Annotated in this window: 52 protein-coding genes and 1 riboswitch (2 of these 53 cut by a window edge); of the genes, 41 read left to right on the forward strand and 11 right to left on the reverse strand. The window is 51.1% G+C overall.

The features are described 5' to 3' along the window. From MKY82_RS03640 to MKY82_RS03670, 7 genes are all read left to right on the forward strand, one after another. Positions 1-1,289, forward strand: partial view of an FAD-dependent oxidoreductase gene (locus MKY82_RS03640; RefSeq protein ID WP_339295507.1) — the 3' portion only. The gene continues 316 nt to the left of window position 1, outside the view; only the last 1,289 of its 1,605 coding nucleotides appear in the window; the start codon falls outside the window, past its left edge; it ends in the stop codon at positions 1,287-1,289. A gap of 19 nt (positions 1,290-1,308) precedes the next feature. Beyond that, the gene (locus MKY82_RS03645; protein ID WP_071222092.1) at positions 1,309-1,863 is read left to right on the forward strand and encodes a RidA family protein; all 555 of its coding nucleotides are present in this window, start codon (positions 1,309-1,311) and stop codon (positions 1,861-1,863) included. 90 nt (positions 1,864-1,953) lie between these two features. Beyond that, on the forward strand, positions 1,954-2,169 hold the full coding sequence (locus MKY82_RS03650) for a twin-arginine translocase TatA/TatE family subunit (protein WP_071222091.1): 216 nt from the start codon (positions 1,954-1,956) through the stop codon (positions 2,167-2,169). Between the two features lie 246 nt (positions 2,170-2,415). Continuing rightward, complete coding sequence (locus MKY82_RS03655) at positions 2,416-2,619, forward strand: CsbD family protein (RefSeq protein ID WP_071222090.1); 204 nt, start codon at positions 2,416-2,418, stop codon at positions 2,617-2,619. 32 nt (positions 2,620-2,651) lie between these two features. Further along, positions 2,652-2,927, forward strand: a complete 276-nt coding sequence (locus MKY82_RS03660; protein WP_339295508.1) for a hypothetical protein — start codon at positions 2,652-2,654, stop codon at positions 2,925-2,927. A gap of 245 nt (positions 2,928-3,172) precedes the next feature. Beyond that, a complete protein-coding gene (locus MKY82_RS03665; protein ID WP_220686639.1) occupies positions 3,173-3,847 on the forward strand; it encodes an NAD(P)H-binding protein in 675 nt (224 codons plus the stop codon). A 68-nt stretch (positions 3,848-3,915) separates the two neighbouring features. Further along, entirely contained in the window at positions 3,916-4,296 is a 381-nt protein-coding gene (locus MKY82_RS03670) for a RidA family protein (protein ID WP_071222088.1), read from the forward strand. Positions 4,297-4,438: 142 nt separating this feature from the next. Here MKY82_RS03670 and MKY82_RS03675 read toward each other — a convergent pair whose 3' ends face one another. From MKY82_RS03675 to MKY82_RS03685, 3 genes are all read right to left on the reverse strand, one after another. Then, positions 4,439-5,203, reverse strand: a complete 765-nt coding sequence (locus tag MKY82_RS03675) for a tryptophan-rich sensory protein (protein ID WP_339295509.1) — start codon at positions 5,201-5,203, stop codon at positions 4,439-4,441. A 96-nt stretch (positions 5,204-5,299) separates the two neighbouring features. Continuing rightward, positions 5,300-6,916 carry a response regulator gene (locus tag MKY82_RS03680; RefSeq protein WP_339295510.1) on the reverse strand — a complete coding sequence of 539 codons (1,617 nt, stop codon included), beginning with the start codon at positions 6,914-6,916 and terminating at the stop codon, positions 5,300-5,302. A 1-nt stretch (position 6,917) separates the two neighbouring features. Continuing rightward, positions 6,918-8,702, reverse strand: a complete 1,785-nt coding sequence (locus tag MKY82_RS03685; RefSeq protein ID WP_339295511.1) for a histidine kinase — start codon at positions 8,700-8,702, stop codon at positions 6,918-6,920. A gap of 152 nt (positions 8,703-8,854) precedes the next feature. Here MKY82_RS03685 and MKY82_RS03690 point away from each other — a divergent pair, with 152 nt between their 5' ends. From MKY82_RS03690 to MKY82_RS03700, 3 genes are all read left to right on the forward strand, one after another. Beyond that, positions 8,855-9,736 carry a sugar ABC transporter permease gene (locus tag MKY82_RS03690; protein ID WP_071222084.1) on the forward strand — a complete coding sequence of 294 codons (882 nt, stop codon included), beginning with the start codon at positions 8,855-8,857 and terminating at the stop codon, positions 9,734-9,736. Next, positions 9,736-10,572: a carbohydrate ABC transporter permease gene (locus MKY82_RS03695; RefSeq protein WP_339295512.1), complete on the forward strand. Its 837-nt coding sequence runs from the start codon at positions 9,736-9,738 to the stop codon at positions 10,570-10,572. Before MKY82_RS03690 ends, MKY82_RS03695 begins: the two co-directional genes overlap by 1 nt. A gap of 143 nt (positions 10,573-10,715) precedes the next feature. After that, the gene (locus MKY82_RS03700; protein WP_071222082.1) at positions 10,716-12,005 is read left to right on the forward strand and encodes an ABC transporter substrate-binding protein; all 1,290 of its coding nucleotides are present in this window, start codon (positions 10,716-10,718) and stop codon (positions 12,003-12,005) included. A 243-nt stretch (positions 12,006-12,248) separates the two neighbouring features. On the opposite strand, the gene MKY82_RS03705 is transcribed toward MKY82_RS03700, so the two are convergent. Next, positions 12,249-12,461, reverse strand: a complete 213-nt coding sequence (locus tag MKY82_RS03705) for a PLDc N-terminal domain-containing protein (RefSeq protein WP_194540797.1) — start codon at positions 12,459-12,461, stop codon at positions 12,249-12,251. 312 nt (positions 12,462-12,773) lie between these two features. Here MKY82_RS03705 and MKY82_RS03710 point away from each other — a divergent pair, with 312 nt between their 5' ends. The 3 genes from MKY82_RS03710 (at position 12,774) to MKY82_RS03720 (ending at position 17,751) form a co-directional block, all read left to right on the forward strand. Then, positions 12,774-15,875, forward strand: coding sequence for a DEAD/DEAH box helicase (locus MKY82_RS03710; protein ID WP_339295513.1), 3,102 nt, complete (start codon positions 12,774-12,776; stop codon positions 15,873-15,875). A 70-nt stretch (positions 15,876-15,945) separates the two neighbouring features. Further along, the gene (locus MKY82_RS03715) at positions 15,946-16,683 is read left to right on the forward strand and encodes a hypothetical protein (protein ID WP_339295514.1); all 738 of its coding nucleotides are present in this window, start codon (positions 15,946-15,948) and stop codon (positions 16,681-16,683) included. A 189-nt stretch (positions 16,684-16,872) separates the two neighbouring features. Next, positions 16,873-17,751 carry a M15 family metallopeptidase gene (locus MKY82_RS03720; protein WP_194540800.1) on the forward strand — a complete coding sequence of 293 codons (879 nt, stop codon included), beginning with the start codon at positions 16,873-16,875 and terminating at the stop codon, positions 17,749-17,751. Positions 17,752-17,955: 204 nt separating this feature from the next. Here the strand turns inward: MKY82_RS03720 and MKY82_RS03725 are convergent, their stop codons facing one another. Then, positions 17,956-18,324 carry a hypothetical protein gene (locus MKY82_RS03725; protein WP_194540801.1) on the reverse strand — a complete coding sequence of 123 codons (369 nt, stop codon included), beginning with the start codon at positions 18,322-18,324 and terminating at the stop codon, positions 17,956-17,958. 376 nt (positions 18,325-18,700) lie between these two features. Here MKY82_RS03725 and MKY82_RS03730 point away from each other — a divergent pair, with 376 nt between their 5' ends. The 7 genes from MKY82_RS03730 to MKY82_RS03760 all read left to right on the forward strand — a co-directional run bounded on the left by MKY82_RS03730 (position 18,701) and on the right by MKY82_RS03760 (position 28,621). Continuing rightward, the gene (locus tag MKY82_RS03730) at positions 18,701-19,522 is read left to right on the forward strand and encodes a zinc ribbon domain-containing protein (protein WP_339295515.1); all 822 of its coding nucleotides are present in this window, start codon (positions 18,701-18,703) and stop codon (positions 19,520-19,522) included. 96 nt (positions 19,523-19,618) lie between these two features. Next, on the forward strand, positions 19,619-20,515 hold the full coding sequence (locus tag MKY82_RS03735; protein WP_194540803.1) for a TrmB family transcriptional regulator: 897 nt from the start codon (positions 19,619-19,621) through the stop codon (positions 20,513-20,515). Positions 20,516-20,750: 235 nt separating this feature from the next. After that, entirely contained in the window at positions 20,751-21,056 is a 306-nt protein-coding gene (locus MKY82_RS03740) for a hypothetical protein (RefSeq protein WP_194540804.1), read from the forward strand. Positions 21,057-21,141: 85 nt separating this feature from the next. Further along, the gene (locus MKY82_RS03745; protein WP_339295516.1) at positions 21,142-22,239 is read left to right on the forward strand and encodes a metallophosphoesterase; all 1,098 of its coding nucleotides are present in this window, start codon (positions 21,142-21,144) and stop codon (positions 22,237-22,239) included. Between the two features lie 140 nt (positions 22,240-22,379). Beyond that, on the forward strand, positions 22,380-26,240 hold the full coding sequence (locus tag MKY82_RS03750; protein WP_339295517.1) for a stalk domain-containing protein: 3,861 nt from the start codon (positions 22,380-22,382) through the stop codon (positions 26,238-26,240). A gap of 162 nt (positions 26,241-26,402) precedes the next feature. Then, a riboswitch (purine riboswitch) is annotated at positions 26,403-26,503 on the forward strand. Between the two features lie 144 nt (positions 26,504-26,647). Next, positions 26,648-27,217, forward strand: coding sequence for a xanthine phosphoribosyltransferase (locus tag MKY82_RS03755; protein WP_009593434.1), 570 nt, complete (start codon positions 26,648-26,650; stop codon positions 27,215-27,217). 39 nt (positions 27,218-27,256) lie between these two features. Beyond that, entirely contained in the window at positions 27,257-28,621 is a 1,365-nt protein-coding gene (locus MKY82_RS03760; RefSeq protein ID WP_194540807.1) for a nucleobase:cation symporter-2 family protein, read from the forward strand. Between the two features lie 227 nt (positions 28,622-28,848). Here MKY82_RS03760 and MKY82_RS03765 read toward each other — a convergent pair whose 3' ends face one another. From MKY82_RS03765 to MKY82_RS03780, 4 genes are all read right to left on the reverse strand, one after another. Continuing rightward, positions 28,849-29,187, reverse strand: coding sequence for a hypothetical protein (locus tag MKY82_RS03765; protein WP_071222068.1), 339 nt, complete (start codon positions 29,185-29,187; stop codon positions 28,849-28,851). Positions 29,188-29,290: 103 nt separating this feature from the next. Next, positions 29,291-31,249, reverse strand: coding sequence for an electron transport protein (locus MKY82_RS03770; protein ID WP_339295518.1), 1,959 nt, complete (start codon positions 31,247-31,249; stop codon positions 29,291-29,293). A 66-nt stretch (positions 31,250-31,315) separates the two neighbouring features. Beyond that, positions 31,316-31,594, reverse strand: coding sequence for a transposase (locus tag MKY82_RS03775; protein WP_194540809.1), 279 nt, complete (start codon positions 31,592-31,594; stop codon positions 31,316-31,318). Between the two features lie 161 nt (positions 31,595-31,755). Then, positions 31,756-32,802, reverse strand: a complete 1,047-nt coding sequence (locus tag MKY82_RS03780) for a serine hydrolase (protein ID WP_339295519.1) — start codon at positions 32,800-32,802, stop codon at positions 31,756-31,758. A 378-nt stretch (positions 32,803-33,180) separates the two neighbouring features. Here MKY82_RS03780 and MKY82_RS03785 point away from each other — a divergent pair, with 378 nt between their 5' ends. The 20 genes from MKY82_RS03785 to cydC all read left to right on the forward strand — a co-directional run bounded on the left by MKY82_RS03785 (position 33,181) and on the right by cydC (position 55,017). Then, positions 33,181-33,369, forward strand: a complete 189-nt coding sequence (locus MKY82_RS03785; protein WP_006208082.1) for a hypothetical protein — start codon at positions 33,181-33,183, stop codon at positions 33,367-33,369. A gap of 267 nt (positions 33,370-33,636) precedes the next feature. Then, positions 33,637-34,386, forward strand: coding sequence for a type I methionyl aminopeptidase (gene map / locus MKY82_RS03790; protein ID WP_216532624.1), 750 nt, complete (start codon positions 33,637-33,639; stop codon positions 34,384-34,386). Between the two features lie 433 nt (positions 34,387-34,819). Beyond that, complete coding sequence (gene coxB, locus MKY82_RS03795) at positions 34,820-35,869, forward strand: cytochrome c oxidase subunit II (RefSeq protein WP_100540082.1); 1,050 nt, start codon at positions 34,820-34,822, stop codon at positions 35,867-35,869. Between the two features lie 35 nt (positions 35,870-35,904). After that, the gene (gene ctaD, locus MKY82_RS03800; RefSeq protein ID WP_194540812.1) at positions 35,905-37,803 is read left to right on the forward strand and encodes a cytochrome c oxidase subunit I; all 1,899 of its coding nucleotides are present in this window, start codon (positions 35,905-35,907) and stop codon (positions 37,801-37,803) included. Beyond that, positions 37,800-38,420: a cytochrome (ubi)quinol oxidase subunit III gene (locus tag MKY82_RS03805; protein ID WP_009590523.1), complete on the forward strand. Its 621-nt coding sequence runs from the start codon at positions 37,800-37,802 to the stop codon at positions 38,418-38,420. Before ctaD ends, MKY82_RS03805 begins: the two co-directional genes overlap by 4 nt. A gap of 3 nt (positions 38,421-38,423) precedes the next feature. Then, the gene (locus MKY82_RS03810; RefSeq protein ID WP_071222061.1) at positions 38,424-38,747 is read left to right on the forward strand and encodes a cytochrome C oxidase subunit IV family protein; all 324 of its coding nucleotides are present in this window, start codon (positions 38,424-38,426) and stop codon (positions 38,745-38,747) included. Positions 38,748-38,846: 99 nt separating this feature from the next. Next, positions 38,847-39,755, forward strand: a complete 909-nt coding sequence (gene ctaG / locus MKY82_RS03815) for a cytochrome c oxidase assembly factor CtaG (protein ID WP_194540813.1) — start codon at positions 38,847-38,849, stop codon at positions 39,753-39,755. A 24-nt stretch (positions 39,756-39,779) separates the two neighbouring features. Further along, on the forward strand, positions 39,780-40,244 hold the full coding sequence (locus MKY82_RS03820) for a DUF420 domain-containing protein (RefSeq protein ID WP_098741840.1): 465 nt from the start codon (positions 39,780-39,782) through the stop codon (positions 40,242-40,244). Positions 40,245-41,352: 1,108 nt separating this feature from the next. Next, positions 41,353-42,078: a hypothetical protein gene (locus MKY82_RS03825; protein WP_194540814.1), complete on the forward strand. Its 726-nt coding sequence runs from the start codon at positions 41,353-41,355 to the stop codon at positions 42,076-42,078. A gap of 75 nt (positions 42,079-42,153) precedes the next feature. Further along, positions 42,154-42,555, forward strand: coding sequence for a GntR family transcriptional regulator (locus MKY82_RS03830; protein ID WP_194540815.1), 402 nt, complete (start codon positions 42,154-42,156; stop codon positions 42,553-42,555). Positions 42,556-42,561: 6 nt separating this feature from the next. Next, positions 42,562-43,464 (forward strand): ABC transporter ATP-binding protein, encoded by a 903-nt coding sequence (locus MKY82_RS03835; RefSeq protein ID WP_194540816.1) that lies wholly within the window; start codon positions 42,562-42,564, stop codon positions 43,462-43,464. A gap of 21 nt (positions 43,465-43,485) precedes the next feature. Continuing rightward, positions 43,486-44,388 (forward strand): ABC transporter ATP-binding protein, encoded by a 903-nt coding sequence (locus tag MKY82_RS03840; RefSeq protein WP_216532620.1) that lies wholly within the window; start codon positions 43,486-43,488, stop codon positions 44,386-44,388. Then, the gene (locus MKY82_RS03845) at positions 44,381-45,685 is read left to right on the forward strand and encodes an ABC transporter permease (protein ID WP_194540818.1); all 1,305 of its coding nucleotides are present in this window, start codon (positions 44,381-44,383) and stop codon (positions 45,683-45,685) included. The genes MKY82_RS03840 and MKY82_RS03845 overlap by 8 nt, the downstream gene beginning before the upstream one ends. Positions 45,686-45,765: 80 nt before the next feature. After that, a complete protein-coding gene (locus MKY82_RS03850) occupies positions 45,766-45,948 on the forward strand; it encodes a hypothetical protein (protein ID WP_071221967.1) in 183 nt (60 codons plus the stop codon). Positions 45,949-46,068: 120 nt separating this feature from the next. Next, entirely contained in the window at positions 46,069-47,283 is a 1,215-nt protein-coding gene (locus tag MKY82_RS03855; RefSeq protein ID WP_194540820.1) for a TraB/GumN family protein, read from the forward strand. A gap of 366 nt (positions 47,284-47,649) precedes the next feature. Continuing rightward, positions 47,650-48,657, forward strand: coding sequence for a LacI family DNA-binding transcriptional regulator (locus tag MKY82_RS03860; RefSeq protein WP_339295520.1), 1,008 nt, complete (start codon positions 47,650-47,652; stop codon positions 48,655-48,657). Positions 48,658-49,037: 380 nt separating this feature from the next. Then, positions 49,038-50,396: a cytochrome ubiquinol oxidase subunit I gene (locus MKY82_RS03865; protein ID WP_339295521.1), complete on the forward strand. Its 1,359-nt coding sequence runs from the start codon at positions 49,038-49,040 to the stop codon at positions 50,394-50,396. Then, on the forward strand, positions 50,393-51,409 hold the full coding sequence (locus tag MKY82_RS03870) for a cytochrome d ubiquinol oxidase subunit II (RefSeq protein ID WP_220686623.1): 1,017 nt from the start codon (positions 50,393-50,395) through the stop codon (positions 51,407-51,409). Before MKY82_RS03865 ends, MKY82_RS03870 begins: the two co-directional genes overlap by 4 nt. Positions 51,410-51,475: 66 nt before the next feature. Continuing rightward, on the forward strand, positions 51,476-53,296 hold the full coding sequence (gene cydD, locus MKY82_RS03875; RefSeq protein WP_339295522.1) for a thiol reductant ABC exporter subunit CydD: 1,821 nt from the start codon (positions 51,476-51,478) through the stop codon (positions 53,294-53,296). After that, entirely contained in the window at positions 53,293-55,017 is a 1,725-nt protein-coding gene (gene cydC, locus MKY82_RS03880; protein ID WP_339295523.1) for a thiol reductant ABC exporter subunit CydC, read from the forward strand. The genes cydD and cydC overlap by 4 nt, the downstream gene beginning before the upstream one ends. 110 nt (positions 55,018-55,127) lie before the next feature. Here cydC and MKY82_RS03885 read toward each other — a convergent pair whose 3' ends face one another. Then, positions 55,128-55,895 carry a sulfite exporter TauE/SafE family protein gene (locus MKY82_RS03885; RefSeq protein WP_339295524.1) on the reverse strand — a complete coding sequence of 256 codons (768 nt, stop codon included), beginning with the start codon at positions 55,893-55,895 and terminating at the stop codon, positions 55,128-55,130. Next, on the reverse strand, positions 55,895-57,370 hold the full coding sequence (locus MKY82_RS03890) for a carboxylesterase family protein (RefSeq protein WP_339295525.1): 1,476 nt from the start codon (positions 57,368-57,370) through the stop codon (positions 55,895-55,897). Before MKY82_RS03890 ends, MKY82_RS03885 begins: the two co-directional genes overlap by 1 nt. A gap of 125 nt (positions 57,371-57,495) precedes the next feature. Between MKY82_RS03890 and MKY82_RS03895 the strand changes: the two genes are divergently transcribed. Then, positions 57,496-57,671, forward strand: partial view of a LysR family transcriptional regulator gene (locus MKY82_RS03895; protein WP_339295526.1) — the beginning only. Its footprint extends 733 nt past the window's final position; 176 of the gene's 909 nt are visible here — the first part of the coding sequence; it begins with the start codon at positions 57,496-57,498; its stop codon lies beyond the right edge, outside the window.

Consider the following 57,671-nt stretch of genomic DNA (forward strand, 5'->3'; position numbering starts at 1 on the left):
GCAAAGGAACCTCCGTTGCGGAGATCGGATTTGGCCGTCAGACTTCCCGCTTTGATAACGGGCTGCACTTCAATGCAGGCCCGATGCGGATTCCGCAGTTTCACGTCACGCTGGATTATTGCAAGAAGTTTGGCGTAGCCATCGAGCCATTCAACAATGTGAATGAGAGCGGCTACTACTATAACGAGAACGTGGGGGCTTTATCCGGGCAGCGCGTCCCCAAGCGTGCAGCCAAAGCCGACGTGCGCGGTTACGTGGCCGAGATGTTGGCCAAAGCCGTGAATCAAAATGCGCTGGATCTGCCGCTGACAGCGGAAGAGAAGCTGAAGCTGGTGGATTATCTGAGGGCCGAAGGCGATTTGAATCCGGATCTGTTCTACAAGGGATCCGAGCGCGGCGGGTATAAGGATGAGCCGGGAAGCCGCCTGGATGCCGGTGTGCTCCGGGATCCATTCGATTTGAAGGCGATCATCAATTCCGGCTTCGGCAAATATTTCAGCAACGAGTACGGTTACGACCAGCAGATGATGATGTTTCATCCCGTAGGCGGCATGGACGCCATCATCAAGGCATTTGAGAAAAGAATCGGCAACCGGATCAAGTACCGGGCAGAGGTGAAGGAAATTCGCCAGTCCTCTTCCGGTGTGCGGATCGTGTACACGGACGGCAATTCCGCCAGAGAGCAAGAAATCCGCGGCGATTATTGCATCTGCACCATACCGTTGACGGTATTGAAGAAGATCCCGGCCGATTTCTCGCCGGAGATGTCCAAAGCGATCAGCAGCGTCGGTTACGCTTCCGCAGGTAAAATCGGCCTGCAGTTCAAACGGCGCTTTTGGGAAGAAGACGAATATTTATATGGCGGCAGCAGCTTGACGAATATGGACATTACGCAAATCTACTATCCGCCGACAGACTATTTTGGAAAGAAGGGGATTCTGCTTGGTTATTATGCATACGGGGGCACTGCCGATAAAATCGGGGCCATGTCGTATGCCGAACGCGAGCGACTTGCACTAACGCAAGGCGCTAAGATTCATCCACAGTATCCGAAGGAGTTCGAGGCATCCTTCTCCATCGACTGGAAAAAGACTAAATACCAGGAAGGCGGCTGGGTATCCTATTCCGCCAACGACAGGAAAACCTACTACCCTACCCTCTGCAAGCCGGATAACCGTATTTACTTGGCAGGGGAGCACATCAGCTACATCACGGCTTGGCAAGCAGGGGCCATTGAGTCCGCCCGGGAGGTCGTAACCGACATCCATCAACGCGTAATGAAAGCGTAAATCGAAAGGAGACGATTCCATGAAAAATCAACTGAAGACGATCCTGGCGCTGGCCATGCTGATCAGTGCGGTGAGTGTAACCGCCGCGTATGCCGACAGCTCTTCCGCCTATAAGAAGCCGACCAAAGCTTCACCCGCCCCGAAATTTTACGGCAGTCCCACATCCTCTATTTCCAGCGGGGTTATCATACCCGAAGGGGCTTCCTATCTTTATACAAGCGGGACGGTTCCGCCCTTGCTGAACAAGGATGGCAAGACGGTTTATGAGCGCTATGGCGATACCAAAACCCAAGGAATCGGCATCCTGAAGGAGATCGAGAAACAGCTGAAGGAGCAGGGGCTGACGATGAAGGATGTCGTCTATTTGAGAGTATACTTAACCCCGGATGCAGCCAAGAACGGAGCTTTTGATTATACCGGCTGGTTTGACGCATACGCCCAGTTTTTCAATACGAAGGAGAATCCCGTGAAGCCTGCGCGTTCTACCGTGGGAGTAGCGAGCCTCGTGAATGCCGATTGGTTAATTGAGATTGAAGCCGTAGCGGTATACCCTGGCAAGGATAAGAAAAAGTAAGTTGTTCTTGTTCCACGTAGTCGGCTGATCGAATAGCGCTGGCTTTTACAAATGAACGGTCACCATCACATATTAAAGGAGTTGGGTTCCATGTTTCAAAATGTCGGCTTTGTCGGATTGATGATGATCCTGATTGTCGTGCTCATTCTGTTCGGTCCTTCCAAGCTGCCGGAGCTTGGGCGGGCGGTGGGCCGCACGTTGTCTGAATTCAAAGCTTCCGCCAGAGACTTGGTTGGGGAAGATAAAGAAGAGGAAAAGGGCAAGGAGAGGGAAAGGGAGGGAGCGGTCATCAAACTGAAAGGGTGATCAGGCCGTTTCATCCAGCCCTCAGCACTATGAGATTGGATATGTATGTACAAATGAAGCTGTCCCGTGGAGCTGCTGTAGCCCATGGAGACAGCTTTTTTGAATGTTTGGACTTTGAGATCAATGCGAGGACTGAAACTTCGCGATGACATCCTTTGCCAGGATTCAGAGAAACTTCTGAGGGGTATACACAAGTACAGGCAATTCTACATTTCATCATTCATTACTCTATGAGGAGCTGATATTATGGATAGCAACGTATTTAAAGGGAAATGGAAACAGATGAAGGGTGAAGCGAAGAAGCAATGGGGGAAATTGACGGATGACGATCTCGATGTGATCGACGGCCAGAAGGATAAATTGGTTGGCAAGCTGCAGGAACGTTACGGACATACGAAGGATGCGGCGGAGCGTGAATATACCGATTGGAGTGCAAGATACCGCGACTAGTCTAAAGGACGATAAGGGAGGCAGAACGAATCATGTTGGAATCCCGGGTTGTGACCGGCAAGGTGATCGATATTCGTAACGGCAAGGTGTTTACCTTACACGGAGACATGGTCAGCACCTATCATTTGGGATACTATGAGATGATGAATGAGGAAGTTCTCCCTGTCAGAGACAGTCAGCAGGCGGCATCTTCCACCGCGGGGCTACTGGCGGAGGAAACTGCCGAATCCTCCGGCTGGCTCCGCAGGGAGTGGAAACCGCTGACCAGCTTCATAACCGCTTGGAGAAAGAGTGCAAATCGAGCCTGATTTGCGCTCTTTTTTTGCCTTTTTAAGCTTGGATGTCCAGGCCCTGAGCCATGGGAAATTCATGTGAGTTTTATATTTGAAAAGTCATATTGACTTGGGTCCGATGCGGTGTAGAATGAGGTCAAAAGGAAGTTTGATCAGCCCATTTAGGGCGGAGAATGCTTCGTGCTGCATAGAAGAGCGGGGGCTGCAGAGGCCTTTCATGTCATTCATATTTTATATCATGAACGGAGGGAGGGGGCGAGGTGGGAATGGTTGCACTCGTAGTCGGGGCCACAGGGCTTGTGGGGCGTATGGTAACCGAAGAACTGCTGGGGCGCGAGGAGCTTGAAGAGGTTCGCGTGCTGGTACGAAGTCTTCCTGATATAACGCATCCCCAGTTGAAGCCCATCTTGGTGGAATGGGATCAACTGGATCGATACAGCGATGCTTTTTCTGGCGTCCACAGCGTGTATTGCTGCCTGGGAACCACGATCAGGAAAGCGGGGTCCCAGCAGCAATTCCGTAAAGTGGATGTGGATTATGTCATCAAGACAGCGGAGTTGGCTAAGCGGCACGGGGTGAGACAATTTATGGCGGTCAGCTCCGCAGGCGCTAATCCGAAGGTTCGTAATTTCTATCTTCGTACCAAGGGGGAGGTTGAAGAAAAGCTGGCCGGGATTGGCTTTCGGGGGCTGCATCTGTTCAGACCGTCATTATTGCTGGGCGAGCGGCCCGAGCGGCGGTTTGGAGAGCGGGTGGCATCGGTTCTCATGACTTCCCTCGACTTTGCATTCAAAGGTCCGAAGCTGGCCCCATACCGGGCCATACCAGCGCGGAAAGTAGCCAGATCGATGGTGAATATCGGCTTAACGGATATGAAAGGCCACCATGTATACACCAATGAAGTCATTCATGTTCTCGGCGAGGCCGCTGAATAAATTTGCCAGAGCACCCTTGGCAGATTACAATGTACACAGATAGGAATACATAGAAAGGGTGACAGACCATGAGTAAACATATCATATCGACCAACAAAGCACCGGGAGCTATCGGGCCTTACAGCCAAGCTGTAGAAATCAACGGATTCGTCTATACCTCAGGCCAGCTCGGCCTGAATCCGGAAACGGGTGAATTCGGCGAGGGAGTTCAGGAGCAGGCGAAGCTGTCTCTTAGCAACGTGAAGGCGATCCTTGAAGCAGCCGGGACAAGCCTCGACCATGTGGTGAAAACCACCGTATTCTTGAAGGATATGAATGATTTTGCAGCGGTTAACGAAGTGTACGGCAGCTTTTTCTCCGAGCCCTACCCTGCTCGCAGCGCCGTTGAGGTTGCTCGTTTGCCGAAGGACGGACTGGTTGAGATTGAAGTCATCGCCGTTAAGCCATAAGCGATATGATCACATGTGAAAGGGAGCTTTGCCAATGCAGGCAAAGCTCCCTTTTTTATGCTCTATTGAATTTTAACGATATTGAAAAGGGTGCGAACTAATCTCATAGACGAGCAAGGGAAGCTTTTCGTTAAGGCTCGGTTTAATATCGCGATCTTCTCCGATTGCGGGTAAAGAAGAGCCATATGGCATATACAAACAGGACGATAGAGAGTACAAAGGCGGTCATTAAAATGCTGTCGGTCTCCCGATGCTCGGCCGCGATGGCGATGTAAGCCCAGGTGAAGACCAGCGGCACGATGCTGTCCCGGTAACGCTGGCCGATCCATATGGCGAGTAATGCACCGATGCAGAGCAGCACAATCCCCAAAGTGGTTTCGCGCAGGCCGAAAAGGCTCCAGTCATTCTTCTGAAACACGATTCCGACGTTGACGATAAAGGCAGGGCATACCCAGCCGATATATAGGCTGAACGGCAATTTCAGACAAAACTTTTCCCCTGACGTCGGATAGTCGATCGTATGCGTGCGGGCATATAGAACCCATAAGGTTAACAGCAGCAGGAAAATCACCACGACAGACCATTCAATATACAAATAGTGCCACAAAATAAGCCATGCCATATTGAATACACAGCTGAGGATAAACCATGGACCGATGGATTTTACCGAATCGCGGTTTCCGGTGTCGCGACGCAGCTGATAGATGACAAAAAAGAACAGCAGCACATAGATGACGGACCATATGGAAAAGGCATATCCTGCGGGGGTGATCGCTGTATAATACATATCTGATATCTCCCCGGTTGTTCTGCCGCCAAGCGGCAGCATGCCTGATAACACATTCACGGCAATTACACCGGCGAAAAACAGCAGATTCCACCAGCGGTACGGGTTGTTGCGGTACAATAAAATCTCCTCCTGATATCAGTCTGGAATATATAGAATATACCCAAAAGAATGAATATCGAGCCAGCAGCCAAGAAAGGGGCACCGCCCCTTCACTTAACTCATAGGTTTCTTCCGGTATTCGTTGGGCGTGAAACCCTCCATCTTTTTGAACACTTTGCTGAAATACTTCTCATCCTGGTAACCAACCATCTCCGCGATTTGGGCGATCCGGATCTGGGGATTGAGCAGCAGCGTTTTGGCTTTGTCGATACGAATCCGCCCGAGAAAATCCGATAACGTTACGCCGAATTCCTGCTTGAATTTTCGCGAAATGTACTCCCTGCTAAGAAAGAATTTCCCCGCAATTTGCTGAAGGGAAATCTCCTCATGATAGTGCTGCTCCAAATAGTGGGCAATATCATGAATGATGTGACTGTCCTTGGAATGAATCTGGGTAAGAACCCGGGATGCTGCATACAGCCTTCCGCTGATCTGCTCGCGCCAGCGATCCCAGCAGATCATTCCCTCCTCGCTGTAAGGAAGCGGGGAAGGGAGGTCCTGCGAGATTTCAGCGTCTTCGATGGGCTCCTGCGTGCTTTTCACTTCATTTTCCGTCCAATGATACTGGATCCAGTCCCACTCCGAATTCCATCTCGCCAGATGCTCCGGTGATACGAGATCCCTCTCTCTCACATCGTGCAGCCATTCTTCCGTGGCTGCCTCAATGCGCTCCTTGCTCCCGCTAAGTGCAGCCAGTTTGAATTTCTCCTCGTAGGAGGAGAGCCGAAGGGTGCGCGAGCCTTCGCTTTCAACGGCGCGTTCGCGATGGATACGGGATTTGCCGGTTAATAGATTGCGGCTGCACAAAGCTTGGACGGCATTTAGATAAGCCTTCGGCAGATCATCGGGAAAGGCGCCTGCTCTGGCGGCACCGAAATGGCTCCGCCTGCGAAGGGTGGAGAAGAACCCGTCATTGATTCGATCGAGTACGTCGTTAAAGGGAAGCCGCGGATTCCAACAGAGGATCATGATTTCCCCGGGCTTGTCGATATGTCGAAAGGCAACCCCCTGATCCATCAACAGCTCATTGCAAATATTGATGAGCGTGAAGGATAGCAGATGGCGCCTGTTGCGGAATTTGGACAGCAAAGCTTCGTCAAATTGATCATCGCGTAGGACGGCAACGTTATAGATCATGCCGGTTACCGGCAGCGTCATCCGGTTCCGCAATTGAGAAACCACGCTGTCCCTGTTGCCGTAGCCGTTCACCAGATCCGAGAGCAGGCGGTCCATATAGAAAGGGGTCATCTGATTCATTTCAATATTCTGGTTAGTAATCTGCTGCCGCTTCTCTTCCTCGAGCTGCCAGGTTTGAACCGCTTTGGCCAGCGCTTCGTTCAAGCTGTCCGGTTCAACGGGCTTGAGAATATAGTCAATGCCTCCCGAACGGATCGTATGACGCACATATTCAAAATCATCATATCCGCTAATGACGAGCACTTTAATATCCGGTTTCGTAGTATGGAGCCAGGTAAGCAGCTCCAGTCCGTTTTTGCGGGGCATTCGCATGTCGGTCATGACAATTTGCGGTTTGTTCTCCTCGATTAAGCGGACCGCTTCCTCCCCGTCAGCGGCCTGATCAATTTCCGTGATGCCATGCCGCTTCCAGTCTGCCAGAAGCCCTATAGCCTCCCGCACATGCTGTTCGTCATCTACGATCAATACTCTCATTCTACTGTTCACTCTCCCATGCGTTGATATCGAGCGTGACCTTGACGCCGTGTGGTATTACATTCTCTATCGTTAATCCGGCCTTGTTGTCGGAGTATAAGTTCAATCGCATCAAAACATTTAAGAGCCCAATCGATTCATTGCCGGCATCGTTCCGGTCAGGGTGGCCGTAAGCGGTCGCAAGCTTGCTGCGAATCAAAGCGAGCTCGGCTTCTTCGATGGAGGACCCGTTATTTTCAACGATGACGATCAAGCGGCGATCTTCCGCGATGCGGGAAGATATGGATATATGGCCGACGCCGGCGTGCGTATTCATGCCATGCTTAAAATAATTCTCAACAATCGGCTGCAGGATCATCTTCGGAACCGGAGTCGTAAGGCTTTCGGGATCCAAATCCCATGTGATGTCCAGCTGGTCACGGAACCGCTGCTTCTGCAGCTCAAGATACAGCCGCACATGGTTGATCTCATCCTGCAGGGTCACTTTGCCCTCGCTGTTGCGCATATTGTAGCGCATCATATTCGCCAGCGATGAGAGCAGGGAATAGATCCGCGGCACATTATGCTGCAGGGCCAGGGTACCGATCGACTGGAGCGAATTGTACAGAAAATGCGGATCAATCTGCGCCTGAAGTGCCTTCAGCTGATTGGTCTTATTGGCGATTTCCAGCCGGTACTCACGCAGGATCAGGTTGTTGATGGTGTCCATCATCGTTCGGAAGCGGCGGGAGAGAATCCCGATCTCGTCCGGGCTTGTTACGTCAATATCCACGTCAAGCCGACCGGTTTTCACCTGATTCATATAGCTTGTGAGTTGTTTAATGGGTCTTGTAATCCGAATGGATATCCATAGCGTGCCGAATATGACAATGAACAGTGCTAAAATCGCAATAATCGCATTAATGCTCGTTAGTTCTGTCGAATGCTTGTACAGCGTTTGATGCGGAATTTGTTTGACAAGCGTCCAGGGCGCATAAGGCAAATCGAGTTTCTCATATACGATCATCGCGTCTTTGCCATCGTAGTAACCATTTTCTGCTTGAGCGATTTCGCCCATGAGCACAGGGTCGTCCAGACGTTGCCCCCGCTGCTGCGGATCCGGACTGTAGATGATGATTCCCTTGTCATCAATCAAGTATAGCTGTTCTTCCCCTTTGGCATACAGTTGATCGCAAATGGCCAAAATACTGTCAAGTTTCACATCGATCGCCATAAGGGCATATTGGTCGGGTGACGGTACGTTGGTGATGGAGCGATAGAAGGTGAAAACTTCAAAATTCAGAATGTCCGCAGGCCGCGGAGGGAACCCGTAACTGTGCACCTGATGGACGGGCTCGATGGCCGTATTGCCCGGGCCGAACTCTTCTATTTTACGGTAAGGCGCCTGCCGGAATTCCCTGCGAGGCAGATTGCTGGATATCTGGGTGGACTGTCCCGTCAAATGATTGTGCAGATAAATTTGATGCACGTCCTGCGTGCCCGTTTGAATGGCCTGCAAGGTCGTATACAGCTCGGCCACCACCCGGTGATTATCGGGATCCAAGGCAAGATTGCGCAAAAAATGGGGATCGGAATATACGGACAGGGAGGCGCGGTCGATGACGCGTAAATAGTTCATCAGATTGGTGGCTCCTTGGTAAATCAGCCGTATATTTTCATCCACCGTCTGCTCCTTCACGGACTCGCGGGTATGCGTAAACGTAATGTAAAGCGACAGCAGAAGCGGAATGGTTGTGACAGCGAGCATGAATGTGATCAGCCGGGTCTGGATGCTGCGGTATTTCATATAGGATCACCCCCTGAGTTATGGAATGGGCATCGCGTATGGTCAATATTTTACACCTAACGGTTCATGATTCTCCGTGTTTATTGTTTACAGGTTACCGCATAATGGCTGTACATCATACAACAACTTAAACGAAAAGGGGAGATCAAGGGATGAATCGAAAAAAATCTTCGGCGCTGCTGCAGCAGTTTCTTTTCGTGGGACCCTCCACTATTTTTTTCATCCTGATCATGATCATTCCGTTCCTTCTGGGTCTTTATTATTCCTTCACGAACTGGAATGGCGTGTCAAGCAAAATCGACTTTGTCGGCTTTGATAATTTTGTTACCATTTTTACCAATGATGATAAATTCCGTGATGCCTTCTGGTTCACAACCCGGTTTACGGTGCTTGGCGTCATCCTTACGAATCTGCTCGGATTTTTACTGGCGTACTTCCTGACCAAGCCGCTTAAAACACGGAACGTGCTCCGGACGATTTTCTTCATGCCTAACGTCATCGGCGGCCTGCTGCTCGGTTTTATCTGGCAGTTTATTTTTGTCAAAGGGTTTGCGGCGATCGGTAATGCCACCAACCTCGGATTCTTCAATCTGCCGTGGCTCGGTACGAAGGGAACTGCCTTTTGGGCAATTGTAATCGTTTTCGTATGGCAGACGGCCGGTTACCTGATGGTCATCTACATTTCCTCGCTCAACAACGTGCCGAAGGATATTCTGGAGGCAGCCGAAATCGACGGCGCGAGCAGAGGGCAGGTACTGCGGTCCATCATTATTCCGCTCGTTATGCCAGCGGTTACGGTATGTTTGTTCCTGGCGATTTCCTGGTCCTTCAAAATGTTCGACTTAAACCTATCCTTAACTAAAGGCGGACCGTTCGGCTCCACGGAGTCGGTGGCCATGAATATTTACAACGAGGCTTATACGAATAACCGTCTCGGGCTCGGAACGGCGAAGGCGGTCATCTTCTTCATCGTGGTTGCCATCATAACAAGTCTGCAAGTTCGATTCACGAAGAGCAAGGAGGTTGAAGCGTAATGGAGACCACGAGAAAATACCGGCTGAACACCATGGCCACGGAGATCATCATGATTATCGTAGCCTTGCTCTTCCTGGTCCCGTTCTACTTCCTGTTCGTGAACTCTGTCAAAACCTTCGGTGATCTGTTGACGGACTCGGCAGGACTCCCGACCACTCTTGAATGGAGCAACTATTCACGGGCGTGGGATATCACCAATTTCCCGCAGGCGTTCTGGAACTCGCTGGTCGTTACGGTAGCCAGCAATCTGCTGCTGGCGATGTTAAGTGCGATGACCGCGTATCAGATGGTTCGCCGGAACACGCGCTTTAACCAGATCATGTTTGCACTGTTTGTGGCGGCGATGGTCATTCCGTTTCAATCGATCATGATTCCGCTCGTGAAAGTGACGGCAACGCTGGGCATTAACAACAGCTTGTACGGGCTCATTATCTGTTACCTGGGCTTCGGAGTTCCGCTAAGCGTATTTCTGTTCCATGGCTTCGTGAAATCGATCCCGATGGAGATCGAAGAAGCCGCAACCGTGGATGGATCCAGCGGATACGGCGTATTCTTCCGGGTGGTATTCCCGCTGATGAAGCCGATGTTCGTTACGGTTATCATCCTGAACACCCTATGGATATGGAATGACTACCTGCTGCCATCCTTGATCCTGCAGTCCGCAGATCTTCGGACCATTCCGATTGCTACCTTCGCCTTTTTTGGGCAATATACCAAGCAGTGGGATTTGGCTCTGCCGGCGCTGGTGCTGGGGATCATGCCGGTCATTATTTTCTTCCTGGCCATGCAGAAATACATCATTGAGGGCATTACGCAAGGAGCGGTGAAGGGATAGCTGTCAATAGGTCAATTCCTTCCCCCTCACAGATCAATATAATCCCTGATTTAACGAAAAAAGGTTGATTATACTGGAAAAGTAAACGCTATCAACAAATGCAGTACACGATCCTTATAGAAGAAAAAAAGGGAGGATTCACAATGAAGAAATACGGTAAGCTGCTCCTGGTCATGGTTCTGGCTTTCTCTACGCTGCTTGCAGCCTGCGGCGGCAAGAATGAGGACAATCAAGGCGCTGATGGTGGTGCCGAGGGCGGAACGAAAACGATTAAGATTTTTCAATTTAAAGTCGAAATCGCCGAGGCTCTGAATAAACTGAAAGCCGAATACGAAAAAGAGCATCCCGGCATTAAGCTGGACATTCAAACGGTTGGCGGCGGTTCGGATTATGGCGCGGCGCTGAAAGCGAAGTTCGCTTCCGGCGACGAGCCGGACATTTTCAACGTTGGCGGATACCGCGATCTTGAAACGTGGTTCGAGAATGTTGAGGATCTCTCAGACCAGCCATGGGTGAAGGATGTTGTTGACGTTGCCAAAGAGCCTATGACCAAAGACGGTAAACTGTACGGACAACCGATGACGATCGAGGGTTATGGATTTATTTACAATAAAGATTTGTTTGAAAAAGCGGGAATCACCGAGCTTCCTAAGACGCTCACAGAGCTTGAGGAAGCAGCCAAAAAACTGCAAGCAGCCGGTATTACGCCATTCGTGAACGGTTACCAAGAGACCTGGATTTTGGCCAACCATTTGCTGAACATTCCGTTCGCCCATCAGGAAGATCCGAATGCATTCGTTAAAGGAATGAATGAAGGCACGGAGAAGCTGGTTGGCAACGCGAAATTCGACGAATGGATGAGACTGTTCGACCTCACCGTCCAATACGGCCAGAAGAACCCGCTGACGACGGATTACAACACGGAAATCACGACCTTTGCCAGCGGTGAAGCGGCTATGACCCAGAACGGGAACTGGACGCAAGTACAGATCGACGGCATCAATCCGGATCTGAACATCGGCCTTCTGCCGATGCCGATCAATGACAATGCCGAAGAGAATGACAAACTTCCGATCGGCGTGCCAAACAACTGGGTCGTGAACAACAAATCGCAGGTGAAGGATGAAGCGAAGGAATTCCTGAACTGGCTCGTCACTTCGGAGACCGGTAAACGTTACATTACGGAAGAGTTCAAGTTCATCCCTGCACTGACCAGCATCGAAGCAAACAGCGAGACGCTTGGCGATCTGGGGAACGATGTCATGAAATACAGCAAAGAGAACAAAGCGCTCAGCTGGGAGTTCAACAAATTCCCTGACGGCGGCATGAATGAATTCGGCAGCCAGATGCAAGGTTATGTGGCAGGCAATGTGGACAAGAACCAATTGTTCGAAGGCATTCAGAAATCATGGGAAAGCTTGAAAGCGAAGTAACCACGAGGGTGGCGCTTATAGCGCTATGCCATCGAAATGATCCATTGACGTAATTGGGGCTGTCCCTAAGGGAATATCGAGTCATCAAAACAGTTTATGCATTATAAAAGGTCGAAGACAGACTCATTTCGAGCGCTGTGCTTCGACCTTTTTATTTATTGGTAATAGCTTTGTGGCACCGTCTTTATCGTTGATAAGCATGCCCTGTGGCTAAGGGGAAGGAGCAGCGGAGCATGTTTATGACTAATAATGATTTCGGATCAGCAAATAAATAATGAGACCAACAACAGGGAAGAACAACAAGCCGAGCACAACCAGAATCGCAAATTCAGGGCTGCGGCCTTTTCGCCGGGCGTCATTATAACCCCATACGCAGACGGCAATGTGAAGAAGGAAGAAGAATAATCCCAGTAATAATGTCAAAATTCCGATAATACCAACGCCAACAAAACTCATAATGAAATACCCTCCCGAACTCTAATTGTATGATCTACATACGGTCGATCGGCATTAGGGTCGCATAAAAACGAAAAAATTTGGGGTTTTCCTGCTGGCGGTAACCGGAGATTGCATAAGATTACGGATATTTTATTAACCTATATAGGAGAAATCTGCAATACATAGATCGCTACGAAATAGTAAATACATGGTATGATAAAGGTTGACGTTATTTTGGCGTGAGAACGATTTCGCATCGTTTTGAAATGTTGAGACTATCGTATAAGATAGTAATAATATCTATAAAGCAGGAAAAGACGGGAGACAACGATGAATCAACCGCTCTATGGCGTATGGTTAGGTGATGTATTCTTTTGTTTTTCCGGTGAGGTTTCGGAACCGAGAGTGGATGCTTGGAGCCGCGTGGTCCGTACCTTTCGCAGACCGGATGGAATCCGTCCCTTCGCTAACGCTTCCCTCCGGCTTGCCGAGCTCCGATATCCGGCCAAAGTTCTCGGATCGAAAAGCGCACGGCGTCCGGAACGGAAGACACTTGGCGGACGGACGATGGAAGGGCTTGCTCTGACACCGGGAGACGCATTTCAATTGCTGATCTCGCTGGATCCTGAGTATTACCAGACTCAGGGACTAAGCGTTGGTGAAGAAATGGAATATTGGGTACAAGCGAGCAGATTCGCATTGGAGCTGCTCCTGCAAGGGAAGTTTGCACCAGGGACGGCCGAGGTTCCTTCCGTAGGCAGGCGTCGGACAACGATGCAAAATATAAAGGCGGTATGGAAGCCGCAGCTGTCTGCCGAGGATGGCGCGCGCTTTCTGCAGCTGGCAGCGAATATCCCGCCCATTGCGATTGGGACGCCGGCAGCTCTTGCCGGATTCGATCCTTCTACTCGTGAGGAAGCAGGGGCTATTGTGCTGTATTCTTTTCTGTGCGGCGTGATCGACAGCCAAGTCCGGGCGGCTGTCCGCGAATCGGAGGATAAGCTGCGGACCTATCTGGCGAACTACCGGCGGGGACAATCTCCGCTGGCCGAGCTGTGGTGGAACAGCCTGTTGACCGTCAGTCGGGACATTCCCATTCAAGGGACGGCTGAGGAAGTGAGCGAGCTGGAGGAAGCCGTTGAACGTGTTGGAGGGACGGCGTTTCCTTATGACAGCGGGGAGGATCAGCCTCCCGAGAATGGGACCATTGGACTTGGGCTGCGGCTTGAGCCGCCCCTGGATGAGAGCCGGAAGGACTGGAAGGTGTCCTTCTGGGCACGCAGTCAGGAGGATGAAGGCTTATCGATGCCCGTCCGCAGCATCTGGGGAAATCCGGAATCCGATCAGCTGATCCGCGGACGGATGTATTCTAGGGTTCAGCTGCAGCTGTTGATGAAGCTGGGAGAAGCGGCAGAGCTGGCACCGGAGCTGGCCGCTGGCTTGTACGGACGTGCTCCCGAGAGCGTGTCGCTGTCGCTTGACCGCTTGTCCACATTTATGAAGGAATCGGTTCCAAAATTAACGGCAAGCGGAGTCACGGTTCAAATGCCTTCACGATGGAGCAGGGAAGGGCGCCGCCGCGTCGGCTTATCCCTCAAAATGATGCCGGATGCAAGACCATCCGGCGAAGCGCATCCTCTGCCGGTGCTCGGCATGGAGCATCTGGTCAGCTTTCAAATCTCCGCAGCGATGGGAGGCCAATCCCTGACGCGCGAAGAATTGAAGTTTCTGGCCGAACAGAATCTGCCCTATGTCCAGTTCCGCGGGGAATGGGTTGAGGTGGATCTGAAGGAGATCAACCAAGTGCTGCGGTTCATGAAGCGCCATGAGAAGGGCGAGATGGAGCTTGCGGAATGGATGCATCTTAGCGCGGATATGGATGGAGAGCGCATGTGGAAAGGTCTTTTTATCGAGGAAGTGGAGACAACCGGTCTGCTATCCTCCTTACTGGATGGCGAAACGGCCCGGAAGCTGCCGTCTCGCCCGATTCCTTCCTCGCTTCACGGCGAACTGAGGCCGTATCAGGAACGGGGGTACCAGTGGCTTAGCGTAATGCGCGATTTGGGATTTGGTGTTTGCCTTGCCGACGATATGGGACTTGGAAAAACGGTACAGGTTATAACCTGTCTATTAGAGCGTCTCAATACGGAATCGGCTGGCGGTCCGGTGCTGATTATTTGCCCGACTTCGCTTCTGGGTAACTGGCAGCGGGAAATCCAGCGATTTGCACCGGATCTGACCTTGCATGTGCACCATGGCGTTCGACGTCTGCGTGGAGAAGACTTCCTGCAGGAAGCAGCCAATCATGATATCGTGCTGACCACGTATCATTTGGCGGGAAGAGACGGCGGTGATTTATCCGCTATCCAGTGGTCAAGTGTGGTGCTTGACGAAGCACAATATATTAAGAATTACCGGACGAAGCAGGCGCAGAGCGTCATGAAATTATCCGCGCCTCACCGCATTGCCATGACCGGAACACCGGTGGAGAACCGTTTGGCGGAGCTTTGGTCGATCTTTCATTTTCTTAATCCGGGATATCTCGGCTCCTTTAACGCCTTCCGTCAGCGATATGCGCCGGGAGAGGGACAGCAGGAGAGATTCCGCGAGCTTCATAAGCTCGTATCTCCATTCATGCTGCGCAGACTCAAGAGCGATCCGGATATCCGCAAGGATCTGCCGGAGAAACTGGAATTGAAATCGTATTGCCCGCTGACCGAGGTTCAAGGTGCGATGTACCAAGCGGTTGTCGATGAGATGATGGGACAGATCGAAAGCCGGACGGGCATGGCGCGCAAGGGACTTGTGCTTTCATCCCTCACCAAGCTGAAGCAGATATGCGATCATCCGCAGCTGCTTCGACGCGACGAAGGACGTGCGGTGCGTGCGGAGTCCTCGGGCAAAATGGAGCGCATGCTTGAAATTCTCGACAGCATCGCGGATGTTGGAGAATCCGCGCTGATTTTTACCCAGTATGTAGGCATGGGTGAATTGCTGGTAAGCATGCTTGGGCGTAAATACGGGAAGGAGCCGTATTTCCTTCATGGCGGGGTGCCCAAACGGGAGCGGGATGAGATGGTACGGGCGTTCCAGGCAGGCGAGGGGACCGAGTTTTTTGTTCTGTCGTTAAAAGCCGGGGGCGTAGGTCTGAATTTGACCCGTGCGAACCATGTGCTCCACTATGATCGTTGGTGGAACCCGGCGGTTGAGAATCAGGCGACGGACCGTGTGTTCCGGATCGGCCAGCATCGCAACGTTCAGGTGCACAAGCTGATTTCTCAGGGAACGCTGGAGGAACGGATTGACGAGCTGATTGAACAGAAGAAGGCGTTGTCCGAGCAGGTGGTCGGGTCGGGCGAAACATGGCTGACGGAAATGTCGGACGGTGAGCTTCGCCAGTTGATCGAGCTGCAAGAGCAGGATTGGATGTAACCGGATTGCATACGGCGTGTGAAGCAGCGTAAAAAGGCATACAAAAATGGACGCCAAGGAGGTGTGGGTTATGGAATCTGCGGAATCGGCCGAACGGACCGGGCTGGTGATCGAACCCGGATGGTTAAAAGGGAAAGTGGATGGAGCGCCCGAATCATCGGGGAGCTATGAGGTCAGCGTTCAGGTAAAGACGCTGAGCCCTGCTGCCCGCGAGGCCGTGCTGGCTTATCTGGAGGAAGACCCGCAGGCGCTGTACCGCCTGCTTGCAGGGCAGGACGCCCCTTGGCTGGCCGAGCTGGCGCCGTCCCCCCTGCAGGGCGAAGAGCCGGCCGCCTCTGCCCGCTGCACCTGCGGCCAAGCGGCCTGCGGACACGCCGCAGCCGTGCTGGCTGCCGCAGCCCTGCGGCTTGCGGCTGAGCCGCTCCAGCAGCTGACGCTGCTGGGGCTGCCGCGGGAAGCGCTGCTGGCCGGCGTCTTTGGCGCCTGGGCCAAAGCAGCTCCGCCGCAGGTAGGCGGCTCTGCCGCAGAGCAGGCCGCCCGCGCGAAGGAGAAGGTGCCTTCCGGCCCTTCTCCGGGCGAATGGGTGGCCGAAGCGGCGGCCGAGGGCCGATTGCACCGGCCCGGCCCGCAGCTTAGTGAGCTGGCGGTGCAGCTGTCACCGCCGCCTCCGGCAGATCAGCTGGGCCCAGTCGGCGACTGGACAAGCTTACTGCCAGGCGTTCGCGGCGCGTCCAAAGCGCTCAGCGTGATTGCCCGCGGCGCGGCCAAGCAAGCCGAGCAGAAGCGCCGCAGCTTAAAGTCGCCGTAAGGGTTACCAATCCATCACAGCATTGTAATGAATTTGATAGATACGGCGCCATAAATCGGGGCAATCTGCCGGATATTTGACGTAAACGGAGATTATCCGGGATGTTTCGACAGCCGCTCGTTTGTTCTGCTCATTCTGATTAATGTACAATGGATGCAGGACAAACCGTGGGAAAGGAAGAAGCCATAGATGAATGCATTTTCGGGAAAACGAACACGATTTACAAGCGCAATGCTGTCATCCTTGCTGTTAGCAGGAGCCATTCTGGCAGGCTGTCAATCGGATGATGCCGGTTCCGGCAAGGAACAGGGTCAGGAACTGCAGTCGCCGGCTGAGGGCCAGGAAGGAAACACACTTCCTGAGGGCGGCGCGGGCAATGAAGAGACAGGGGCTGAGAATCAGCCGGCGGATCCGGTCATGGCGAAGCGGAGCGAGAATGCGCTTCAGGCCACGATCCAGGAAAGCGGCGGCAAGCAGGTTGTAACCAACGCAGAGGCGATGACGGTGGTTGTGAATAAGCAGCGCAGCTTGCCGGATGGTTATGAACCAAGTGACCTCGTGGAGCCGGATGTTCCATTTTCTTTTGATGAGCCGCACGAAAAACGGCATCTGAGAAAAGAAGCGGCGGATGCGCTCGAGGAATTGTTCGCTGCGGCCCAAGCAGACGGCATCGAGCTCCGGGCCGTATCGGGATACCGTTCTTATGCCCGTCAAAAAACGATATACGAGAACAATGTTCGTACCAAAGGGGAAGCCGAGGCTAATCGTGTAAGCGCGGTGCCGGGTACGAGCGAGCATCAGACAGGCCTTACAATAGACGTGTCCAGCCCTAGCGCAGGCAATGCGCTGGAGGAAGCGTTCGGGCATACGGAGGAAGGGCAGTGGCTGGCGCAACGCGCGCCGGAATTCGGCTTTATCATTCGTTATCCGGAAGGGGCCGAGGATATTACCGGCTATGTATACGAGCCGTGGCATATCCGTTATGTAGGCAAGGATCTGGCGCCGGATATTGCCGACAGCGGCTTGACGCTGGAGGAATACTTCGATGAGGCAAACATTAAACTGTAAGCTGTGCTAATAGTCGTAGGATAAACGGGACTTTTTATCCTTGTACCCCGGCTTGCGAATCTATAAAGTAGAACAGGACCTGCGCAAGACCGGGCGAAGTTCTTGTTATACGAATGAATCCCGGGGCGGCTTGGCTCCGGGATTCATTCGTATTTTAAGAGATAAGAAAGCATACACTTCAGAGGCTTACCATTCTGATAGTCTTTACTTATTTAATGGCGAGTCCTCATAACCGGGATCATCGTAGCCGGTGTCGGTCAGCTTGCCCATGATGTTCATGTCCTCAATGGTTTTGCGGGTGCGTTCATCCCCATGTTCATGGAGAAAGTGGTAGAGGTTGATCGTTCGTTCATCGTATTGCTCGGCAGCATCGTCATGATCTGCCGACTTGTAAGGGACGAATGTGCGTTTAAACGCATACCGATCGCTGCTGCTGACTTCATAGAGCAGCCCCCTCAGCTTTGAGACCTCTTCATCATCCATATATACGACATATTCGTTCGAATCGTTCGGCACATCCTGGATCAGGTTGTGATTGACTGAAACATAATACGTCTTTTTATCGTTTGTCATATTAAATCCCTCCAGTCTTCGGCAGCTAAGGGCTGCACGGAATAGGATGCTGCTGCGGCCGACAGTATCCGGCATTGTACTGTCCAGTTTTCTAATCATATACACGTTCGGGGCCGGGATGAATCAGCCGTGAAGTTGGAAGGGGCTTCCTTTTTCACATGGGGCAAGGAATTTGGTATGATAGAATCACCATGGCGGCAGTATACTGGACGATGAGGAGCATGGATCATCACATCGAGTAGTAAGCGATCGGTAAAAATATGGGATGGCCGGTTTATGGCTAGTTAAAAATCGTTAATAACCTTAATGAAGTGATATGACAATGTGCCGGCGGACTGCCGGTCAATCGGGATATGAGAAAGAGGAGGATTCATAAATGAATATTTTACAAAAGCTTAAGGATGGAGCCAACCGCGCAACGGAAAAGGCGCAGCACGTGGTGGAAGTGAATAAACTCAACAGCCAAATTTCCGAAATCGAACAGCAGAAGAACTCATATTACTTACAGATGGGTAAAGTGTTCTATGAGGGCTACCGTCTGCAGGACATGACGATGGCAGAAAAAGAAATGGTTGAGCTTGCGCAAACCTGCGATGGATTGCAGGAGCAAATCGAAGCGATTCGGAACCGCATTGCGGTCCTCAAGAATGAACGGGTCTGTGAATGCGGACGGGTGGTCGCGCTGGATGCGAATTTCTGCCCGTACTGCGGAAACAAGCTTGCTAATTTGATACACCCTGAAAAGTCAGCATCGGACGGACCAAGGGAGTCTGAACGTAAGATCGTGTTTGATAAACATGAATTTGCAGCGGCTGAAGAACAACAGGAACAGGATGAATTGTCTGCCTACGACTACCGTTCGAATCCGGATCCATACGAGCCGGACATGTACGAGCCGGAGCCGGAACGGCAGCACGAGGAAATGGATCTCTCCGAACCTGAGGTTGATCCGGAACAGCTGCGTATCGAGCAGGAAGAGCAGGAGAAGGAGCGCCGTCACTGGGAAGAACTTGAGCGGGAGCGGGAGCGGCAGCTGGAACTGGACCGCCGCATTCGTTTCTGGCAGGAGAATAACCAAAGTCAGGACTATGTTGGTGATGATGAGGCGACGCGCGATATGGTGAAGTGCCAGATTTGCAGTGTCGACCTGCCAAAAGGCTCGAAATGGTGTCCGCGCTGTGGAGCTGAACAGATTTAAGATATAGGGATTCGGACGATCATGCCCTTGCGCGAGGTTAATAAGACAGTGTGAATGATAGAGCAAGCGTTCGAGCATCTTGGGAGGACTAATATTATGGAACAATTGCTGCATCATTTGCGGAATTTGGGATTTACGGAGATTGAATCGAAAATTATGGTAGACCTTGCCGAGTATGGGCCGGCGGGTGGTTATGAAGTGGCAAAACGACTTGGAGCTTCGCGTTCTAATGTCTATGCAGCCATGCAGCGTTTGGAGCGGCAAGGGGCACTTGAGCGAATGGACGGGGAACCCGTCCGTTACCGTTCGCTGAAACCGGAGGAATTGACGCGGATGATATCCGGCCGTGTGGAGGCATCACTCGCTTTTGTTGAGAAGAGCTTGCCGCGAGGAAGCGGCACGGCCGCTCCTTTCCTCAGTATGGAGGGAGATCAGGCGGTGCTTGATGTGCTCGTCCGGGAATTGAAGCGAGCGAAACAGGAGATCGTGGTTGACGTCTGGCGTGAAGAAGCTTCGCTTCTGCGTGAACCGCTGGCTGAGGCGGAGGCTAGGGGTGTTAAGGTGCTGTGGGCTTGTGACGGCCCGGACCAGGGTCTCTCAAGAACGCTGGCATGGTCTGGGTGGAACGGACTTGCGGAGCGCCGGGGAGGCGGCCGGAAATTCTCCTTTGTTGTGGATCGGCAGTGGTGCATACTAGGGATGCGCGGCGGGGAATATGATACAGGGGCGGTTATCACGGAGCATCCGGTAATGGCGGAGCTGCTGCTGCACCATTTTACTCAAGAGATGGTATTGTTCCAGCTTGAACAGGATATGGGTGAGCAGTTGGAAGCCCGTTATGGAGAGCACTTTGGTCTGATTCAGAGCCAGTATCTTAATGCGGAAGCCGACGCTGAAGCACAGGATGACCAGACTGCGGAATCGAAATCGGGCGCGGAGTATGAAGCTGATTCTGACCCAATGGACGGGGATAGCAATCGTAATACGGCCTAGGGTTCCGACTGGCACATGAAGAGGCCCTTCCAGAAGTGACTTTTATCACAGTTAGGCATCATGGTTCATCGTACAATGTAATAAACATAAAGATAAGGAACGCCGGGATTTATCTTGGCGTTTATTTGCTTAAGATCCGCAGGCAGGCGGGAATGAAAGTTGCAGCTGGCAAGAGGATAAATGCGGTGGTCTTTAATCGCAATCATGACAACCAAGAGAAGGGGGATGAATGAGCATGGAATGCATCGTTCATTTTACAGTGGGACATAAGGAAGGACCCAAGAAGCTCCGAGGATTGATTTTTGTTGATAAAGGAGAGAATCCTACAGGTCAGCAGCTGCTCGATATGTTTCATGAAATGGAGTATAAGGTGGTACCTGACCCGCAGGATGAACTTCTATTTAAACCGGAAAATCCCGCGGAAAGTTATACTTATATACGTGTGAACGAACTCGATATGGGTCAGGAAAAATATACGGAAGACCGCAATCTGAAATCGCTGCTGAATGAGCTGCTGCCTAAACAGCGCACGGGCTTGTAACGAATAAACCCATCTGCCTTCCGCTGACATCCGCTGGGATTTGCAAAACCCGCTTGTTATAATGGATGTACGGAAGGGGATGGAGATGTTTATTTTTGCAGGAATCGCAGCATTATTGATTTACGGCTTGCTGGTTTATTATATTGGCCGAAGCGTATGGAGCTGGATGAAGCCAGGTCCGTCCATTGTGCTCAAATGGATATACATAATGGTGCTGACCGTTGTTTCGACATCGTTTATTTCAGGACGGTTCTTCGGCAACCTCACGGTGCTGAGCGTGATAGGATCGTATTGGATGGCTATTTTCTATGTCCTGATCATCCTGCTCCCGTTGATGCACATCATGCTGTGGCTGCTAAGATTGACGGCATTGCGAAGAGAGGGCCTGAAGAAGGCGGCGGGATTTATCGTGTTGGTGCTATTGGTCGTTGTGATCGGCTTCGGTTCTTTTAATGCCTATAGTCCAACGGTTCGCGCATATGATATTCACGTGGACAAGGACGCCGGCACAATTGAGGAGCTGAATATTGTCATGGCGTCCGATATGCACTTCGGCGTCCTGTCAGGTAAAGCCCACGCTGCGCGTATGGTGAAGGAGATTAATGACTTAAAGCCGGATCTGGTATTGTTCCCTGGCGATATCATCGATGACGATCTGGATGCCTATTTAAGCCAGGGGATCGATCAGATCCTGACCGGTATCCAGGCAACGTATGGCGTGTATGCCTCGCTTGGCAATCATGACCGGTTCGAAGGCGAAATGCCGGAACTGATCGCGGCTCTTGAGCATAGCGGCATGACCGTGCTGTATGATGAGAAATTGACGGTCGAGGGTCTGACGCTGGTTGGCAGACGGGATAAACAGGATCAGGAGCGGGCCGAGTTGTCCACGATCATGGATGGGGCCGATCTATCCAAGCCGATCTTTGTGCTCGATCATCAGCCGAATGCGCTGGAGGAAGCACAGCAGCAGGGCGTAGACCTTATCGTTTCCGGACACACGCACCGCGGGCAGGTATTCCCGGCGCATCTGATTACGCAGGCGATGTTCGAGAATGATTGGGGGTATCTGCAAAAAGGTCGGATGCATTCCATCGCGTCCTCGGGTTACGGTTTCTGGGGGCCTCCGATTCGTCTGGGTTCCCGCTCCGAAATTGTACAGATCCATGTTACATTTCAATAGATGATATTGAGGGATGAAGCCACCTGTGAGGTGGCTTTTTTTCATGTCAGATATTTTGGGAAAATACTGTATCCAGAAAGGACCGGATTATTGTATGATCTTTGCTAGATATACACATTGAGTGTAGGGAGGTAAACGGGTTGCGATCGATTCCGTGCAGGAAGCTTGGAATATTGGCAATAGCCGCTGCCCTAGTTGGAAGCGGATTAGCGGGAACCGGGGCAATTGAGACGGTATCCGCGGCACCCATCGTGGTTAAGGAGGGGCTTAAGAACAGCAACGGGATGCCTTTAGGTCAATCGGTTACGGTTGCAGGAGGGCCCGATCATGTCGCTGGCCTATCTTCGTCACTGGCTGCAGAAGGACTGCGGCAACCAGGGAGCGTAGCTTGGCTGCCGGATGGCTCCGTTGTTGTATCCGATACGGAGAATCATGTCATTCGCAGGATAAAGGACGGGCAGAGCACCATTCTTGCAGGGGCATCCTTATCCTACAAGCGGGACGGCGGAGGACTCCCGATCGGCGGTCTGCTGGACGGACAGGGAGAGCGTGCTTTTTTTAACCGGCCGTCCGGGATTGCGGTGGATGGAAACGGACAATTGTACATAGCCGATTCAGGCAACCATGCGATTCGTAAAATCGACCAAAATGGCGAAGTAACTACCATAGCGGGCAGCGGACTTATGGGTCTTAAAGACGGCAAGTCTAAAGATGCCCTGTTCCATGAGCCGCAGGATATCGCCGTTACCAAGGACGGCATTCTGTATGTGGCGGATACCTTAAACCACGTCATCCGGCGGATTTCGCCAGACGGGGAAGTGATGACGATTGGGACCCCGTCCACGCGTGCTGTGCAGATCCGGGCTGGTGTCGTCGCGTTGGCGGGAGACTATAAGAACGGTTCTCTTACGGAAGCTCGATTTAATGAGCCGGCAGGGCTAGCGCTTGATGGTAAAGACAATTTGTATGTCAGCGACTCGGGCAATCACGTGATTCGCTACATCGATTTTGGGAAGGGGACCGTATCAACGGCTGCAGGCAGCGGGCCATCATCCGGATACTACGATAAGGACGCTTTATACGGCAATCCGGGTTATCAGGATGGAGACTCGAATGGAGCACGCTTCAACTCGCCCCGGGGATTGACATGGAGTGCGGACGATGGGCTTCTCATTGCAGATTCCCGTAATCATGCGGTCCGTCAATTGAAAGGGGAGCAAGTAACCACCCTGACAGGCGGGATCGGAGGCTACGTGGATGGAATTGAAAGTGAAACCCGGTTCCATTCACCAGCCGATATTTCGGTGGCTGCGGGCGACGGGGCACTATTTATTGCGGATCAACGCAACGGGGCTGTCCGGGTATGGTCCGGATACAAAGCTCCCGAAGCATGGCAAGCAGGAAAAGGGATCACGGCTGCTTACGGAGATCAGGTAACCGAACTGGGTGACTTGTCTGTTATACAACAGGGGCAGATGATGGTGCCCGTCAAAACGATAGGCAAGCTTCTCGGGTATCGTATGAGCTATCATGCCAAGAATAAGGAATTAACATTGGCTCGAGGCGAAGATGTGATCACGCTGCAAGCCGGAGGTCAATATATGACCCGGAAACAGGCAGGAGAAGAGGTTACCAGGGCAGAGGCTGGAATTAAGCCGTATATTGCGAATGACCAGATGATGGCTCCGCTTCGAACGGTGGCAGAACTGCTGGGGAAAGATGTGCAGTGGAACGCCGGTGACAAGCTGGTTATCATCCGGGATTTGGCTGAACGAGAAATAAAGCAGGGGGACGTTAGCTTCAGCACTTCGAACGTTACGCCCCGACGCATGCAGATCGTGGAAATCACCGGTTCGGCCAAGATCCGTTACGGCGGGTATGCGCAGGTAGATGCCTACAAGGGAATGATCCTGGGTGAAGGCGATGAAATTGTTACCGGCTCTGGCATAGGAGGCGCGAGGCTGCGGCTTGTGGATACCGGCGATGTCATCACATTAGGCAATGACACGAGATTGGCTGCCGAGCAGCTTCGCAAGGTTGGCATCTCCAACGTGACTCGACTGAATTTGGAGGCCGGGCAAGCTTATTATGATGTCACCGACTTGACCCGGTCGACGGATCGTTTCGAAGTACGTTCCGGTTATATGACGAATAGCGTGCGAGGCACGCATTTTATAATCACGGTTAATCCATTAACGGGAGCGACAACCGTAGCAACGGCTAGCGGGAAAGTCACGAGTACAGTGACGCCGACAGGCAAAGACGGCTCCATGCAGCCATCAGGCCCAATAACCATTAGTCCAACGCAGCAAATTTCGATAGGCGGTTCGCAAGAGGGACGGCTCCCTGTACAATTTATCGATATTGAGGATTTGATAGGGAATGCCTCGCCGGAAGTCATTGCGCAGCTAATTAAGAATAAGAACGACATCGACCGGGAGAACGAGGAGCTCCTCAAGAAGATGCGGCAAGAGTTACAGTCAGGACAAAGCGGAAACGTCGCCCAGGACTTGAGTGTTAAATCTCCGGATGATTTGTCAAAAGTCGCAGATAATTTGGATAACCTCATCGGAAACATCGTGAAAGAAACTCTGGACAAGAAAAAAGTAAGCAAAGAGGAACTGGATAAACTGATTAAAGAAGCAAACACGGATTCGGGCAAGAAACTTGATCTTGGCCAAGTGAAAGACTTGGATAAAACAGCTGGACTCGACCCTGCACTGGAGCAGGTGCGCTTGGAAGCACTGAAGCGCCAACAGGACGAGGAAAGAAAGAAGCTCGAGCAGCAGCAGGATCGGATGGAGCAGCTGCAGCAGCATCTCGGCGATATGCTGGCTAAGCTCGAGCAGCAGAAGAAACAGCAGGATGAAGCTAACAGGAAAGCACAGGAAGAAATGAAAAAGAAGGCCGAAGAGCAGCTTCTTCAATCCTTAAGCGCAGAGGAGAAGGAACGGTTTCTCCAGGGCAAGAAAGAGGCAGAGCAGGAGAAAGGCGCTCGGCAGCCGACGCCGGTTAGTCCGGGCGGTGGCACGGGATCAGGAGGCAGCATATCGCCGCCTGTAGCCAGTCCGCCTGTGACTGGGCCCCCAGTGACTGAGCCTCCGGTGACTGAGCCTCCGGTGACGGAACCTCCCAAGCCGGAGCCGCCGTTACCTGATCGATCTGTAAAGGTCATATATAGCGATGATATGAGCGGTGAACTATCGGCACGTCCAGACAATTATTTTGGATCCATTCATTTTGAAACGAAAGGCTTTGCCGATGACCTGGAAGTTCAAGTCAGGGTGACGCTGACAAGGGATGGAAGTCCGGTTGTTGGACTCCCTGTCCGTCATGGCGAGCAGACGGTGGAATCCAATGCAGAGGGAAGCTTTATGCTGCAGTCAGTTGAAGGTACCGGCTTTAAGTTAAGCGAGGTCGCTTCACCGGATACTCCGCTGGAGTTCTATGCCGAACTGCTGGATTCCGGAAGTTATACGGAGAAGATCGAACTGCTTGAGGTCAAAGAAGGCCAATTGACGGTGCTTGGAGAAAGCGTCCGTTCCATCCAGGTCAGCCCTTTCTCGCAATTCGAATTCATTGGCGAAGGCCCGTTTCCGGCAGCCATTGATATGTATTGGGGCTTTTATTCCAAAGCGTACGGACTGAGCGAGGACACCAAGATTGGTTATGAATTGACGATACTCGATGACAATGGTCAGCCGGTAAATCTGGGCGTACTCGGATTCCGGATGAATCCGCATGAATCCGTAACCACCTTGACGGAGCCCGGGTATGAGATCGTCGCTCCCGATAGTGAAGGGGTATACCGGGTGAATGCAGGTTTAACGGCTGGGGATATGGATTTGGAAGGGAATGGGAGTGATATCCTGTTCCGCTGGCAGCAGGCTCATGTTGGAACATATACGCTTCGAATCCAGCTCGTTGATGTAAGCGGCGATGTACCCCAGTCCATTGGTGATCCTCTGGAATGGATAATTGAAGTTATACCTACAAGTTAATGCTCTAGGAAGGCTGTCCCATGAAACTTATGGGGCGGCTTTTTTTCGTTTAATTGACCGGTAGTTTATTATTTCCGTAAATTTTCACTTTATTTTTTCATAGGGAATGCGTTATACTTCATTCATTCGGAAATATTACATTTACACGTAAGCATTCTATGGTACACGAATCATACATTTTCTCGTATAGGTGCAGGAATTGGCCTGCATGTCTCTACCCGATCACCGGAAATGATTGGACTACGGGTTATAGCAGCAGCGGACAAGCCAGGTCAATTCCATTTGACTTCTATGGCTCAAGGTGCGTTTTTGCTGTTTATGCCCATTTGTTTCTTTCCCGGCGATTCGGTGAGAGGAGGAAGTGGGCTTTTTTGCTTGGAATGTAAACAAATTTAAGGGGGAGCATCATGCAATTACTGCAGAACAAGGTGAAAGAGGAAGGCATTGTATTAAGCGGACAGGTACTGAAGGTGGATTCGTTCCTGAACCACCAGATGGATCCGGTATTGATGAAAGAGGTAGGTAAGGAATTTACACGATTGTTTAAGGAAGCGAACGTGACTCGTGTATTGACCATTGAATCCTCCGGCATCGCGCCCGGCATTATGACCGCCCTTGAGATGGAAGTGCCTCTCATCTTTGCACGGAAGCAGAAGTCGCTGACCCTCCGTGAGGATATATTTGTGGAGAAGGTGTACTCCTTCACCAAGCAGGAGACGAACGAAATTACGGTCGCGAAGAAATTCATCAAGCCCGGCGATAAAGTGCTGATCGTGGATGACTTCCTTGCCAACGGCGAGGCGGCATTCGGGCTTGCCCGAATCGTAGAGCAGGCGGGTGCAGAGGTGGTAGGCATCGGGATCGTTATTGAAAAGGCGTTTCAACCAGGAGGACGTTTGCTGGCCGAAGCGGGTTATCGGGTAGAATCGCTCGTACGGATTGCATCACTTGAAGATGGCGTAGTGACATTCGCATAGAACGAAAGCTAACAATTTATTGGGGGGAATCAAGAAGCCATGGAACAACAGAAACAAGCGGTGCAAGAACCGATTTTCGATAAAAATCGGAGTCCGGGCAAAACCTTTTCGCTGGGTTTGCAGCATGTATTGGCAATGTACGCAGGGGCAATCATCGTACCGCTTATCGTTGGCGGGCAGCTCGGCTTAACGACGGAGCAGCTGACGTATCTCATCGCCATCGACCTGCTGGCGTGCGGGGTCGCTACTTTGCTGCAGGTATTCGGCAACAAATACTTCGGCATCGGTCTTCCGGTCATGCTTGGCTGCGCGTTCCAGGCCGTAGGTCCGATGATCATTATCGGACAGCAGCACGGGATGTCGGCTATTTATGGAGCGATAATCGCTTCCGGTTTATTTGTCATTCTGTTCTCCGGTTTATTCGGCAAGCTGATTAAGGTATTCCCGCCTGTCGTTACAGGGAGCGTTGTTACGATTATCGGTTTGACGCTGATCCCCGTAGCTTTAACTGACCTTGGTGGTGGGCAAAGTGCAGGGGATGAGTTTGGCAGCGCGCTTAACATTTCCCTTGGCTTCGGCGTTCTAGCCTTCATTATTATCATGAATCGTTTTGCCAAAGGCTTTTTGCGTTCGATTTCCGTTCTTTTGGGTCTCATTCTCGGCACCGTGGTAGCTGCATTCTACGGTGGAGTGGATTTAACCCCGCTGCGCGAAGCCGGCTGGTTCCGTGCTCCGCAGCCATTCTATTTTGGCACGCCGGAGTTTAAGATCGTTCCGATCATGACGATGATTCTGGTGGCGATTGTCAGCGTTGCCGAATCGACGGGCGTGTTTATGGCGCTTGGCAAAATCGTGGATCGCGATATTACCTCCAAGGATCTGTCCCGTGGTTATCGTGCGGAGGGTCTTGCGATTGTGGTAGGCGGTATTTTCAATTCGTTCCCTTATACCACATACTCTCAAAACGTGGGCCTGATTCAGATGAGCCGTGTGAAGACACGCGATGTGATTGTGGTGGCTGGCGGCTTGCTAGTCTTGATCGGATTCGTTCCGAAGATTGCCGCCATGACGCAGCTTGTACCGACTTCGGTTCTCGGTGGGGCCATGGTAGCCTTGTTCGGCATGGTTGTATCTTCCGGTATTCGGATGTTAGGAGATCAAGTAGACCTTAACCGTCACGAGAACCTGTTCATTATTGCGTGTTCTGTCGGCATGGGCCTTGGTGTAACAACCGTGCCGGGTCTGTTCGCAAGTCTGCCTGACAACCTGCGCATTCTTGCCGATAACGGCATCGTGGCCGGCAGCTTGACCGCGATTGTGCTGAACCTGATCTTTAACGGCTTGAAGTATACGAAGCCCACTCATACAGAGCAAGGTGATACCGCAGAAGGGCATGCTGCATAACCAATGCCCACTGTAAGCAGCCGGACCTCCGGCTGTTTTTTAGTTAAAGTAACAATCTCAGAGGCTAACCTCCTTAGATCGTAAGAAAAACTTCCTTAACTAGCGGTTTGGCTTCTGCAGACAGGACGTCGATAGACGGTTTTCCTTTGATACTGGTCCCGTTCGTTCCAACCAAAAACGACTGCCTCCATAGAATGGAGGCAGTCGTTTTACGTGATGAATAAGCGTTAGACGCGCTGCATTTGTTTCTCTGCAATATTGCCGATCCAGGGCAGCTTGAACCATTTTCCCTGAATGGCGTTTGCCATAAGCACCAGCCACATCAAGACGCCGACCAGCGCCAGAAGGGCGGAGGCCAGAAGGCCGATGATGGGCACCGCGCTCGACAGCAGGTGAGCGACGGCGAGGATGCCGAAGGCCAGCAAGGACTGCAGCGCGTGGAATATGACGTAGCGGCTTCTCTTTTCTAATGAAAGAAACAGAATTCCTCCGACCATGGGAAAAAAATAGCACAGCGTAGCGGCCAGATTCTCGGGAAGTCCTGTGGACGATTTGAAAGGGGACATCTCATCAACTCCTTGTCTTAGACCGGTTCTGGGGTAGGGCAAGCTTTATTTATACCTTACCTTATGAGTCGATGGGACAAAGTATGATGGTTAAATCCCTAACTTATTTCATTTTCAATTGCAGCAGATATTTCACGAGAGCATCCTGCTGCTCCTGCGTGAACCCGCTGCTTTCGTCCACCCAAAATTCATGTCCCTGACCGGTGACATGGGTGTCTCTCAGTCTTGAATCCTTGCGGTTCGCCTCGACGACCTGCTGTCTCAACTTACGGTCTATCAGGGCTTTAAGGCTGTTGTAAGGGTCAGGGTGAATCCCTTTCATCAGGGTCTGCGATACGCCGGTTTGCGTCAGCTTTGGCCCGACTGCTACGCCGCCGTCGTGCAAATACGGTGCAGACCAGCGAAGACCGATCAACCCTTTGACCTTATAACCGCCGCCCGATGTATGGCCGAAGCCCAACTTGATCTGCTCCGGGTCGATATTATCCAGCGGGATTTTGGTTATTTTGGCATCCGGAGGGATTGGGACAGGCGTGTCGGGCGGGTAGAACTCCGAATCGCCAAAAGCATTCCGCGTTCGCTGGAAAGCCTTTGCCCTTGCAGGCTCGGTACCGATTTCAGCCGCGCGCATAACGTGGTTATTCGTATAGAAGTCACCAGCGTGGCAAGTGATGCATTGCGCTTTTTTGAATACTTCCGCTCCGAGGTTGATCGTCTTGGCATCGGAGATATCCTTGGCATCCGTTTCCGGCGGACGGATCGTATTCTGATAGGCGGACATGGCGTTCACCTGCTCCCCGGCTTTGAAGCCCGGCGAGCTGATGTACAGCCCGTTCGGTGCGATGGCTGAAACCTTCGGGAAATTCGGAATCTTAACAACCTCATTCACGCCGGGGGTGCCGGGATTGGGATCCAGCCGGTTAAAGAATTCGGTGGGCTTCAGCCCGCTGCCCGGATCATAGCGAAACTTGCGATAGGCTGCATTTTGCAGAATGGTGCCCACATAAATCTCTTTGTCGATTCCCCACATCGGTTCGCTAACCTCGGTTTGACTCAAGGTATCCGTGTTCTGGGCATGAACATTGTTGCTGAAGGTGCTTAGCCCCTTGAAGGGGCCCGCGGCAGCGAAGCCGCTCCAGCTGTATGGATGATCGCCCTTCGTAAACATATCGGGAATTTGGGTCACGTCACTGACCAGATCCGCGGTTGTATCGAACGTGCCGGGCATCCATTTGATGAGATTTTCGTCAACGGCTTTTTCCAGCAGGGCGGGATCCGGCAGCGCTTCGGTTTTTCCTTTGGAGTTTACAATCGTACGCTGCTCGTTCTTTACATAATCCACCAGGCTGGTAATGTCCGTATGGGTAAAATAAGCCGCGCTATTCGGGGCCAGTGCCAGCATGAAACCGAGGTTCAGATCGGAGTTGGGCGCGCCCTCGACGATCATTCCCGTTTCACGGTTGACGGTTGCATGGCAGGCCATGCAGCTAACGCCGATGCGAGCCGTGCCTTCGGCATATTTAAATGTGACGCCAACGGGGGCATAGGCGCCTTTGGCTACGTCAAAGCCGGTATCAATCTTATCCCCCTTGCGGTAGGTCTTGCCGCCGATCGTTACATCCTGATCGAGTGCAACGCGCAAATTGGTTGTTCCCCGTCCTTTTAACTCGGCGAGGGCTTTTGCAATATTATTCAGCTTCATCGGACCGCCGATGATCCCCACAATATCAGTTAAAAACACCTCATTGCCAAAAGATTCCTCATACAATGTACGACGCCCTAGGGCAAGCAGTTCTTTTGTCACCTCAACGGCGCCATGGGCGGCTGTTAAGCGGGGGTCCTGATCCTTCAGGGCGGTACCGGGAACCGTAAGCGTCTTGCCCCAGATATCATACTGGCGAATGAAGCCCGTTTGCTGGGCTTGGATTTGCGTAGTATTCTCCAATTTATGTGCAGGCGGTATATAGGCGTATTCCGGCTCCACGATATTAGCAGCAAGCCATAAGGCCCCTACGACGGTGATCGGGATCAGCCATAGCAGAAGCCGCTTCGATTTTCGCATGTCTTATCACCCTTTTTTATGAGCAGATCTGATGAATCATCTCTTCACTGCCGATATACAAGGGCTTTAGTCTACATGCACATCATGGCGCAGCGGCGATTCGGCATTAACCTGCTTATCAGGGCCTTTCTCTTTCGGAACCAGACGCTCGTCTGTCCTGCCTTGATGGTGGTTTTCAAAATCATACTCCGCCAGCCGCCACTCCGTGGAGCCCTTCTGGGGATCGAACGGGAATTCTTCTCCGCGTTTTAAATATTCCTCCCGTCCCCATTCATTTGTGTATGTCCCGTCTACTTCAACCTCTTCTCGCGAAATAGGGTGGAGATCCTTGTCTTTTCCGGACATGTCGCATGCTCCTCTCAGGCTTGATTTTAGAAATGATTCATATCGCATAAAGTAACCAGAAAGAGGAGGTACTATCCGCTGAAGTTTGTAAGGTAAGTCAGATTACGGTTTTGGGAAAGAACCGGATGCTCTAAGTGTAGGGATGGCCACAGGACGATCTGTCAGCTGCCTGACGGTGATGCAGCAGGTTTTGACTTTAAGTCATCAAGAATATAGCGCTCCAGCAGAGAGCGTGGGTTCTTCCAGCGGCTGACCTTGCTGTCGGCAGTAAATACGACGACCGTATCCAATTGGGGAAAAAGGTAGATTTGCTGCCCTCCATGGCCGTGTGCAAGCGCGAAGGGAGACCCGTTCTGAATGCCGGTCCACCACTGAAATCCGTAATCCCCAAAGGCGGGATAGCCCTTGACCTGCGGAGCGAGGGCGTGCTTAAGCCATGATTCCGGGATGAGCGTGGTGCCTTGCCATCGTCCCCCGTTCAGGCAGCAAAGACCGAACTTGGCCATGTCGCGGGAGGTGAGATAGAGGCCGACGTGACCCATGCTGTGGCCCTCGGGGCTTGGGGACCAGGCGGCATGGCGAATGCCGAGCGGCTCGAATAAATATTGTCTGGCATAGGCGTAAGCATCCATTCCCGTAGCCTCGCTAATGGCAACGGAGAGCAGATGGGAATCCGTGCTTCGATATTGAAAGAGGCCCATTTCCTGTTCCATGACAGGGAGAGATAGCGCGAAGCTCGTCCATTTCCGGTTGCGGTGGAATCGGTGAATGAGCGGCTCCCCTAGCTTTTTACCGGTTTGCCACGCAAAACCTGAGGTCATCGTCAGCAGGTGATGAAGGGAAACCTTGTGTAATAGCGGATGGGCTCGTTCGGGAATATATCGATGCAAAATATCCATGACAGAGGAATTCAGATCAGGTAATTCGCCGCGTGAGTGGGCGATGCCGCATAACGCTGACGTAAAGCTCTTGGTGGCGGACCTGAGATCGTTCAGCGAGGAAACGCCATGACCGTTGTAATAGCGTTCGTAGATAAGTTTGCCGGCATGCAGCAGGAGAAAGCTGCGCATTTTCGGATATTGTTTCTGAATGATCAGGTCGACCTGATCAAGCGAATCGAGGTGCAGCCCTGCCTCATGAGGCTCAGCGGCAGGGATAGGTGATCCTAAATCGACAGGGGAATGCAGGATAGACTGTGAGTTCGGCATGAACTGTAGACCTCCTTGAGTCTAGAATATGTTATGCGTATCTATTTGTGATATTCGCTGATTTCGAGATCGCGGGAGCTGCGTTTGAATGTATCTTAACCAATTATGGGGATAAAGGATGACCTGATGAAAAACATAGCGCTAAAAACATTTTTTGGGAAAGATGAAACAAACAGAAGAATATGATATAATATATTAATGATTCAGTTGCATGCTGTTAGGGTATGTATAGTGTCAGGTGCATTGGTAAGTTGCTGAATATCAACCTAATGGTCACCGTAAGAACTGCAATATGGCTTCAACTTAATGAGGTAGATCTTTTCGGCATTCTCTTTAAACGGAGTAATTTTATTCCACACGTTTTGGGAGGGATCCATCATGGCAACGAAAGGTCACAATGAGGTTAAGGAAAGTCTGCGGGAAATGACACGAATTTTCCGGCCTAAAGATCCGAAAAAATTTGTAAAGGAGTATGTCCGGAAGTACCATATTATGGGGGGCTATGAAGAAGAGCTTACACTTGTTGTTGAGCATGAACTTGGCAAGCTGAATTCCTCCGTTTCGTAACCTGTAATAGCACCTGGTCTATAGAAATAACCAACACGCATCGCATCTTCACCTTGTTAATGACTAATGATATGAACCAATTTAGAGTTTATGGTTAAACCGTTTTTGGGGCGAATGTCCCGAAAGCGGTTTTTTTGCGTTTGCCAGCCTCCGTTAAGTGAACAGACTCATCTCCTCGGAAAGTCTATTTCCTGGGGGAATTTTGCATCTGTCCCTACATATATTGTTAGCAATCGATCCGATAAGGATATAAGGGAGTGGACAGATGTGAGGACACAGCTCAGACGAAAGGAAGAAATCGGATATATCCGCGAGGCGGGACGTATATTGGCTGCGTGTCACCGTGAAATAGCGAAAGTCATCAAACCGGGAATCACAACGAGCGAGATCGATGCCAGGGTCGAGAGATTTTTGGAGAAGAATGGGGCTTTGCCCGAGCAAAAAGGATATAAAGGATTTCCATACGCCACTTGTGCATCGGTCAATGAGGTGGTGTGTCATGGATTCCCCGATCAGCGGCCGCTGCAATCCGGGGATGTTGTGACCATTGATATGGTGGTGAATAAGAACGGGTGGCTGGCGGATTCCGGCTGGACCTATGCGGTAGATCGGGTTTCAAGGGAAGTAAACCAGCTGATGCAGCACACCCATGAAGCGCTGTTTAAAGGGATTGAGGCCGCTCGGCACGGCGCAACCTTGGGCGACGTAGGTTATGCCATTGAGCAGGTTGCCGAAAGGGAAGGCTACGGGATCGTCAAATCGCTTGTCGGTCATGGCATCGGCCGCGCCATCCACGAGCCGCCCGATGTCCCGAACTATGGCATTCCAGGAAGGGGACTTAAACTCAAAGAAGGAATGGTCATTACCATCGAACCCGTTTTCACCCTGGGCCCCTCGGGTGCCGTGTTCTGGGGGGATGACGGCTGGACCATTTCCAGTGCGGACGGATCGGTGGGCGTCCAGTATGAGCATACGATTGCTATTACTCGTGGAGAAGCTGTTATCCTGACGGATTAAGATGCCGAAAAATATACCATAATAATAGGAGGCTTTCTTCGTGAGGCATCAGGGCTTTTCGAAGGAGACCTCCTTATATCATGGGTGCCAGATAAATGGGGACGGCTGCATATAGTTTCAAAAAGGCGGAAATGACTGTATATATAGCTATGAAGGCTGTCGCTGACAGGGTGTGAAGAATGTCGAATGATGGGTCGCGGGACGGTGGATACGCTTTGAAAGCGATTGCAAAATCAGTAATGACGCGACTTTGACGACTTTTCGAACAATTTGTGAACTCCCTGTGAATGATTGACAAAAGCAACCCATGAACTTATATTTAATAAGTGATTGCTTTAATTGACAGGATTACTTCATCCGTGATTGTGCAGGTAGATTACCGCTGTTTGCGCCGGATGGTAGTCTACGAAAATCGGAAAAGTGGGGTAGATCAATGATGAAACGGTGGCAGGCTGTAAAGCGTCTTCTTCCTTTGATGGCCATGTTTGCTTTGGTGTTATCCGGCTGCGGCCGAGAGGATTTGTCGGTCTTAAGACCACAAGGTCCGGTAGCACAAGGTCAACTGGATTTAATTAAGCTCTCCATTTCGATTATGATCGTCGTAATGGTTGTGGTATTTGGAATCGCCGCATACGTGCTTGTTAAATTCCGTCGAAAGAAGGGACAAGATGAAATTCCTGAGCAAGTAGAAGGTAACCATAAGTTGGAGATTATTTGGACGGCGATTCCGCTGCTCTTGGTACTCGTGCTTGCAGTTCCTACTATTCAAAAGGTATTTGCTTACGGAGAGAACGACTGGAACAATCCAGATGCAGTTAAGGTGGAAGTTACTTCTCATCAGTTCTGGTGGGAGTTTAATTATCCAGACTACGGCGTAAGAACCGCTCAAGAGCTGGTTATTCCTGTAGGCAAGAAAATTGCTTTCCAATTAAAAACGAATGATGTGCTTCACTCCTTCTGGGTACCATCGCTCGGCGGCAAGATGGATACAAACACAGAAGGCAGCGTTAACTACATGACTCTGGTTGCTGACAAAGCAGATACATACATTGGTAAATGCGCAGAGTTGTGCGGTCCTTCTCACGGCTTCATGGAATTCCGGGTGAAAGCGGTTGACGATGCGGCATTTGACAAATGGGTAGCGGCATTTAAAGAACCTGCTGTGCTTCCTGCGGATGCGGCACTCGCCGAGAAATTCAAGACCAACTGCCTTTCTTGCCACGCTGTAGGCGACCAAGGCGGAGCGATGGGTCCTAACCTGACCGGCATTGGATCACGTGAGACGATTGCGAGTATCTTGCTGAACGACATAAGCGGCAAACCAGGCACGAAGCCTACGAAAGACAACCTGGTGGAATGGCTGATGGAGCCTCAGGCTGTAAAACCTGGCAACACGATGCCTAATCCGAAGGATCTCGGCTTCAGTGACGAGGAAATCGAGCAGATTGCCGATTACTTGGCCAATTATAAGTTGGATTATTAATACAGCAGCAAGAACTTTAAAAGGGGGTACAAACCTTGGCTCACGCTCATGCTCAAAGCCATAGCGTCAAGCGCTACACGGGGTTAATGGATTGGCTTACAACCGTTGACCACAAGAAAATCGGGATATTATACCTGATAGCGGGCGGCTTCTTCTTCGGGATTGGCGGTATTGAAGCGATTCTGATTCGCTTGCAGCTGATCAAGCCGATGAACGATCTGGTATCGGCTCAAGTATTTAACGAATTGATTACAATGCACGGAACGACGATGATTTTCCTTGGTGTTATGCCAGTTATCTTCGCCTTGATGAACGCGGTTATTCCGCTTCAGATCGGTGCACGTGACGTCGCATTTCCATTTTTGAACTCGCTTGGATTTTGGACGTTTTTGTTCGGTGGACTTTTGCTCAATCTTAGCTGGATTATGGGCGGCGCGCCTGATGCGGGCTGGACATCCTATACACCGCTTTCCACAAATGACTACTCGTCCACGCACGGTGTAGACTTTTATACCATAGGTCTTCAGATTGCGGGTCTGGGTACGTTGATCGGTGGTATCAACTTCCTGGCTACCATCATAACGATGCGTGCACCTGGAATGTCCTTCATGAGAATGCCAATGTTTACATGGACGGCTTTCATCACATCGGCCATGATCCTGTTCGCATTCCCTGCCATTACGGTAGGTCTCGTATTGCTTAGCTTTGACCGTTTGCTCGGTGCCAATTTCTTTGATGTTGCGGCTGGCGGTAGCTCTGTATTGTGGCAGCATATTTTCTGGATCTTCGGTCACCCTGAAGTCTACATTCTGATTTTGCCGGCATTCGGTATTATTTCAGAAGTTATTCCGACATTCTCTCGTAAACGTTTGTTCGGATACAGCTCCATGGTATTTGCAACCATCCTGATCGCCTTCTTGGGCTTCATGGTTTGGGCTCACCATATGTTTACGACAGGTCTTGGTCCTGTAGCGAATGCGCTCTTCTCCATCGCAACGATGCTGATCGCCGTTCCTACCGGTATCAAAATCTTTAACTGGCTCTTTACGATGTGGGGTGGTCAAATCCGCTTTACCAGTGCAAACCTGTTCGCGATCGGTTTCGTACCGACGTTCGTTATGGGTGGAGTTACCGGCGTCATGCTGGCATCTGCTCCGGCAGACTTCCAGTTCCATGATACGTATTTCGTTGTAGCTCACTTCCACTACGTTATCGTTGGTGGTCTGGTATTCGGTTTGTTTGCCGGACTCCACTACTGGTGGCCAAAAATGTTCGGCCGGGTATTGAACGAAACGCTTGGCAAATGGACGTTCTGGTTGTTCGCAATCGGCTTCCATTTGACATTCTTCGTACAGCATTTCCTTGGATTGCTGGGTATGCAGCGGCGGATTGTCTCTTATCTGCCGAATCAGAATTTTGACGAACTTAACTTTATCAGTACCATCGGCGCAATCTTGATGGGGATCGGCGTTCTGGCCTTCTTGGCAAACGTTGTGATCACTTCGAGAAAACCGGTTGGTGCTCCGGCCGATCCATGGGAAGATGGCCGTACACTCGAGTGGAGTATTCCTTCTCCACCGCCAGAGTACAACTTTAAGCAAATTCCGCTTGTTCGCGGCATTGACGCTTATTGGAAAGAGAAGATGGCAGGCAATAAAGAGATGACACCATCCGAACCGGTTGGTCCAATCCACATGCCTTCGCCAAGCATCCTTCCGTTTGTGATGTCACTGGGTCTGTTTATCGCGGGTCTTGGTTTCATGTTTAGCACGGAGGACTTCTCCAATTCGTTTATGAGCTTAATCTTCAATAAATATATCGTTCTGATTGTTGGTCTTCTGATTACGTTCGCGGCAATGATCGCTCGTTCCCTGTACGATGATCATGGATATCACATCGAAGTTGAAGAACTGGAAGGGGAGGGTAAAGCATGAGTCACGCTGAACATGTAAACGGCGAACTTCCTCACGAGCCGGAGAAGGCAACACTCGAAGGCCGTAATAAGGTTCTTGGTTTCTGGCTCTTCCTCGGTGGTGAGGCCGTGCTCTTCGGTACGTTGTTTGCAACGTTCCTGGCGCTTCGCGGACAGAACAACGAAGGCCCAACCGCAGCTGAGCTGTTCTCGCTGCCGATTACGGCAGCGGCAACGTTGATATTGCTTGTCAGTTCCTTGACCAGTGTGTTCGCTATTCAGGCGCTCCACCGTCACAATATCGAGAAGCTGAAGTTGTGGCTGATCGTAACCGTTGTTCTGGGTCTTGGGTTCCTTGGCCTTGAAATTTATGAGTTCTATGAATATGTTGTGCATGAATCGTTTAACATGAAGACGAGTGCATTCTCGTCTGCATTCTATACGCTGGTTGGCTTCCACGGTGCCCACGTTGCGTTCGGGGTTGTGTGGATCAGCCTGTTGATCGCTCAGCTGTACAGAAAAGGGTTAACCGTAGTTACAGCACCTAAGGTATATGTTTCTGCTATGTACTGGCACTTTATCGACGTTGTATGGGTGTTCATCTTCTCGGTCGTATACCTTCTTGGAAAGGTGGGCTAAGGAATGACTGCGAATCAACAATCTAATGAGGGGCCTACAGTAAAACACCGCCATCGTGTGGAAGGCCCTGAGAAACACATTGTTGTCTTTATTTTCTCGATCGTCCTGACTGCGATTGCTTTTGCGGCTGTCGCAGCCGGTGGCATCAACACAGCATTTACGATCATCATTTTGCTGGTTATGGCTGTGTTGCAGGTGTTCGTGCAAATGGGTTACTGGATGCACTTGAAGGACAAAGGGCATCTGATGCCAATCCTATTTATGATTGGCGGTTTCTTCGTAGCTAGTACCTGTATTGTCATGGCACTGTTCTGGGTTTGGTGGTAAAATGAAAAAGAGGTGGGCTCTTCAGCCCCCTCTTTTTTTAAATCGTAGGAAGGTGTCACAATTTCGACAGAATTTAACCCGTTTAGGGGAGGTTTTTGCATGCTGGGCTTAGAATATTTTAGTTTTGCAGATAAATGGAGTCCCTTGTTCCTGGCATTTATGCTGCTCGTGACAGCAGGCTACTTCCTGTTGACCGGACCGCTGAGCAGTAGATTCGAAGGGAGCGCTCCGGTTTCCGCAGGAAGGAAAGCGCTGTTTGTAGGCGGTATGCTTACGTTCTATCTTGCGCAGGGTGGACCTATTGAACTGCTGGGACATACGATGTTCTCGTTTCATATGGTCAGTATGGCCATGTCCTATTTAATGGCGATGCCGCTCTTGATTCTGGGTATTCCTGTCTGGATGTGGCGTGCCTTCGATAAGGTCAACCCGTTTAAGAAGCTCGGTTTTCTTGCGCGTCCGATCGTTGCCGCGGTTCTGTTTAACGGTTTGTTTTCTTTTTATCACGTCCCGGTTATCCATGACTTTGTCATGTTGAACTTCTGGGTGCACCGCTTGTACTATTTAATCCTGTTCATCGCCTCACTGTTGATGTGGTGGGCTATCATTAACCCGATTCCGGAGAAGGACAAGTCCTCAGGTCTTTTGAAAATGGGATACATCTTTCTCAACATGGTATTGTTAACTCCGGCGTGTGCGCTCATTATATTCTCGAGCGAGCCCATGTACGCAACGTACAGCGATCCGGTGGTATGGGCAAAGGCGATGGGATACTGCGTAGCTGGCGATACCTCGGCATTGCTTAGCCAATTTGGCGGACCTGAGTTCTTCGGTTATCTGGAGCCTGCGATTGACCAGCGAGTAGGCGGGATCATCATGAAGTTTTTCCAAGAGATTATTTTTGCCTCGATGCTAGCCTATGTGTTCTTTCATTGGTACAAACGAGAAAATCAGGAAGACGATCCTTTGCCTAGCGAGATTCCTCCCGGCAAGCTCAATCAGGCGTAAGGGGATTATTGAAGGGGGATCCATATGGATTGGTTTTTTATATTTCCCACGGTCAGTACAACGTTTATTGTCATCAGCGCCGTGTTGGTAGCGATTGGCTGGGGTCTTATCATTAAGGGGAAGCGCGAAGCCCACAAAAAGGTAATGATCTGGGCGGCCGTCGCAGCCGTCATCTTCTTTATCATCTATTCCTCGCGCACCGTATTCATCGGGAACACGTCATGGGGTGGACCTGATGATCTGCAACCGTATTATCAGGTATTCCTGGTCTTCCACATTGTCCTGGCTACCGTCGCAGCGGTATTCGGGATCACGACATTGACCCTCGGCTTCAAGGAGAAGTATTCCAAGCACCGCAAATGGGGCAGAGTCACGTCGATCATCTGGTTCTTTACCGCCATTACCGGCGTAGCCGTGTATACCTTGCTGTACCTGTTATATCCGGGCGGGCATACCCAGCCTGTATGGAAAGTGATATTTGGAATGTAAGCGTGGGAGAACACCCGTCAGAGGAATCTGGCGGGTGTTTTTTGTTTGCGCGGGGAGGCGCATTCAAGAGAATTGTGGGTATGGTGAGGGGGAGTGTATCCGCTCCGGTCGCTGTTGAAACCAGGAAACTGGGATTAGACGAGATGGATGTTTCCCGGTTTCAAAGGCGAACGCCAGGTCTCCTCCGCGGCTACACTCCCCTTGTGCAGGAAGCTCTTGAATGAGCCGCCATGGGGTAGTGACACCCGTCAGGAAGCCTCGGACAGGTGTTTAGAGAGTGTGAGGGCAGGGTGGGGGAGTATATCCGCTCCGGTCGCTGTTGAAACCAGGAAACTGGGATTAGATGAGATGGACGTTTCCCGGTTTCAAAGGCGAACGCCAGGTCTCCTCCACGGCTACACTCCCCTTGTGCAGGAAGCTCTTGAATGAGCCGCCATGGGGTAGTGACACCCGTCAGGAAGCCTCGGACAGGTGTTTAGAGAGTGAGAGGGCAGGGAGGGGGAGTGTATCCGCTCCGGTCGCTGTTGAAACCAGAAAACTGGGATTAGACGAGATGGATGTTTCCCGGTTTCAAAGGCGAACGCCAGGTCTCCTCCACGGCTACACTCCCCTGGTACAGGGAAGCTCTTGAATGAGCCGCCATGGGAAGTGATACCCGTCAGGAAGCCTCGGACAGGTGTTTAGAGAGTGTGAGGGCAGGGTGGGGGAGTATATCCGCTCCGGTCGCTGTTGAAACCAGGGAACTGGGATTAGCCGAGGTGGATGTTTCCCGGTTTCAAAGGCGAACGCCAGGTCTCCTCCGCGGCTACACTCCCCTGGTACAGGGAAGCTCTTGAATGAGCCGCCTTGTGGGAGTGACATCCGTCAGGAAGCCTCGGACAGGTGTTTAGAGAGTGTGAGGGCAGGGTGGGGGAGTATATCCGCTCCGGTCGCTGTTGAAACCAGGAAATCATAAAATTTTACAACTTCTATTGACACTGTTTATATACACACTATATACTGTGTATAAAGATATACACAGTGAGCACAGTAATCACACTAAGCACAGTGAAACTTAACTGCGATGATAACGAAATGAATATATGAAGACATGAAAGGGTGAGCTGGATTGCAACAAGTTCTCCATAATGCGATGAAGATCGTTAAGAAAGACTTCGCTAGCGACAAGCTGCAAATTGTATGGAACATAATGTTTATGGTGTATATGGGGTTTGCCACCAGCGTTATCATTGACAACCAGTTTGAACATTTGGATGAGTACATCAATCCACTGATTGACTTTCTATTGGTATTCTACGCTCCGTTGCTGGGATTCCTTTTTAGCAGGAGGTCTTTCCGGTATCTGAACGAGGATTCATACACCCGGATGCTGTATTTTTACCGGAGTCTACCGGTACCTGCCTCGGCCATCTTCGTAAGCCGGATCATAAACTCGCTGATCGCTTTCATCATAAACGGCATCGTATTATTTGGAGTCATTTATGCGATAGGCAATCATATTAGAACCGCGATGGATATCCCGAGCTATATTGCATTTATACTGACCTGGATGGGCATCGGATTTTTAATAACAGGACCCTATATTTACTGGGAGAATATGTGCAGCGGTAAGAAGTACTTCGGGATTACCCTTCTGGTGATGGTGATCACCTCCGGAACGGCCGTTATGCTTAGCTTGCTGGGTTACAGCGTTTTCGAGTTCGTTGTGAGAGCCTCCATCAAATGGGGCCTGCTATCTCCGGTCATGTGGGGATCGCTGATGGTTGGACTGGCATCTATGCTCCTTATAAGCAAAATAACCTACATTCGGCAGCAGACCAGGGACTTATCATGAAGGATATGAAGATGAATCCGTATGGAATCGCAATAGCACGGGTTTATGCACAGGAGAAAAGCGAGGTGATAAAAGGTGCGAATTCCGATTCAGATCAATGAAAATAGCGCAGAGCCTTTATATCACCAGATTGAAACACAGCTGCGCTCACTCATTATTAGCGGTCAGATTGAGGAGGGAACGTTATTGCCGTCCATTAGGGAATTTGCCGGGAATCTGAACTGTAGTGTCATTACGGTACGCAGGGTGTATCAGGATCTTGAGAATGAAGGGCTGCTGCGAACGAGACAAGGTACGGGAACCTTTGTGGCCGGCGTCGGGGATCAGGCCCGTGAACAGTATAAACGCGATGCGGTTATTGAGGCGTTAAGAATAGCAGTCGAAAAAGGGCTTGCCGTTCAGTTTAACGAGGATGAATTGAAGGAACTGTTCATGGAAGTGATTCGGGAAGTACTCGATGCAAAAGGAGGTCGTTAACACGTCATGGAACCACATATCATTGAATTTCGTAATGTCATTAAACGACGGAGAACGAAAACCATCGGCCCGATCGAATTGTCGATTCCTCAAGGATATATTGTTGCCCTGGTGGGGCCTAACGGCTCGGGAAAAAGCACGCTGCTGAACATGATGATGCAGACCGTGTTTCCGGACGAAGGGGAGATCACCTGGTTCGGCGAGTCTTACCGGGGAGAGCTTCCGGTCTCGATCCGTAAACAAATGGGATTTGTTCCTGAACAGTTGAGTGTAGAGGAGCAGCATTTGACGGTAGATGAAGCGGCCAGCTTTCGCGCATCCTGGTATGACACTTGGGACGGTTATTTTTTCGATGAGCTGCTATCCCGGTTTGATGTCCCGCGAGGCGTAAAACTGCGCAAGATGTCCAAAGGGGAACGACGCAAGTTCGAGATCGCCGCTGCACTTGCACCAAGGCCCAAGTTCTTGCTGCTGGATGAACCTTCTTCCGGTCTCGATCCTTTCGCTTGGAAGCTGATGATCGACCAGCTGCACAAAGTAATGAAGTCCATGGATACAACGATCGTACTCTCAACCCATGTTGTGGATGAAATCCGGCGGCTGGCGGATTACGTCATTCTCATTCATCATGGGAAGCTGCTGGGCATGGTGGAGAAGGACTCGCTGCTGGATAACTGGAAGGAGTGCTGGATACAAGGGGATGCCTCCATTGTGGAGGAGCTGCCGGGTATTCTGAGTTACAAACAAGAGACAGCAACAACGATTTCTTTTATAACCACGGAATGCTTGGAAGTGGAGAAGATCCTGCAGTCTGCAGGCATACCGTTTATTCAGACCCGTTCCCTGGAGCTGGATGAAGTGCTTCGATTATGGATTGACGGAAACATTCCTGCCAACGTGCAGAACTAGGATAGAGAGGGGTTTTACGATATGCAACGCTTGCAATTAGACAATGTAGTTAAGATTTATGCGGACAAAACGGCAGTAAACCGGATTTCGCTTCAGGTTGAGGAAGGTGAAATCTACGGACTGCTTGGCGCGAACGGCGCCGGCAAAACAACCACCATGCGGATGGTGCTTGGGTTGATCTACCCGGATGACGGAACGATTCTATATAACGGAAAGCCGTATAACAAAGAACTGCGTCACATTATGGGTTACTTGCCGGAAGAGCGCGGGTTATACCCGAAAGTGAAAGTCAGCGAGCAGATTTCCTACTTGGCACAGCTGCGGGGCATGTCCGCGAAAGACGCGGATAAGAGTCTGAAATATTGGCTGGAACGGTTTGAAGTACCTGACTATTATGATAAGAAGATTGAAGAACTGTCTAAGGGTAATCAGCAAAAAATGGGCTTTATCGCAGCGGTTGTTCATGACCCGCAAATTCTGATTTTGGACGAAGCCTTCAGCGGTCTGGATCCGGTGAACGTCGAACTTCTGAAATCAACGGTAAAAGAACTACGCGACAAAGGCACGAGCATTCTGTTCTCCACCCACCGGATGGAACATGTCGAGGAGTTGTGTAAGAACATTACCATTCTGCATCGCTCCAATACGGTAGTGAAGGGGAACCTGAAGGATATCAAATCCAAGTATCCTCGAGAAGAGGTGGTGCTCGGTACGTCCGGTGAAGTCCGTGGTCTTGAAGCCCTGCCAGGCGTAACGGCTGTGGAGCGGACAGAGGACGGCTACTCCATCCGGATCAGCCAGGTTGATGCAGCGCAAGAGATTTTGAATACAGCCATGTCGCAAAGCACGATCCATCGGTTTGAAGTGAAGGAGCCGACACTCAATCAAATCTTCATAAAGGCGGTAGGTGAATCCAATGAATAATATGTGGACTGTTATCCGATTTACGTTCATGAATAAAGTAAGAACGAAGTCCTTTCTTGTTTCGACCTTGATATTTGCACTCATTATTACCATCGGGATCAATCTTCCTTTTCTGATTCAAATGTTTACCGGAGATAAGGCGGGCTCCGAAGAAACCACCCGCATCGGACTGGTTTACGGACAGGAGCAAATGCTTGCCGAACAACTGGAAACCACTTGGAGTAACCTGCCGTCAACTTCCTATGAATTTGTAAAATATGAAACGGCTGATGAAGCCGCTCTGAATAAAGACATTAAAGATGGCGTTATCGAAGGTTATCTGAAATTTGAAGCAAAAGAAGGCAATGCGTTCCCGACGGTGGTCTACAGCTCTGAAGACGAGGCCATGAGTCCGGAACTGCAATCCAACCTGCAAGCAGCTCTGCAAGTGGCGAAGACGCGCAGCATTGTAGACGGACTTAATTTGTCCGATGCGCAGATCAATGAGCTGAATACGCCTGTTCAGATTGATGCTCGGGGTATCAATCCTACAGAAACGGGTAACGCGGGCGGAGCTTCCGGAGAGAAGGAAGGGGCTTCCGAGGTTATTAACTACATTGTCGTGTATGCACTGATTATTCTCTTCTTCTTCACTTTGATGGGAACAGGTAACATGATCGCATCTGAAGTAACGACAGAGAAGAGCTCCCGCATCATGGAGATTTTGATTACAAGCGTATCTCCGCTGAGCCAAATGTTTGGTAAGGTTATTGGCATGTTCCTGCTGGGACTGTCGCAGATCGCGGCATTCGGTGTTGTAACCGCCGTGAACCTGATGCTGCCGCACAATATGGATACATTGAAGGACATGAATCTCGACCTGACGGCGATCGACCCGATGCTTCTGGTGTTCGGTTTAATCTTCTACATCCTTGGTTATTTCTTGTACGCGATGCTCTATGCGGCCATTGGTTCGATCGTCAGTCGTACCGAGGATTTGGGGCAGGCGGTTATGCCGATCACGATGCTGTCGCTGGTGGCATTCTATATCGCGATCTTTAGCTTAAGCGCTCCGAACTCGATGCTGATGAAGGTATCCAGCTATATTCCGTTCATCTCGCCGACCACGATTCTGGTTCGCATCGGACTTGGAGATATCCCATTGTGGGAGATCCTGCTCTCACTGGCGATCCTGATCGTATCCATCCTCGTCTTTGGCTGGTTGGCAGCGAAAATCTATCGTACCGGTGTCTTGATGTACGGCAAACGCCCTACGTTCAAGGAGCTTAGAAAAGCGATGAAAGCTTATAAGATGTAAGCACGAACTGTACAAGTGATTTTCAATTTTAATGGATGTCTTTAAATCTGATACTGATCCTTAATAGCGAGGTTGTTAAAATGACCAAAAGTACTAGCTCGAAATTATTAATGTTTTTAAGCGCTGCTGCAGTCGTGATTTTGTTCGGCTTCATGTTCAACACGGAAGGTTCTGCGCTAAAGGATGCCATGCAAGAAGGATTAATGGGAGCAGTTGCCGTGATCGCTGTAGCAGGCTTATGGGCTGCTGGAGCAAAGAAATAGAAGATATGGGGGGCGCCATACCGACAGCGGTATGGCGAATATAACCCCATAAATAAATAGTTTGATGCACGGCTATTCTTAATCGCACCCGATTACACCAACATAAAGGAGACTACATAAATGAAAAATTGGAAAAGAATGATATTGTCACTCACGATTTCGGTAGGTTTGCTTGCTTCGGCAGTGCCTGCCATGGCTGCTCCACAGCAGCCAGCAGTAAAAGTGGATAACGAAGTAGTTAAATACTCGCTTGGCACACCGGTTATAGATAAGGGCACAACGCTCGTTCCGCTCAGAACAACGCTCCAGGCGATGGATGTGAAACTGACGGATGCTGCAGATGACACGATCCATGTGGTTGTGGACGGCAAAACCATTACGCTGAAAAGCAAACTGAAACAAATCAATGGCGTAACGTATGCGCCAATTCGGGTTGTTGGGGACGCTGCGGGTTATAAGGTTAGCTGGGATGCGAAAACTCGCACCGTTGTGCTGGTTTCCAAAGAAACGGAGGTCGCTCAAACAGGTGGCCGCGGCTTCATGTGGGAAGTGGAGAGCAACGGGAATACCGTTTATCTGGTAGGCTCCATGCACATCGCGGATGACAGCTTCTACCCGCTGCGTCCGGAGTTTGAGGAAGCCTTTGCCGAAGCGGACTATCTCGGTGTCGAGGTTGATGTCAGCAAAGCAGCTGACGAAGCTCAGCAGCAGCTGATCATGGATATGGGGATGTATAAAGATGGAACAACACTCAAGGATCATGTGACCAGCGAGACGTACGCCAAACTCGGCAAAATCCTGACGGAGAGCGGCATGCAGCCGAATGCCTTAGATGCATTCAAGCCTTGGGTAGCGGAATCCACGATCAGCAGCTTGAAAGCAGTGAAGGCTGGATACGAAGCGGCTGCAGGAATCGATCTGTATTTCGTCCAGAAAGCGATCGAGCGCAAAATTCCGGTGATCGAGCTGGAATCCTACGAATTGCAGCTGGGCATGTTCAATGGCTTCTCTAAAGAGTTGCAGGAGAAGAATCTCAACATCGTCTTGGACAATTTCGATGTACTGGATGGCAGTGTCGAGCAATTAGGTGAAATGTGGAAGACGGGCAATGATGAGGAACTGCTGGAGTTCACCAACAGCATGGCCGTTGACGAGGAATACAATAAAGCGATGCTGATTGACCGAAACATCGGCATGGCCGAGAAAATCGACGGATACCTGAAAAACGGCAAAAATGAAGAGTACTTCATCGTGGTTGGCGCAGCCCACTATCTGGGTGAGCATGGCATCGTGAAGCTGCTGCAGGATAAAGGCTATACTGTCGTTCGCAAATAGATAGCCGCAGGGTTGTGGTCTTCGGGGAAATGAAAACCTTCCAATGATCGTTATTCGATCATTGGAAGGTTTTTTAATTGTGAAACAGGAAGCATGCCGAATCTGTATCTATGCCCATCGTAGAGGGGGTGGGCCAGTGTTCAAAGGAATAAAGCATCGGAAGGAGTTGTGGGTGGCGCTGTCAAGAAGTGATGCCGACGATTCAGTAAAAAGTCATGGAAATCATCAAACGTTAATGCAAACTATCGTACCGTCCCGAAAGGGGCGGTGCTTTTGTTAAATTAGCTTCGCGGCCAGGCCCCGTACATGTATACTAGTGTTAAGTTTTGTAAACGTACGGAAAATATGCCGCAAGGAGTATAAACAATGAAGGTTAGTATATTTGACGTAGCAAAAAAATCAGGACTGTCCGTCGTGACCGTTTCACGTGTCTTAAATGGTGCTGAATCCGTTCGAGAGAAGAACAGACTAAAGGTTCTGGAAGCCATCAAGGAGCTTGAATACCGTCCCAATGCCGCTGCCCGGAGTTTAGCACGCGGTAAGACAGGAATCGTTGGGTTGATCGTAACTACCCTTCAGGACTCTTTCTTCGACGCTGTGGTCAAGGAGCTGAATGAGGTGCTGGCATTGCATGGTTATTTCCTGGCCATTTCGGTCTCTGCGGGTATAGGCTCCGACGAGGCCCATTATCTGATTCAGGAAGACCGCGTGGACGGACTGATTCTGCTCTCGCCGCTAGAAGAAGACAACTATATCGTGGAAATGAAACGCCGAAATATCCCTTATGTCCTGATAGACAACCAGAAGCCGGATAATGACGCTTATTCCGTCACCATAGACAACTACAAAGGCGGCTATACCGCAACGAAGCACCTGCTCGATCACGGCCATACCTCCATTGCGCATATCAGCGGGCAGGATATGTTCCGCAGCACGAGGGAACGTCGCAGCGGCTTTCTGCAGGCGCTTGAGGAAAAGCGCCTGGCGCCGTTCGAAATGATTACGGGCGATTTCGAAATCGACTTTGGCTATGATGTCTGCCGCAAATGGCTGCGGGAAGGACGACTTCCTACCGCCGTATTCGCAGGCGATGACAATATCGCGCTCGGGGTCCTGAACGCTCTTTTGGAAGAAGGCATCCGGGTTCCGGAACAGGTAGCCATTGTCGGCTATGACGATCAGTATATCTCATCCAAGCTGCGCCCCCATTTGACAACGGTCCGGCAGCCTGCTGACCGGATTGGGCTTGCCGCAGCGGATATGCTGCTGAAGCGCATGGATGGAACGATGGAACGCGGGGGCAATGTTCGAATTGACCCTGAGCTCATCGTGAGAGACTCTACGGTTAGACCTGTGCAAGACACGCCTGAATAAACAGTAATACATCCTTATATAGGAATAACGAAGAGTGCCTGGTCCCCGAATTAACGGGGACTTTTCTTTTTTATCGACTGTATAAATAGATGAGCATGAATGGTTGACGACAAACCATAATGCATTCGTAAGCCGTCGGCCCGCTTATGCCCCAGCAGCTTCAAATACCATACATCGGTTAATAGAACAATGACTCGATAGAGTGATTTTCTTGATTTTCACCGAGTTGTCGGAAAGATTCGATTGTTTATTGAACGAGAGGCTTTCGTGATTCATTTGTGATATTCCTTCGTTATAATAACGTTTAAATATCGGGTATGTACTTATTAGGGTTAATCCCGACAAACGAATGAACAGGGTTTAAAAGGAGGCAGGATCTCGTGGTTATAGATACGGTGCTGTGGAGCAAATGGCTGACGGGGCTAACCTTGGCGTTTCATGTCATTTTTGCCACGGTCGGCGTCGGTGTTCCGTTAATGATTGCCATTGCGGAGTTCGTTGGTATACGTAAGAAGGATCCTCATTACATGCTCATGGCCAAAAGGTGGACACGAGGATTCGTGATTTCGGTGGCGGTTGGTGTAGTGACTGGAACAGCGATTTCCCTGCTGCTTGCGCTTGTATGGCCGAACTTTATGCAAGTGGCGGGGAATGTCATCGCGCTTCCGTTATTTATGGAGGTTTTTGCATTCTTTTTTGAAGCCATATTCCTGGGGATTTATATGTACACCTGGGATCGGTTCCGCAATCCGTATACGCATTGGCTGCTGACGATTCCGATTGTTGCCGGGGCAGGCATGTCCGCAATTTTTATTACGACGGTGAACGGATTCATGAATCAGCCTGGAGGCTTTGTCATGGAGGCAGGCCACTTTACGGCGGTTAACCCGCTGCAAGCGATGATGAATACGGCGACGCCTTCAAAAGTATTCCATGTACTAACCTCGGCCTATTTAACGGGCGCTGCCCTGCTGGCGGGTATCGCAGCCTACGTTATTCTGAGAAAAGGGGCCTCGGCATATTACAAAAAAGCATTGAAACTTATGATGGGGGTTGTTCTGGTGTTCAGCGTGCTGACAACCTTAGCCGGGGATATGTCGGCCAAGTTTCTGGCAGAACATCAGCCGGAGAAGCTGGCCGCCGCAGAATGGCATTTTGAAACGGAAAGCGGTGCAGATCTGATATTATTGGGCTGGCTTAATGCGGAGCAGAAGGTCATGGGAGCCATTCATATTCCGAAAGCGCTCAGCTTCCTGGCCTTTGGAGACTTTGATGCCGAGGTAAAAGGGCTGGAGGAGTTTCCGCTGGATGAAAGACCGCCGCTGCTTGTCCACTATTTGTTTGATTTCATGGCCGGGATCGGTTTTGTTCTGTTGGCCGTTGCGTTCCTGTATTTCCTGTTTTTGTTCTGGAAGAGACGCAATGAGCTCAACAAGTGGCTGCTTCGGGCCATTGTTTTTAGTGCGCCCCTTGCATTTTTGGGCGTTGAAATGGGCTGGTTCTATGCGGAGCTCGGGCGGCAGCCGTGGATAATCCGCGGATATATGCGCGTAGAGGAGGCAGCTACGACTTCACCGAATGTGAGGATTCTCTTTTTCCTCTTCCTGCTGCTGTATATTGTGCTGGGGACCATGTGTGTCTTTGTACTAAGACGGTTGTTCCGTAATAAACCGGCGGAAGCCGAGCTGGACGAGATTGTGAAAGAGAAACACTCCACGGGAAAGGGTGAGCCGGTATGATCGATTACGAGTTGATAGGCATCTCCGTCCTTTGGCTGTTTTTATACGGCTATTTAATTATAGCCTCCATTGATTTCGGCGCTGGTTTTTTTGCCTTCTATGCCCGTTTGACGAAGCAGGACCACCTGATCAATCGATTGATATCCCGTTATTTATCGCCGGTCTGGGAAATTACCAATGTGTTTTTTGTCTTTTTCTTTATCGGCATCGTCGGGTTTTTCCCGGACACGGCCTATTATTATGGCTCTGCGCTGCTTATACCGGGAAGCATCGCCATTATTCTGCTGGCAATCCGCGGCTCCTTTTATGCGTTTGAAAATTACGGCTCCAAAGAAAACATCGTGTATCTGTTTTTATACGGGGCCACAGGTTTGCTGATTCCGGCTTCCTTGTCGGTCGCATTAACGCTATCCGAAGGCGGTTTTATTGTGGATAGAGGCGGGGCTGTTTCTTTGGAATATTGGACGCTCATAACCAGTCCGTTGTCGTGGAGCATCGTTGCATTGGCCATCGTATCGGTGCTGTTCATAAGCGGATCGTTCCTGGCCTTTTACGCCTCCCGGGCGGACGATCAGCCAGCGCTAAAGCTGGTGCGCACATATGCCCTGTTTTGGAGTACGCCCACCATTATTGCCGCGCTCACGGCATTTATTTTTCTCAGTCAGCATAATGAGCGGCATTTTCAAAACATGATGGATTTATGGTGGCTGCTGGCGCCTTCCGTCGGTTTTTTCATGGCAGCCATATGGCTGCTGTACAAAGGACGCCGCTACGGACTGGCTTTTATTTGTGTCATGCTGCAATTTTTCTGTGCATTTTTTGCATATGGCATCGGGCAGTATCCTTATATTCTGGATCCGTACATTACCATTCAGAGCGGGGCCACGCATGAGTCGATGGGCGCTGCGCTTGTGGCAGCCTTTATCGGCGGCCTATGCCTGCTGATTCCGTCCCTTATACTGGTCTTCAGGCTCTTTCTGTTTGATGCGGATTATGTAAAAGGCAAAAAATAATCGGGGCTTGGGTATCTTCATGTAGGGGTGCTTGCATCGGTTTAGTGAAAAGGAGGGGAGTTTATTTTGAAGGGGAAAACCAGTCTGTTATCCCAGCAAATGTCCGCACAAAGGAAACGGCTGATACTCTTGGGGTTCATGTCGCTTGCGCTCGGTGCTGCCATGACAGGCCAGGCCGCACTGCTCGCCGAAGCGGTTCAGCGGATTTTTGTGCAGCGGGCTTCCTTTTCGTCGGTAGCTGCCATACTTGGCGCATTGCTGGCCGTGATGGCTGCGCGGACGCTGCTGTCTTATGGAAACGGGATCATCGGCTTGCACATGGCTGCCAGCGCCAAGACGGAGATGCGAGCAGCGGTGCTGCAAAAGCTGGCTAACGCTTCCGTAGCTTCAACGCTTCGTGGACAAACGGGCGGAAAAGTCAGTGTAACACTGGATGCCGTGGACGAGGCGGACAGTTATTTCAGCCAATATATGCCGCGTATGATAGAAGCCGCCATCATTCCTGTCCTGATTCTGGTCATTGTTTTTACGGAGCATATGAACTCCGGCTTGATTATGCTGGTTACCGCTCCCTTTATCCCGATATTTATGGTGCTTGTGGGTCTGAAAACGAAGAACAAATCAGAGGAGAAATTCGCACAGCTGGCCGAGTTTTCCGGTACGTTTCTCGACTCTCTTCAAGGGCTGGTTTCGCTCAAGCTGTTTGGACGGACGAATCATCAGCAGCAGGAAATTGAACGCAGCAGCCTTGGCTACCGGGATGCAACGATGGGCATTTTACGGATTGCGTTTACCAACACCTTCATGCTGGAATCCATCGTCATGCTTAGCATTGGCGTTGTCGCGCTTGAGCTGGCGCTGCAGCTGCTGGTTTTCAAGTCGCTTTCCTTCCACACCGCCTTTTTGATTCTACTGCTGGTGCCCGAGTTTTACAGCCTGTTAAAAAACACCGGAACTGCCTTTCACAGCGGTCGTACCAGCATGGGGGCTGTCCGAAAAGTAGAGGAGATGCTTACGGAAACAAGGGAAGCAGGAGCAGTGACAGATGGGAAAGAGGAGGCCGGGAAAAAGGACAAAACACACCAGGTCGATCCGATGGATATGACGGATAAGTCTGGGACAGCCGATTTGGGTTTGATTCGGATGCCGCCGACCATCGAACTGAGGGATGTCCGGTTTCGGTATGGGACGGATTCATTCGAGCTTGCTGCCGGCTCCATGTCGTTTAGGCCAGGGGAGCAAATCGCCATCGTCGGTAAAAGCGGATCCGGCAAAACCACCTTGCTGCATCTCATGACCGGGCTGCTTGCGCCAACGTCGGGAGAAGTACTGGTGAACGGACGTCCGCTTGCGCATTACGATGAAGCCTCATGGTTTGAACATATCAGCTACATTACCCAGCATCCGTATATTTTTGCCGGCACGTTTGCCGACAATATTGCGATTGGCGCGGGCAGGGACGTCACCAAGGAAGAAGTCGTGCAGGCGGCGGAGGCCGCCGGACTTGCTGCGCTTGCAGCCGAGTTGGAGCAGGGCTATGACACCTTTGTCGGCGAAGGAGGCCGGGGATTGTCAGGCGGAGAGAAGCAAAGGCTGGCGCTGGCCCGTGCTTTTTTGAAGCGGCCTTCTGTTATATTGTTTGATGAGCCCACCGTCGGATTGGACCTGCACACCGAACGTGTTCTGCAGCGGTCCATTGCCGAGCTTGCAAGCAAGGCGACCATGATTACTGTGGCGCACCGCTTGTACACGATACGGCATGCCGATCGGATATTGTTTATGGACAACGGAGCGCTGCTGGACTGCGGGCGCCATGATGAGCTGCTAGCGCGTCTGCCCCAATATGCTGACCTGGTGGATGCGCAGCGGAAAGGGGGACTCGCATGAATGAGCTGGCTATTTTAACCAAGGCGATGATTCAGGAACGGAAGGATATTGCCATCGCCATCCTCGGAGGATTCGTTGCCGGCATTGCAGGTGTATGCCTTTTTGCCGCAAGCGGGTATGTGATCTCCCAGACTGTATTTGCTCCGCCGCTTTATACCTTGATTGTGCTGACGTCCCTGGTAAAAATACTGGGTCTGCTGCGGGCGGCAAGCCGCTACGCGGAACGCTTGTATTCCCATCGGGCGACATTCTCTCTGCTCAGCCGTTTGCGGACATCCTTTTTTGCCAAGCTGGTTCCTTTGACGCCGGGGATATTGGGTAAAAAGCGGAGCGGAGAGCTGCTCGCACGGATCGTTGGGGATGTGGAGAGTTTACAGCATTACTTTTTGCGCGTCGCCTATCCGCCTGTCATTGTTGTTATGGTTTTTCTGGCTACGGTTTTGTTTACTTCCGCCTTTTCATTCTGGATTGCCTGTTTGTTTGTGCTGGGGATGCTGGCAACGGCTTTTGTGGTTCCCGGACTTGTTCTCCTTGGACAGAGAAGGATACATGGCCGCGTGCGCCAAGAACGAGCGGCGCTTTCCACAGAAGTGACCGAGCTGCTATACGGATTCCGCGATTTGAAAGTATACGGGCAATTGAATAAGCGGGAGCGGCAGCTGCAGCGTACCTCCGCTGCATTGGCAGCGGAACAGCAAGCGGCAGCCCGGCATTTGCTGCGCGGGCAATCGCTGCATGTTTTTGTAACGTATCTGATTTCATGGGGCGTGCTGATTCTTGGCGCCTACTTAATTATGGATGGCTCGCTTGCCGGCGTATTTCTAGCCATGCTGGTCATGGCTTCGCTTACGGTGTTTGAAGAAGCTGCGCCAATGGCCACACTGCCTGCTTATAAGCTGGATAGCGAACATGCGGCAGCTCGGCTTGCGGAAACGGTTCACGCCCTAGATAAGCAGCCGCCGCAGCCAAGCGGTGTCCTGCCTATCGAGAAAGCCGTTTCCATTGAGCTGAGCGGTGTTTCCTTTCAATATGAAGATGAATGGCGCCCAGCGCTGAAAGACATATCCCTCTACTTACCACCGGGATCTAAAACCGCCATTGTCGGTCCGAGCGGATCAGGGAAAACCACCCTCATCGAATTGCTGCTCAAGCTGCGCACGCCGACTGACGGCCAGATTCGTTTAAATGATACTTCGGTTATGGAACTGGATGAAGCGAGCATTTGGCAAGCCTCAAAGGTTGTGCTGCAGCACAGTCATTTCTTTCGGGGCACCATTCGGGACAACCTGCTGCTGAACGAGGAACATCATTCCGATCAAGCGTTGTCGGATATACTGGATAAAGTGCAGCTGCCGAATAAGTCCCTGGACGATAGGGTGTATGAAAAGGGGGAGAACTTATCGGAGGGAGAGAAGCAGCGCTTAGCCTTGGCCCGGGCGATGCTCCGAGAAGGACGGTTATGGCTGCTGGACGAACCGACGTCTTCACTGGATTACGTTACGGAGCAGCATGTTTTTCGGCAGCTGCTGGCGCAAGCGGCTAATGATACGCTTGTTCTGATTTGCCATCGGCTGACCGGCTTGGAAGAGATGGACCGGATTTTGGTCATGGACCAAGGCAGGGTTATTGAAGCGGGCACGTATTCAGAGCTGATGGAGCAGCAGGGATATTTTTATGAAATGAAACAAATTGAGCTGCAAATGATCGGCGAAGACGGATAAAACGAATGTGTTCGCTGGAAACGCTCGTCAGGTCATGACTGGGAGATTGCGCAGCAATTCACTTAGAGATCATATTTGCTCATTCAACTCCCTGACGAGTTGGGCAAACTCTACAGCAATAGAATGGCGGCACCCATCATGGGGGTGAGGACCATGCAGGTTTTCAGCCAGATAACGGGTACCCGCTTCGTAAACTTTGCCCCCACATACGAGCCGGACATCGTACCGATCACAACAGCGGCGAGCAGTTGAACATCCAGGTACCCGATCGAGAAGTACCCGGCTCCTCCTGCCAGTGCGATTGGCATAATGACCAGCATGGTCGTGCCGGCGGCAACACGCATCGACATGCCGAGAATCAGCATAAGCCCTAACTGGATGAACGGGGTGGAGCCGATTCCGAACAGCCCCGATAAGGCGCCGGTTATGAGTCCGATTAGCAGTGCCTGTAGCCAGTATCGGAAGTCATGGATGCCGGGTATCACAGAGTCCCCGGAAGTCTTCGATCGACGTGAAACGTACAGCATCCTGAACCATAAGGCTAGTCCAGAGGCGAACAGCATACCGGATGTCATGAAGCCCAGCTTATCCTCGGGAATAAGCGAGGACCAGCCCGAGCTGACCCATGCCCCTGCCGCACCGGCCAAGCCGACGACGCCCCCTGTCTTCAGTGCCATGTTCCCTTCCCGGTAATGGCTGACAGAACCGGAAAGCGACGAGAAGAACATCGCCGCCAGTGCGGTACCCAGCGCGGTATGAATGGGATAACCGAATACGACGGTTAGGATGGATATAATGAAACCTGAGCCGCCTGCACCCACAAAACCGAGAAGGAGTCCGAGCAGCACCATAACGAGGGCGATATCGACCAACTGCATCAGACCATCCTCCAAACCTGATGAGGAACGCCGATCCCGGCCGGAACCGGCAGGTCATCGCGAACGCAGCTAAGCTTGTCCAGAACCATGGTGGCGTGTCCGCTTCCATAGACGGGCCAAGCCGGCAGCGCATGGATATTCGGATCTCCGCTTTGTATAAATGCAACCCATGCTTCCCGCATGGCGGTTGCCAGTGCATAACTCTCAGCTGCTACAGCATATGGATCCTCATTGCTGGACATTTCGGACATGGGATTGCGGATTAACTGAGCATGGATGAGACTGCCTTCATAACCGTGTATCGCGCCGAGCGTGCCGCCGCATTGAAGCCGATACATCCATACCGATGTTCCGGATGATGCCACGGCTTCTGCGAACTGCATCGCTCCAATCGTATATAGATGCTCGGTTAACGCTTTGTTCCAGGCATCACTCGATGACATCGATTGGTTATAGCGACCATAAGCATCCCACGCGACAGGGGCATTCGCTCCGAAGAATCGTTCAAGCGTCTCGAAGGCCGGTGATTGAAGCACGGGATCATCCTGAATGAAGATGGCTGCTTCATCCTCATTCGTGCCGATCAGCAGCGGCGGCAGACCGATGCTGCCGGTTAGGCTCCCCAGGGGATCAACGGGGATAACATGGCCATCGGATACCGGGCCGAACATATGCAGGCTGCGCGAGGTATTGGAGCCGATTGCCGATTGCGCTTCGATGATTCTCTCCGCAGGAAGTTCAAGCAGCTGATGCGCCTGCGCTTGCGATAACCCCAGCTCTTCTAGCAGCCGGAGAGTCGTGACATTGGCGGTTTGGCAATCCCGTATCGACTGCGTTGCGCCGCTTTGGACTATAGCCCGGTGAAATAAGCCCTGTGCCTCTTCCATCACGTAGAGGGTGGCCGTGCATTTGGCCCCGGCAGAATTGCCGATGACGGTTACGCGCGACGGGTCGCCGCCGAAAGCGGTAATATTCAACTGAACCCATTGGAGGGCGGCCGCAATATCCAGCATGCCATTGTTACCGGAGGTTGCATATTCTTTGCCCAGCAGGTCTCCCAAATACAAGAAACCTAATGCGCCGAGCCGATAATTGATCGATACGTAGACGATTCCATCCTCGGCTGCATAGCGAAATCCGTCGCACTCCGCTCCATTGCCCGATATAAATCCCCCGCCATGGATATAGACCATGACAGGCTTTAACTTATCGCCTGCGCCAGGTGTCCACACATTCAAGTTTAGGCAATCTTCGGACTGTACAAGCTTCGGCATGCCGCTTTGCGGATTATGCTTCTGCGGTGCGATAGGTCCGAATGGCTTGCACGGCCGCACGCCCGGCCAGGGTTGCGGAGGGACCGGAGGCTTGAATCTGCGCTTGCCGACTGCCGGGGCCGCATAGGGGATGCCCCGGAATACATACGCACCGTTTAAATTTTCGCCTTCAACTGTTCCTGATAATGTCTGTACGATCAATTCGATCGTCTCCTATCCTTACAAGATGAGATTATTATATCTTGTTTGTTTAATGAGCCCTAATATATATTAGATTATATTAATTATAACTTGGGAGTTATGTATTGTAGAAAGTGGGGATCAGTATGGAACTGTTGCAATTAAAATATTTTCAGACTGCCGCCCGAATGCAGCATATGACAAAGGCAGCCCATAGCCTGCATATATCGCAGCCGGCATTAAGCAAAATGATCGCGTCGCTTGAAGCCGAGCTGGGAACCAAGCTGTTCGAACGGGAGCATAAAACGATACGGCTGAACGA

Origin of the sequence: Paenibacillus sp. FSL W7-1279 (assembly GCF_037969845.1) — a bacterium.
In the GTDB taxonomy this organism is placed as follows: Bacteria; Bacillota; Bacilli; order Paenibacillales; family Paenibacillaceae; genus Paenibacillus_AQ.

Coding starts and splice junctions, on each gene's coding strand:
- MKY82_RS03715 (WP_339295514.1), top strand. CDS start 15,946: ATGGAATCTGCGGAATCGGCCGAACGGACCGGGCTGGTGATCGAACCC.
- MKY82_RS03730 (WP_339295515.1), top strand. CDS start 18,701: ATGAATATTTTACAAAAGCTTAAGGATGGAGCCAACCGCGCAACGGAA.
- cydC (WP_339295523.1), top strand. CDS start 53,293: ATGAATGAGCTGGCTATTTTAACCAAGGCGATGATTCAGGAACGGAAG.
- MKY82_RS03685 (WP_339295511.1), bottom strand. CDS start 8,702: ATGAAATACCGCAGCATCCAGACCCGGCTGATCACATTCATGCTCGCT.
- MKY82_RS03650 (WP_071222091.1), top strand. CDS start 1,954: ATGTTTCAAAATGTCGGCTTTGTCGGATTGATGATGATCCTGATTGTC.
- MKY82_RS03760 (WP_194540807.1), top strand. CDS start 27,257: ATGGAACAACAGAAACAAGCGGTGCAAGAACCGATTTTCGATAAAAAT.
- MKY82_RS03655 (WP_071222090.1), top strand. CDS start 2,416: ATGGATAGCAACGTATTTAAAGGGAAATGGAAACAGATGAAGGGTGAA.
- MKY82_RS03725 (WP_194540801.1), bottom strand. CDS start 18,324: ATGACAAACGATAAAAAGACGTATTATGTTTCAGTCAATCACAACCTG.
- MKY82_RS03855 (WP_194540820.1), top strand. CDS start 46,069: ATGAAAAATTGGAAAAGAATGATATTGTCACTCACGATTTCGGTAGGT.
- MKY82_RS03670 (WP_071222088.1), top strand. CDS start 3,916: ATGAGTAAACATATCATATCGACCAACAAAGCACCGGGAGCTATCGGG.
- MKY82_RS03695 (WP_339295512.1), top strand. CDS start 9,736: ATGGAGACCACGAGAAAATACCGGCTGAACACCATGGCCACGGAGATC.
- MKY82_RS03850 (WP_071221967.1), top strand. CDS start 45,766: ATGACCAAAAGTACTAGCTCGAAATTATTAATGTTTTTAAGCGCTGCT.
- MKY82_RS03680 (WP_339295510.1), bottom strand. CDS start 6,916: ATGAGAGTATTGATCGTAGATGACGAACAGCATGTGCGGGAGGCTATA.
- MKY82_RS03805 (WP_009590523.1), top strand. CDS start 37,800: ATGAGTCACGCTGAACATGTAAACGGCGAACTTCCTCACGAGCCGGAG.
- MKY82_RS03705 (WP_194540797.1), bottom strand. CDS start 12,461: ATGAGTTTTGTTGGCGTTGGTATTATCGGAATTTTGACATTATTACTG.
- ctaG (WP_194540813.1), top strand. CDS start 38,847: ATGCTGGGCTTAGAATATTTTAGTTTTGCAGATAAATGGAGTCCCTTG.
- MKY82_RS03740 (WP_194540804.1), top strand. CDS start 20,751: ATGGAATGCATCGTTCATTTTACAGTGGGACATAAGGAAGGACCCAAG.
- MKY82_RS03840 (WP_216532620.1), top strand. CDS start 43,486: ATGCAACGCTTGCAATTAGACAATGTAGTTAAGATTTATGCGGACAAA.
- MKY82_RS03870 (WP_220686623.1), top strand. CDS start 50,393: ATGATCGATTACGAGTTGATAGGCATCTCCGTCCTTTGGCTGTTTTTA.
- MKY82_RS03770 (WP_339295518.1), bottom strand. CDS start 31,249: ATGCGAAAATCGAAGCGGCTTCTGCTATGGCTGATCCCGATCACCGTC.
- MKY82_RS03710 (WP_339295513.1), top strand. CDS start 12,774: ATGAATCAACCGCTCTATGGCGTATGGTTAGGTGATGTATTCTTTTGT.
- MKY82_RS03835 (WP_194540816.1), top strand. CDS start 42,562: ATGGAACCACATATCATTGAATTTCGTAATGTCATTAAACGACGGAGA.
- MKY82_RS03660 (WP_339295508.1), top strand. CDS start 2,652: ATGTTGGAATCCCGGGTTGTGACCGGCAAGGTGATCGATATTCGTAAC.
- MKY82_RS03690 (WP_071222084.1), top strand. CDS start 8,855: ATGAATCGAAAAAAATCTTCGGCGCTGCTGCAGCAGTTTCTTTTCGTG.
- MKY82_RS03720 (WP_194540800.1), top strand. CDS start 16,873: ATGAATGCATTTTCGGGAAAACGAACACGATTTACAAGCGCAATGCTG.
- MKY82_RS03810 (WP_071222061.1), top strand. CDS start 38,424: ATGACTGCGAATCAACAATCTAATGAGGGGCCTACAGTAAAACACCGC.
- MKY82_RS03860 (WP_339295520.1), top strand. CDS start 47,650: ATGAAGGTTAGTATATTTGACGTAGCAAAAAAATCAGGACTGTCCGTC.
- MKY82_RS03780 (WP_339295519.1), bottom strand. CDS start 32,802: ATGCCGAACTCACAGTCTATCCTGCATTCCCCTGTCGATTTAGGATCA.
- MKY82_RS03755 (WP_009593434.1), top strand. CDS start 26,648: ATGCAATTACTGCAGAACAAGGTGAAAGAGGAAGGCATTGTATTAAGC.
- coxB (WP_100540082.1), top strand. CDS start 34,820: ATGATGAAACGGTGGCAGGCTGTAAAGCGTCTTCTTCCTTTGATGGCC.
- MKY82_RS03885 (WP_339295524.1), bottom strand. CDS start 55,895: ATGCAGTTGGTCGATATCGCCCTCGTTATGGTGCTGCTCGGACTCCTT.
- MKY82_RS03820 (WP_098741840.1), top strand. CDS start 39,780: ATGGATTGGTTTTTTATATTTCCCACGGTCAGTACAACGTTTATTGTC.
- MKY82_RS03785 (WP_006208082.1), top strand. CDS start 33,181: ATGGCAACGAAAGGTCACAATGAGGTTAAGGAAAGTCTGCGGGAAATG.
- MKY82_RS03775 (WP_194540809.1), bottom strand. CDS start 31,594: ATGTCCGGAAAAGACAAGGATCTCCACCCTATTTCGCGAGAAGAGGTT.
- MKY82_RS03645 (WP_071222092.1), top strand. CDS start 1,309: ATGAAAAATCAACTGAAGACGATCCTGGCGCTGGCCATGCTGATCAGT.
- MKY82_RS03735 (WP_194540803.1), top strand. CDS start 19,619: ATGGAACAATTGCTGCATCATTTGCGGAATTTGGGATTTACGGAGATT.
- MKY82_RS03765 (WP_071222068.1), bottom strand. CDS start 29,187: ATGTCCCCTTTCAAATCGTCCACAGGACTTCCCGAGAATCTGGCCGCT.
- MKY82_RS03745 (WP_339295516.1), top strand. CDS start 21,142: ATGTTTATTTTTGCAGGAATCGCAGCATTATTGATTTACGGCTTGCTG.
- MKY82_RS03845 (WP_194540818.1), top strand. CDS start 44,381: ATGAATAATATGTGGACTGTTATCCGATTTACGTTCATGAATAAAGTA.
- MKY82_RS03700 (WP_071222082.1), top strand. CDS start 10,716: ATGAAGAAATACGGTAAGCTGCTCCTGGTCATGGTTCTGGCTTTCTCT.